The 57,671-nt window shown below is 65.8% G+C and carries 48 protein-coding genes, 1 tRNA gene, 3 rRNA genes and 1 pseudogene (2 of these 53 cut by a window edge); 31 read left to right on the top strand and 22 right to left on the bottom strand.

Annotated elements, in window-relative coordinates; genetic code table 11:
• Positions 1 to 22 carry the final stretch of a DUF3817 domain-containing protein gene (locus tag ERC79_RS20275; protein WP_131580171.1) on the top strand. It extends 338 nt beyond the left edge of the window, so only the last 22 of its 360 coding nucleotides appear in the window; the start codon falls outside the window, past its left edge; its stop codon occupies positions 20 to 22.
• 113 nt (positions 23 to 135) lie between these two features.
• Here ERC79_RS20275 and ERC79_RS20270 read toward each other — a convergent pair whose 3' ends face one another.
• Positions 136 to 1,890, bottom strand: a complete 1,755-nt coding sequence (locus ERC79_RS20270) for an ABC transporter ATP-binding protein (protein ID WP_131580170.1) — start codon at positions 1,888 to 1,890, stop codon at positions 136 to 138.
• 85 nt (positions 1,891 to 1,975) lie between these two features.
• On the opposite strand from ERC79_RS20270, the gene ERC79_RS20265 reads away from it, so the two are divergent.
• The 16 genes from ERC79_RS20265 to ERC79_RS20190 all read left to right on the top strand — a co-directional run bounded on the left by ERC79_RS20265 (position 1,976) and on the right by ERC79_RS20190 (position 16,994).
• Positions 1,976 to 2,194 (top strand): hypothetical protein, encoded by a 219-nt coding sequence (locus tag ERC79_RS20265; RefSeq protein WP_131580169.1) that lies wholly within the window; start codon positions 1,976 to 1,978, stop codon positions 2,192 to 2,194.
• Positions 2,195 to 3,056: 862 nt separating this feature from the next.
• Positions 3,057 to 3,626 (top strand): flavoprotein, encoded by a 570-nt coding sequence (locus ERC79_RS20260; protein WP_131580168.1) that lies wholly within the window; start codon positions 3,057 to 3,059, stop codon positions 3,624 to 3,626.
• An 86-nt stretch (positions 3,627 to 3,712) separates the two neighbouring features.
• Positions 3,713 to 6,175 carry a phosphotransferase gene (locus ERC79_RS20255; protein ID WP_207390370.1) on the top strand — a complete coding sequence of 821 codons (2,463 nt, stop codon included), beginning with the start codon at positions 3,713 to 3,715 and terminating at the stop codon, positions 6,173 to 6,175.
• Between the two features lies 1 nt (position 6,176).
• Positions 6,177 to 6,944 carry an SDR family NAD(P)-dependent oxidoreductase gene (locus tag ERC79_RS20250; protein WP_131580166.1) on the top strand — a complete coding sequence of 256 codons (768 nt, stop codon included), beginning with the start codon at positions 6,177 to 6,179 and terminating at the stop codon, positions 6,942 to 6,944.
• A gap of 80 nt (positions 6,945 to 7,024) precedes the next feature.
• Complete coding sequence (locus ERC79_RS20245) at positions 7,025 to 7,393, top strand: hypothetical protein (RefSeq protein ID WP_131580165.1); 369 nt, start codon at positions 7,025 to 7,027, stop codon at positions 7,391 to 7,393.
• A complete protein-coding gene (locus ERC79_RS20240) occupies positions 7,390 to 8,601 on the top strand; it encodes an aldehyde dehydrogenase family protein (RefSeq protein WP_131580164.1) in 1,212 nt (403 codons plus the stop codon). The genes ERC79_RS20245 and ERC79_RS20240 overlap by 4 nt, the downstream gene beginning before the upstream one ends.
• On the top strand, positions 8,598 to 9,098 hold the full coding sequence (locus tag ERC79_RS20235; RefSeq protein ID WP_131580163.1) for a hypothetical protein: 501 nt from the start codon (positions 8,598 to 8,600) through the stop codon (positions 9,096 to 9,098). Before ERC79_RS20240 ends, ERC79_RS20235 begins: the two co-directional genes overlap by 4 nt.
• Positions 9,088 to 10,395, top strand: coding sequence for an AMP-binding protein (locus tag ERC79_RS20230; protein WP_165497182.1), 1,308 nt, complete (start codon positions 9,088 to 9,090; stop codon positions 10,393 to 10,395). The genes ERC79_RS20235 and ERC79_RS20230 overlap by 11 nt, the downstream gene beginning before the upstream one ends.
• Positions 10,377 to 11,393: a beta-ketoacyl synthase N-terminal-like domain-containing protein gene (locus ERC79_RS20225; RefSeq protein WP_131580161.1), complete on the top strand. Its 1,017-nt coding sequence runs from the start codon at positions 10,377 to 10,379 to the stop codon at positions 11,391 to 11,393. Before ERC79_RS20230 ends, ERC79_RS20225 begins: the two co-directional genes overlap by 19 nt.
• 28 nt (positions 11,394 to 11,421) lie before the next feature.
• Positions 11,422 to 11,697, top strand: a complete 276-nt coding sequence (locus tag ERC79_RS20220; RefSeq protein ID WP_131580160.1) for a phosphopantetheine-binding protein — start codon at positions 11,422 to 11,424, stop codon at positions 11,695 to 11,697.
• A gap of 1 nt (position 11,698) precedes the next feature.
• Entirely contained in the window at positions 11,699 to 12,313 is a 615-nt protein-coding gene (locus ERC79_RS20215) for a hypothetical protein (RefSeq protein WP_131580159.1), read from the top strand.
• Between the two features lie 20 nt (positions 12,314 to 12,333).
• Positions 12,334 to 12,930: a GNAT family protein gene (locus tag ERC79_RS20210; RefSeq protein ID WP_131580158.1), complete on the top strand. Its 597-nt coding sequence runs from the start codon at positions 12,334 to 12,336 to the stop codon at positions 12,928 to 12,930.
• Positions 12,927 to 13,370, top strand: coding sequence for a MaoC/PaaZ C-terminal domain-containing protein (locus tag ERC79_RS20205; protein WP_131580157.1), 444 nt, complete (start codon positions 12,927 to 12,929; stop codon positions 13,368 to 13,370). Before ERC79_RS20210 ends, ERC79_RS20205 begins: the two co-directional genes overlap by 4 nt.
• The gene (locus tag ERC79_RS20200) at positions 13,367 to 14,989 is read left to right on the top strand and encodes a thiamine pyrophosphate-binding protein (protein WP_131580156.1); all 1,623 of its coding nucleotides are present in this window, start codon (positions 13,367 to 13,369) and stop codon (positions 14,987 to 14,989) included. Before ERC79_RS20205 ends, ERC79_RS20200 begins: the two co-directional genes overlap by 4 nt.
• Before the next feature lie 29 nt (positions 14,990 to 15,018).
• Positions 15,019 to 16,305 (top strand): histidine kinase, encoded by a 1,287-nt coding sequence (locus tag ERC79_RS20195; protein WP_131580155.1) that lies wholly within the window; start codon positions 15,019 to 15,021, stop codon positions 16,303 to 16,305.
• Positions 16,302 to 16,994 carry a response regulator transcription factor gene (locus ERC79_RS20190; RefSeq protein WP_242676657.1) on the top strand — a complete coding sequence of 231 codons (693 nt, stop codon included), beginning with the start codon at positions 16,302 to 16,304 and terminating at the stop codon, positions 16,992 to 16,994. Before ERC79_RS20195 ends, ERC79_RS20190 begins: the two co-directional genes overlap by 4 nt.
• Before the next feature lie 120 nt (positions 16,995 to 17,114).
• On the opposite strand, the gene rdgB is transcribed toward ERC79_RS20190, so the two are convergent.
• From rdgB to clpS, 8 genes are all read right to left on the bottom strand, one after another.
• Complete coding sequence (gene rdgB / locus ERC79_RS20185; protein ID WP_131580154.1) at positions 17,115 to 17,762, bottom strand: RdgB/HAM1 family non-canonical purine NTP pyrophosphatase; 648 nt, start codon at positions 17,760 to 17,762, stop codon at positions 17,115 to 17,117.
• On the bottom strand, positions 17,759 to 18,547 hold the full coding sequence (rph, locus tag ERC79_RS20180) for a ribonuclease PH (RefSeq protein ID WP_131580153.1): 789 nt from the start codon (positions 18,545 to 18,547) through the stop codon (positions 17,759 to 17,761). Before rph ends, rdgB begins: the two co-directional genes overlap by 4 nt.
• Before the next feature lie 153 nt (positions 18,548 to 18,700).
• Positions 18,701 to 19,555 carry a maleylpyruvate isomerase family mycothiol-dependent enzyme gene (locus tag ERC79_RS20175; RefSeq protein ID WP_131580152.1) on the bottom strand — a complete coding sequence of 285 codons (855 nt, stop codon included), beginning with the start codon at positions 19,553 to 19,555 and terminating at the stop codon, positions 18,701 to 18,703.
• Positions 19,556 to 19,677: 122 nt separating this feature from the next.
• Positions 19,678 to 20,436: a cyclic nucleotide-degrading phosphodiesterase gene (locus ERC79_RS20170; protein WP_131580151.1), complete on the bottom strand. Its 759-nt coding sequence runs from the start codon at positions 20,434 to 20,436 to the stop codon at positions 19,678 to 19,680.
• A gap of 64 nt (positions 20,437 to 20,500) precedes the next feature.
• On the bottom strand, positions 20,501 to 21,067 hold the full coding sequence (locus ERC79_RS20165; RefSeq protein ID WP_131581378.1) for a rhomboid family intramembrane serine protease: 567 nt from the start codon (positions 21,065 to 21,067) through the stop codon (positions 20,501 to 20,503).
• A gap of 65 nt (positions 21,068 to 21,132) precedes the next feature.
• Positions 21,133 to 22,209, bottom strand: coding sequence for a P1 family peptidase (locus ERC79_RS20160; protein WP_131580150.1), 1,077 nt, complete (start codon positions 22,207 to 22,209; stop codon positions 21,133 to 21,135).
• A complete protein-coding gene (locus ERC79_RS20155; RefSeq protein ID WP_131580149.1) occupies positions 22,206 to 22,781 on the bottom strand; it encodes a DUF2017 domain-containing protein in 576 nt (191 codons plus the stop codon). The genes ERC79_RS20160 and ERC79_RS20155 overlap by 4 nt, the downstream gene beginning before the upstream one ends.
• A gap of 35 nt (positions 22,782 to 22,816) precedes the next feature.
• Complete coding sequence (clpS, locus tag ERC79_RS20150; protein WP_131580148.1) at positions 22,817 to 23,170, bottom strand: ATP-dependent Clp protease adapter ClpS; 354 nt, start codon at positions 23,168 to 23,170, stop codon at positions 22,817 to 22,819.
• A 145-nt stretch (positions 23,171 to 23,315) separates the two neighbouring features.
• Here clpS and ERC79_RS20145 point away from each other — a divergent pair, with 145 nt between their 5' ends.
• The 7 genes and pseudogenes from ERC79_RS20145 to ERC79_RS20115 all read left to right on the top strand — a co-directional run bounded on the left by ERC79_RS20145 (position 23,316) and on the right by ERC79_RS20115 (position 31,903).
• Positions 23,316 to 24,674 (top strand): nicotinate phosphoribosyltransferase, encoded by a 1,359-nt coding sequence (locus ERC79_RS20145; protein ID WP_131581376.1) that lies wholly within the window; start codon positions 23,316 to 23,318, stop codon positions 24,672 to 24,674.
• Entirely contained in the window at positions 24,656 to 25,231 is a 576-nt protein-coding gene (locus ERC79_RS20140) for an isochorismatase family protein (RefSeq protein ID WP_131580147.1), read from the top strand. Before ERC79_RS20145 ends, ERC79_RS20140 begins: the two co-directional genes overlap by 19 nt.
• Positions 25,232 to 25,256: 25 nt before the next feature.
• Positions 25,257 to 27,308, top strand: a complete 2,052-nt coding sequence (locus ERC79_RS20135) for an ATP-dependent DNA helicase (protein WP_131580146.1) — start codon at positions 25,257 to 25,259, stop codon at positions 27,306 to 27,308.
• Between the two features lie 57 nt (positions 27,309 to 27,365).
• A complete protein-coding gene (locus ERC79_RS20130) occupies positions 27,366 to 28,286 on the top strand; it encodes an ABC transporter ATP-binding protein (RefSeq protein ID WP_131580145.1) in 921 nt (306 codons plus the stop codon).
• The gene (locus ERC79_RS20125) at positions 28,283 to 29,932 is read left to right on the top strand and encodes an anibiotic ABC transporter (RefSeq protein WP_131580144.1); all 1,650 of its coding nucleotides are present in this window, start codon (positions 28,283 to 28,285) and stop codon (positions 29,930 to 29,932) included. The genes ERC79_RS20130 and ERC79_RS20125 overlap by 4 nt, the downstream gene beginning before the upstream one ends.
• Positions 29,933 to 29,950: 18 nt before the next feature.
• Positions 29,951 to 30,428, top strand: a pseudogene (locus tag ERC79_RS23645) (aminotransferase class III-fold pyridoxal phosphate-dependent enzyme); the annotation flags it as partial.
• A gap of 476 nt (positions 30,429 to 30,904) precedes the next feature.
• Positions 30,905 to 31,903 (top strand): HNH endonuclease signature motif containing protein, encoded by a 999-nt coding sequence (locus ERC79_RS20115; protein WP_242676656.1) that lies wholly within the window; start codon positions 30,905 to 30,907, stop codon positions 31,901 to 31,903.
• Positions 31,904 to 32,212: 309 nt separating this feature from the next.
• Here the strand turns inward: ERC79_RS20115 and ERC79_RS20110 are convergent.
• The 3 genes from ERC79_RS20110 to ERC79_RS20100 form a co-directional block, all read right to left on the bottom strand.
• Positions 32,213 to 32,296 (bottom strand) — tRNA-Leu (locus ERC79_RS20110).
• A 286-nt stretch (positions 32,297 to 32,582) separates the two neighbouring features.
• On the bottom strand, positions 32,583 to 35,183 hold the full coding sequence (glgP, locus tag ERC79_RS20105) for an alpha-glucan family phosphorylase (protein WP_131580143.1): 2,601 nt from the start codon (positions 35,181 to 35,183) through the stop codon (positions 32,583 to 32,585).
• Between the two features lie 10 nt (positions 35,184 to 35,193).
• A complete protein-coding gene (locus ERC79_RS20100) occupies positions 35,194 to 36,591 on the bottom strand; it encodes an FAD-binding oxidoreductase (protein WP_278249711.1) in 1,398 nt (465 codons plus the stop codon).
• A 166-nt stretch (positions 36,592 to 36,757) separates the two neighbouring features.
• On the opposite strand from ERC79_RS20100, the gene ERC79_RS20095 reads away from it, so the two are divergent.
• The 3 genes from ERC79_RS20095 to ERC79_RS20085 all read left to right on the top strand — a co-directional run bounded on the left by ERC79_RS20095 (position 36,758) and on the right by ERC79_RS20085 (position 42,475).
• On the top strand, positions 36,758 to 38,767 hold the full coding sequence (locus ERC79_RS20095) for a maltotransferase domain-containing protein (RefSeq protein ID WP_131580142.1): 2,010 nt from the start codon (positions 36,758 to 36,760) through the stop codon (positions 38,765 to 38,767).
• Positions 38,764 to 40,959, top strand: a complete 2,196-nt coding sequence (glgB, locus tag ERC79_RS20090; protein WP_131580141.1) for a 1,4-alpha-glucan branching protein GlgB — start codon at positions 38,764 to 38,766, stop codon at positions 40,957 to 40,959. Before ERC79_RS20095 ends, glgB begins: the two co-directional genes overlap by 4 nt.
• Before the next feature lie 64 nt (positions 40,960 to 41,023).
• On the top strand, positions 41,024 to 42,475 hold the full coding sequence (locus ERC79_RS20085; RefSeq protein WP_131580140.1) for a metallopeptidase: 1,452 nt from the start codon (positions 41,024 to 41,026) through the stop codon (positions 42,473 to 42,475).
• A gap of 13 nt (positions 42,476 to 42,488) precedes the next feature.
• Here the strand turns inward: ERC79_RS20085 and ERC79_RS20080 are convergent, their stop codons facing one another.
• The 3 genes from ERC79_RS20080 to ERC79_RS20070 form a co-directional block, all read right to left on the bottom strand.
• Positions 42,489 to 43,400 (bottom strand): tetratricopeptide repeat protein, encoded by a 912-nt coding sequence (locus ERC79_RS20080; RefSeq protein ID WP_131580139.1) that lies wholly within the window; start codon positions 43,398 to 43,400, stop codon positions 42,489 to 42,491.
• Between the two features lie 107 nt (positions 43,401 to 43,507).
• The gene (locus tag ERC79_RS20075; protein ID WP_207390369.1) at positions 43,508 to 43,885 is read right to left on the bottom strand and encodes a DUF3817 domain-containing protein; all 378 of its coding nucleotides are present in this window, start codon (positions 43,883 to 43,885) and stop codon (positions 43,508 to 43,510) included.
• A 78-nt stretch (positions 43,886 to 43,963) separates the two neighbouring features.
• The gene (locus ERC79_RS20070) at positions 43,964 to 45,157 is read right to left on the bottom strand and encodes an acetyl-CoA C-acetyltransferase (protein ID WP_131580137.1); all 1,194 of its coding nucleotides are present in this window, start codon (positions 45,155 to 45,157) and stop codon (positions 43,964 to 43,966) included.
• Between the two features lie 90 nt (positions 45,158 to 45,247).
• Here ERC79_RS20070 and mce point away from each other — a divergent pair, with 90 nt between their 5' ends.
• Both mce and ERC79_RS20060 read left to right on the top strand, forming a co-directional pair.
• Positions 45,248 to 45,727, top strand: a complete 480-nt coding sequence (mce, locus tag ERC79_RS20065; RefSeq protein WP_131580136.1) for a methylmalonyl-CoA epimerase — start codon at positions 45,248 to 45,250, stop codon at positions 45,725 to 45,727.
• A 98-nt stretch (positions 45,728 to 45,825) separates the two neighbouring features.
• Complete coding sequence (locus tag ERC79_RS20060; RefSeq protein ID WP_131580135.1) at positions 45,826 to 46,779, top strand: hypothetical protein; 954 nt, start codon at positions 45,826 to 45,828, stop codon at positions 46,777 to 46,779.
• Here ERC79_RS20060 and ERC79_RS20055 read toward each other — a convergent pair.
• Entirely contained in the window at positions 46,776 to 47,051 is a 276-nt protein-coding gene (locus tag ERC79_RS20055) for a hypothetical protein (protein ID WP_131581370.1), read from the bottom strand. The two genes, ERC79_RS20060 and ERC79_RS20055, sit on opposite strands and share 4 nt — an antisense overlap.
• A 92-nt stretch (positions 47,052 to 47,143) precedes the next feature.
• Positions 47,144 to 47,833, bottom strand: coding sequence for an endonuclease NucS (nucS, locus tag ERC79_RS20050; protein WP_131580134.1), 690 nt, complete (start codon positions 47,831 to 47,833; stop codon positions 47,144 to 47,146).
• Positions 47,834 to 47,876: 43 nt separating this feature from the next.
• Here nucS and ERC79_RS20045 point away from each other — a divergent pair, with 43 nt between their 5' ends.
• The gene (locus ERC79_RS20045; protein ID WP_131580133.1) at positions 47,877 to 49,430 is read left to right on the top strand and encodes an adenylate/guanylate cyclase domain-containing protein; all 1,554 of its coding nucleotides are present in this window, start codon (positions 47,877 to 47,879) and stop codon (positions 49,428 to 49,430) included.
• Positions 49,431 to 49,553: 123 nt separating this feature from the next.
• Here the strand turns inward: ERC79_RS20045 and rrf are convergent.
• The 4 genes from rrf to murA form a co-directional block, all read right to left on the bottom strand.
• Positions 49,554 to 49,670, bottom strand: a 5S ribosomal RNA gene (rrf, locus tag ERC79_RS20040).
• A gap of 131 nt (positions 49,671 to 49,801) precedes the next feature.
• A 23S ribosomal RNA gene (locus ERC79_RS20035) occupies positions 49,802 to 52,930 on the bottom strand.
• 328 nt (positions 52,931 to 53,258) lie between these two features.
• Positions 53,259 to 54,775: ribosomal RNA gene (locus ERC79_RS20030) — 16S ribosomal RNA — on the bottom strand.
• Together the 16S, 23S and 5S rRNA genes form the textbook arrangement of a ribosomal RNA operon.
• A 553-nt stretch (positions 54,776 to 55,328) precedes the next feature.
• Entirely contained in the window at positions 55,329 to 56,591 is a 1,263-nt protein-coding gene (gene murA / locus ERC79_RS20025) for a UDP-N-acetylglucosamine 1-carboxyvinyltransferase (RefSeq protein ID WP_131580132.1), read from the bottom strand.
• Positions 56,592 to 56,646: 55 nt separating this feature from the next.
• Between murA and ERC79_RS20020 the strand changes: the two genes are divergently transcribed.
• Positions 56,647 to 57,225 carry a cob(I)yrinic acid a,c-diamide adenosyltransferase gene (locus ERC79_RS20020; protein WP_131580131.1) on the top strand — a complete coding sequence of 193 codons (579 nt, stop codon included), beginning with the start codon at positions 56,647 to 56,649 and terminating at the stop codon, positions 57,223 to 57,225.
• A gap of 71 nt (positions 57,226 to 57,296) precedes the next feature.
• Here the strand turns inward: ERC79_RS20020 and ERC79_RS20015 are convergent, their stop codons facing one another.
• Positions 57,297 to 57,671 carry the 3' portion of a DUF2550 domain-containing protein gene (locus ERC79_RS20015; protein ID WP_131581368.1) on the bottom strand. It continues 48 nt past the right edge of the window, so the window shows 375 of its 423 coding nt (coding positions 49-423); its start codon lies off the right edge, out of view; it ends in the stop codon at positions 57,297 to 57,299.

Raw genomic sequence — 57,671 nt, 5'->3', positions numbered from 1 at the left:
CAAGCGGGACTTCGGAGTCTGAGGACCGAACTCATCCGCTCAGGCCCCCTCGCATGCTCGAACCTCAGACTCCCGATCGGCCGCCGATGCGGACGGCATCCCATCATCGGGGGACCGCGCGATTCTGAGTGCGCCTCAACGAACGGCGCGTTCGAGTCTGCCGACATGCACCATTTCCCGGTACAGCTCGTCGGTCACGAGCAACTGGTCGTGAGTGCCGATGCAGCGGATCCTGCCCTCTTCCATCAGCACAATTCGGTCAGCGTTCCGCACGGTCGACAGCCGGTGCGCGACGGTGACGACTGCGCCGGTACGAGCTCGCTCGGTGATCGTGTCGACGATCGCCGCTTCGGTAATGGTGTCGACCTGAGCAGTTGCCTCGTCGAGTAGAAGGACGCGCGCTGGGCGGAGTATTGCCCGCGCCATCGCGATGCGTTGGCGTTGTCCTCCGGACAGGGATGCCTCCGTGAGCGGGGTGTCCAGTCCGGCCGGCAGCGCCTCGAACGCCTGGCTCAGGTGAAGCAATCGGAGGGCATCCCATATCTCTGTCTCCGACGCGTCCGGATTGCTGAACACGATGTTCTCCCGGATCGTTCCGGGCAGCAATGGAGTCTCCTGCTCCACGTAGGCGACCTGCGAGCGGACGGCGCCGTGGGTCAACCTCGGGTACGGGATTCCACCGAGCAGTACCTGGCCGTCTTCGGGTTCGACGAAGCGGAGGATCATCGACAGAACGGTCGTCTTTCCGGCGCCGGACGGTCCGACGATCGCCGTGTGGCCGCGTGCCGGGATCGTCAACGTCAGACCCGCCACGGCTGCGACGGAGGCTCCCGGATAGCGCAGGGTCACGTTCTGCATCTCGATCACACTCGAATCGGGTTCCGCCAGGTCTGACACCGCTCCAACAGCGTCGTGTTCGACGGGAACGTCCTCCAACTGGCGAATCCGGGTTGCCGCCGCGATCCCGGACTGCAGAGCGGTGACGTTCTGCGCCAGCTCACCGACCGGCCCCATCAGGGTGATCGCGTAGAGCAGAAACGCAATGAGCGTCGAGACCGCCATCTCGTCGTCAGCGACACGCCACGCTCCGAAGGCCAGGATGGCGATCACCGACCCTTGGACGCCGGTCCATGCCACCGTCCACGCGATTGCAGATACTCGGACAGCGGTCACTGCATGCCGTCTGGCATCGGAGGCATCCGCGGTGATCTGGGCGCCGATACGGTTCTCCGCCCGCGAGACTTTGACGGTCCGCAGTGCGCGGAGGCCGCCTTCGAGTTTGCTGCCCAACCCGCCGAGCGATTCCTGCGTTCGCGCCTCGGCGGCCGCGATACGCGGCATGAGGACGCCGAAGAGCGCCGCGGTGACGGCGATCGCGGCCAGGGTGACGCCGAGAAGTGGGAGATCGAGCACCCCCATCAGCACGATCGTGCCGAGCGTCAGTGTCGCGGCGTTGACGATGTTCACCGCGGCTGACGAGGCCGCTTCTCGCAACAGGATCGTGTCGGAGGTGACCCGCGTGACGAGTTCACCCACCGAGCGTTGCTGAACGCCAGGCACGGTGGCAGCGAAGAATCGACCAACGAGTGACGTCCTGGCATCGTAGACGACCTTCTCTGCCACGGTGCCGAGCACGATCCACTGGGCACATCCGAAGACCGCCCCAACGGCAAGTAGGGCGACGAGTACGAGAGTGGGGCCGCGTAGCGACGCGTCGGTTCCCAGGGTGTCGAGGACCCACTTGGTGACCATCGGTGTCGCCAGGGTCGCCGCAGAACCTCCCAAGGCCAGGAACAGGCCGAGCACGAGAGCTGAGAGGTGTGGTCGAGCGAAGCCGGCGAGTACTCGAAGGTTGTCCCAGCGTCGGGGGGAACCGGAGTTTGCGTGCATCAAGGGAGTTCAGCTCCGAGGAGAGACGCCCGATGGGGCACGACAACAGGAAGCCAGCTTGTTTCCTGAGCGAGACTGTCGATCAGTGCCGGTCCGACGCACCCTCACACTGAGCAACGACGAATCCGGTATTCCGGCGTCGGTGATGTCGAGCGCGTGCTTCGCGACTGTGGCCGCGCCGGGTGAGGCTGAGGTCGGGGACATCGTTCATTTCCTCCCACGGTTCGGGGCCACGGGCACGGAGTTGGGGTGGCCCGAGGGCATCGTGGCGCACCCAACGCAGCTGGTGGGCACGGCCGCCTGAAGGAAGGCGCAGCCCTCATCGCCTGTTCGTGCAGGCCAGAGGCCATCGCGCACTTTCACAGCTGCCGGGGCGGTGTCCAGCATGGACTTGCGGACTCCAACTTTTGGGGGATCTTCGTGCCGCACAACACCGAGGGGTGTCTGCAAACTGTGGGATCACCCACCGGCGAGGCGACTACAGAGCGACGAACCCGAAACAGCAGCGTCTTTCGCGCATCGATGTGCGTCACGTCCAGGCCTCACCATCACATCCGGCGGCGGAAATGCCGGTGCTGAGAGCGTGCCGATTGTCCACAGATTCGCAGGTGGTCTGCCGTCGGTGGAATGCCGAGATCCGAACTGGACGCGTTTGCCCGCGGGATGCACGCCTGGCCGAAGGGGCTGTGCGCGGCGGCAACTGCGCTGGCAGTGACACCCGGCAGCGCAGTTGCCGACCCCGACCGAGCGGATGAACTCCGCGCCACCGTGATGCCCGTCGAAATCATCACTGGCGGCTTGCTGCTGTTCGGGCCCCTGCGGGTCGACTCCCCAAGCGAGGGCAGCTCTGATTCGTCCGCGCGAGGCGCATCAACCGCGAGTAGTCCACCTTTCTACCCATCTTGCGTGAATCGGGCCGATGCCTACGCTTCGGGCTGTGGGTGATCCAGCCCACATTCACTCAAGCGGAAAGGGATTCACCATGATCGATGTTTCCGACACCAGCGTTCTGCAGACCATCGAGTCGGACTCGGCGACCAGCGAGCGCCTCGCGTCGTTCTCGAGCAACGGCTGCTAGCAGCTAGTAGGACCCGGTGCCCGGAACCGCCAGGCGGTTTCGGGCACCACCGCAGTTGGCGACGAATCCCTAGGGGAAGGGCGATCGAATGAGGCTGCTGGTGTTTGCGACAGGAACACTCAACACGTGCTTCCTGCCCGTGGCTGTCAATTGGATGCGTGCGACGCGTCCCGACATCGATGTTCGGATTGTGTTGTCGCAGGCAGCCACTGGATTCGTCTCGCCCGCCGCCCTCGCGACGCTCTCGGGAAGAGCGGTCGCGATCGACGCCTGGGACGACCCCGTGATCACAGCGGACGGCCCGGCCCCGCACACAGCCCTCACCGACTACGACGCCATGCTCGTGTATCCGGCCTCACTGAACACGGTCAGCAAACTCCACGCTCTCGCCGGAGATACGCCGGCCCTGAACGCCGCGCAGTGCACCGACAACCTTGTGGTCGTTGCACCCAATCTTCCTCCCGGCGCCCAGAACAACCCTGCGCTCACGGCGGCGCTCAACGCGTTGTCCTCCCGCCCCAACTTCATGGTCATCGAACCGGTCCTGCGTCCCAGCGCCAGCACGGGGGCGGATGCCGCTGTCGCACCCCCGCTTTGGGATGTGATTGCCGCAGTTGACGCTCGGTTGGGCGCACCACTGGGCGCAGTGGTCGCATGAGGAACTACTTACAGACACTGGCGGACCGCACATTCTTCGCGCCGTTCGAATCATGGTCCCTCGCAACAGGTGTCCACTCCCCCGCCTTGCCGAGAGGTGCAGTGGCACTCGGTGGCATCCCCGCGGGTTGGGATCGCCGCGAGTCGGGGCCATGGACTGTAGTCACACCGCCCGACCACGTGATGCCGGAGCAGGGCTGGAAAATCCATCTCGCGCCCGCGGTACCCGTCGCTGCTGCCACGGTGGCACGCGCGATCGACTACTGCGTCGACACAGGTCTCGCATTCAAGATGGTGACGCGACTGGAATATGTTTGGGCCCTCAACGGCAAATACGCGCCCAGGGAGGCCAGCGGGAAGACGTTCGTCGTCTACCCCACGGATGAGGATCCCAGCATCACCGCAGCGGCGCTGACCAGCCTGTTCGAGGGTGTACCTGGCCCCCGCGTACTCGGCAGCTACCGCGTCGGACATTCGATCGTTCATCTGCGGTACGGGAGCTTCATCAAGCGGTACACCCGGGATCTGACCGGAGAACCATGTCTCGCGATCCGCGACCAGGACGGAAGTCTGGTTCCAGACCTGAGGGGCGTCACACCGCAGCTACCTCCGGGCGTTGACCTACCCGCTGTTCTCACGGACGCCGACGAGCCTGCGAAGCCGGCCACGATGTCGCCGCACATCTACAAAGTCACTGGCGCTCTGCACTTCTCGAACACAGGTGGCGTCTACCAGGCCGTCGACACCTCGACCGGCCAGGACGTCGTCCTCAAAGAGGCCCGGCACCACACCGGGTACGACGCCGCCATGGACTCCGCTGTGGACAGGCTTCGGCGCCAACGCGATGCCATGAACTCGCTGGCAGGGACAGGTGGCGTCGCACCGGTGATCGAGTACTTCACACAAGGCGACAGCGACTTCCTCGCCTACGGTTTCACGCCCGGCTCGACGCTGCAGGAGTGGGCCGCCGCGCACAGTCCCGCGCTCTTCGTGTCCGACCCTGCCCAACCCATCGACCGCGCCGCGGCCGATACGTATGCCGAAGACGTCGAGGATCTCATCGCGCGCCTCGAACGACTACTGGCCGCCGTTCACGCGGAAGGCCTCGTCCTCGGCGATCTGCACCCCGCGAATGTCGTAGTCGGCGACGACGGCGAGCTCGTACTCATCGACCTCGAAGCAGCCTCACGAGTATCCGACGGGCCGAGGTTCGTCGGGGCCGACGGGTTCTTCGATCCCGCAGCCCGCGGCACCGAGATAGACGCGCACGGCCTCGCCGCCACCCGTCTCTACCTCTACAACCCGGTCGTCGCGACCGCCGGATATCAACAATCGGCCCTGAGCAGATCGATTGCTCACGCCCAGCGGATCTTCCACCGCGACGAAAACTGGGCAACGGAACTCAGCATCCAGTTGGGTGTCGGCCAGCCCGTCTGCCGGCCCTCGTCGGCCTCGGAGGAGGTCCTGGACACGCTCCTCACCAGCCTCGCCTCGCGACTGGACTTCGGCAAGGACCTTCCGCTCCGGTGCGCACCGACAGGGCAGGAAGAACACACCAGGTTGTCGATCAGTTGGGGGGCGCCAGGTGCCGTCTACGCCCTCGCAGCATGCGGCGCTCTCCCGGCTGGTCTCGAGGACGCATATGTCCAGTGGATCGATTCTCGTCGAGACGCAATGGGTTCACTCGGCAACGGCCTGCTCGACGGTTGGGCCGGGAACATCGTCGTCGCGGACCTCATCGGCAAACACGACCTCGCCGACGACCTGCTCGATCTCCTCCTCGACGGCGTCGACCTCGCGCGATCACCACTCCGACTGCGATCAGGCCTCGCCGGAACACTCGCGCTGTGCATCACCCGGTACGCGGCACGGCCCGGTCGTCTCGACATCGGCACGGTCGAGAAACTGGCCGACGCGGTCCACGAAAGAGCAACGCAATCGCTGGCCAGCTCGGGCCGCCCCGTCGCGGGATTGCTCGACGGCGCCAGCGGCGTCGCACTCGCGCTCGGCCGTGCATATCGCATCCTGCCCAAGCCCGAGTACGTGGACGCGGTCCGGCGCCTTCTTGCCGCTGAGCTGTCGACCTATGTCGGCCACGAATCAGGAGCGCTGCTGCACTACGACGACGCCAGCCGGGTGCTCGGATATCTCGACCGGGGCAACGCGGGATTCCTCTTGGCGGCAGCCGAGTTGAACGACATCGCCACCGGAGTCGAACCTGTTGCTCTCCGCCGGGTGCACCTGGGCTCGTGCTCACGCATCGGAGTAGCGCCCGGTCTCTACTTCGGGCTCGCCGGTGGGCTCGCGGCAAGTGCGCAGCTCGCGACCACCGGTCTGGTCGAATCCCAGAGCGTCACAGCAGCCGTCCACTGCCAGACGGACTCCGTCGTATCGTTCGTCGGCCGAGGCCTCCATGAGGGCGGTCTCGTGGTTCCCGGCCAGGTCGCGGCACGCGCGTCCGATGACGTAGCGACGGGTGCCGCCGGTGTGGCGCTCGCGCTCGGCGTCGCCTGCGGGCGCACGCACTCGTGGCTGGCGGGGGTGTTCTGACATGACTGGTGCGCCCCGTCCTGTCGCTGTTGTCACCGGGGGCTCCCGCGGAGTCGGATCCGTCGTTGTCGCTCGGCTCGCAGCCGCCGGGTACGACATCGTGTTCTGCTTCCGAGACAAGTCCGCGAGGGCTGCACGGGTGCGGGCATCGACGGTGAGCGAGACACCTGATGCTGACGTGACAGCGATTGCCGCCGATATCACCGTTGACGCCGACCGTGAGCGGTTCGCAGCGGCGATCCCCGGTTCTGTCGCGGTGCTGGTCCTCAATGCCGCAGGCGGGATGGAGTCCGATGCACCCGCCGGTTATGCCGAACTGGTCAACGCCGATGCGCAACTGAGTCTCCTCGAGGCGCTCGCACCACTGCTCTCACCTCAGGCCAGCGTTGTGTTCCCGACGAGCATTCAGGCCCACAACTACAGTCGCGCTGGCGAGTTCGCGTCGTACGAGCCCATCGCGCGGTCGAAGAATCGCGGCGAGCAGTTGGTTGTCAGCGGCTGCCAGCGGCTGGGACTGCGCTGCACCGTGGTCGTCAGCGACATGATCGACGGCTCGCCCGCAGCGATACTGATGGACCTACGGGATCGGCCCGCGTCCGACGATCGGCGGGCAGAAGCCGCCCAATCCGGCATCCCGCTGCCGACGTTGAACCAAGTCGCCGAATCGATCGTCCTCGCAGCCACAAGTCCTGGTCCGCCCATCCGCTTCGTCACGCCCACTTCTACGGCGCACACGACGAGCACTCCATCGACGAGGGAAAGCGTATGAAACAGTCTCCTTTGCCAAGCATCTTGATGAAGTCTGCGGGCGTCGCTGTGGCCGCCATGGCCTTGTCGGCATGTGGAGCAGTGAATTCATTCTCCACACAGACGGACGAGGCGATGAGCGCCAACGTCAACGAGGTTCTCCTTTCAGAGCTCGGTGTCGCCTCGTTCTCGGAAACCTGCGGACAGATCGATTGGGCCTGCACGATCACCAACGCGAAGGCCGAAACGGATACCGTCGCGCGAATCGAATCGAATGTCACCGAATCACGTTGGGCTCCAGCGAGCTGCGGCGCGAACATCATCCTGGATCTCCTTCGACGCAACGACGCGACCTCCTCGATCTCGGTCGTCAAGTACGTCAATGACTCCGGCACCGTCCTGCAAACCTCCGACAAGATCACGTCCAGGTTCGGGGACTGCCAGCTTCCGCAACGGGAGGGGGGACGATGACCGCGACAATCCTGGATACCTCCGCCGAGGAAGCACTGCGTCGCGGGCACGCCATTGCCACGGCCATCGAGGATCACGCCGACGAGATCCGCGAAATCCTCGGCGGTATCGCCAGCGATGCCAGTATCCGCGCCGAGATCGCCGACGCCGCAGGGCTTCTTCGCACCGCCGACATCGAAGCCGAGCGCTACCTCGCCACCGGCACAGACACACGTGTCCGCGTATATCTGCCGTCGAACAACGCACTGTACAGCCTCGCGCTGTTCGTCCTGCTCCCCTCGCTGTTCCTCGATGACGTCATGGCACGCCCGTCCACACGCAGCAAGACGCAGTACCGACAGCTCATGGACGTCCTCGGCAGCCATGTCCGCTCGTCGGCCCGGCTGGTCGACAGGACGCAGCGCGAGTTCGCGGACCTCTCCGCCGGGTGCGTTGTCGTCTTCAACGGACGTCCTGACAACGGTCGGAAGCTCGCCCGAGAGATCGGACAATGCCACTTCCTCGGATTCGGTGCCGGACCGAATCCAGTGTTCATCGGCCCCGAACTGACCGAGGACGACATCGCAGCATCCGCCAGCACGGTCGCGAGCGTCCGTATGTACAACAACGGCGAAGACTGCCTGTGTCCCGACCTCATCTTCGTCCATACCGCGGTACGGAAGCGATTCCGCGATGCGCTGGTCGCAGCGATCGAAGCCATCCCCGCGACCGCAGACAGGCATGCCGCAGGTCTCGTCAACGGGCCTCTGTCGTCGGAGGGCGCACGCTCCCAGGTCGACCGCCAAATCCACTCCGCACCGGGGCAACTCGTCTGGCGGGGAACCGGCGCCGACCATCCCGCTCAATGCCCCGCCGCGATCTTCGAAGGCCAGATCGCGGATTTAGGGGGAACACTCCCTGAGTACTTCGGCCCGGTATTCAACGTGGTGGAGTATCAGCATTTCCAGCAGGCCGAGACCTACCTGCTGAGCCCCGGACGGCTGCGGGACGGCATGTACGTCTGGGGGTACGGCGAACCCCGGCTCATCGGGCGCGAGCGCGTCGGAACCGCACGTCACATCGGTGCAACCACCCCTTTCGATGCCGAATCCGGCCACGAGCCGTTCGGCGGCTGGGGGCCCGACGCCTCGTGGTCGATGCGGGCGGCAGGTACGCCTGTCGGACGTCCGCTCCTCCTCTCCGACGAACTCGCCCGGAGGCCACGATGACGACAGCAACCAGTCGCCGGAAGCCCCCGCCCGTTCCCCGACAGGTCGGTGAGGTCGTGTCGACTCAGATCACCGATCTCGATCTGCTCAACTGGCATTCGGCCGTCGGGAAACCGATCGCAAGCTACATCGACGGTCTGAGCGTCGGTAGCGAAAAACTCGAAGCTGCACTGGTTCTCGTTGCACCAGACCTGATCGACTGGGCCGCCGACGAGTACGCCCGTGTCGAACGATCCGAACGGGCGGCGCTGCCCACCGAGGTGCTCAACGCGGACGGTTGCCGGGCATTCGGTAGGGCGACGCGACTCGGGTGGCACGGTCCAGGGCTGGTCACCGCCAGTTCGCAGTCCACGGCGATCGAGGTTCTCCGAGCCGTGGCCAATGCAGTGGGAGCCCGATACGGCATTCTCGTCAGCGTCTGGCTTTCCGAATCCGATCGGGACACGCCGGGAGTTCCAGCCACCGTCACAGTCACGAGCGTCGACTATGACGAATAGTCGCGAACTCGCCTCCGTTCTGGCTGCGGAAACCTGCCGGCGTCCGGTCGCCATGGTCGCTCCATCGCAAGTTGACGACCTACTGGTGGCCATTCGCGCAGCGGGTGAGGCCGGAGTGCCCATCGTTCTCGGCACGCCCGAACAGCGATCGGCGACGTTCGGGAACGCTGTCGGCTCCACGGGTCTCCCCATCGTCGAACTACCGGTGGATTCGGACGGTGTCAGAGTCCTCGCAGCGACGTCTGGGACCACCGGCCGTGCACGCTTCGTCGCGTGGACTGACGAAGTGCTCGACCATCAAGCGAAGGCGACCACTACCCGGATCTGCACGGGCCCGAGCACCCGCTACGGGCTCGCGCTCGGTGTGACCAGTTCCTACGGATTCTCGGTCGTGAACATCGCAGCTCGTATCGGCGGAACGGTCACCGCGTTCTCCCCCACCGACCACAACGGTCTCATCGAGGCGATCTGCTCCGGAAGCATCGACACCCTCGATACCGTGCCAGGCGTCTGGCGGTACCTCGCAGCTGCGTGCTCACTACATTCGGACCTCCTCGATGCCATGACGCGCTTGCAGGTTCGCGGTGTCGGCGGTGAAGTCGTACCCCACTCGCTTCTGAACTTCTACGCAGAAGCTGGGGCTCCACTGCACAACGGATACGGGCTCACCGAGGCGGGCCCGAATGTCGCCATCTCGTACGGAGCGGCATACGGCGTCCACACGGTAGGAACTCCCCTGCCCGGCACCGGCGTTCGCGTCACACACGATGGTGCGGTGCTCGTCTCCGGCCCGAGCCTGGCGCGTCGAATACTCGACACCGTCACCGGCCAGTACGTCGACAACCCTGCTGTGGACGCCGACGGATGGCTCGATACCGGCGACGTCGGCGCCGTCGACGAATCAGGCCGGCTCACCATCCTGGGGCGCAGCGATGGCCTGCTCGTCGGTCACGGCAAGAAGCTGCACTCCTCGATCCTGGAAGAGACCTTCCGCGATCTGGCCTCTGACAGCGCCGATCTCGTAGCCCTGCAACTGGATCCACATCGCATCGGCCGACCACGAGTCGTCATCGCGGTCATCGACGATCCCGCGACAGCACCGATGCGGCTCGGCACCGAGTTCACCGCACGAGCCCGACAATTCCCGCCCGAGTTCAGAGTCCGCGAGATCGTGCAGGTCGGGCGAGACGAAGTGCGCACCACCGCGTCCGGCAAGCTCGACCGGCACGACCTGTCGGCCCTGGTGACCATGTACCTCGAGGACAACGGAGGATCGCGATGCGTGCGCACGTTCTAGCGTGGGAAGGCCGCTATTCGGACCATCACGCGGCCGCGGATTCCTGGATCGATCCCTATCCCGACTCGCCTCGTGTCCGTGCGGCGGCACCCGGCGACGACCGAACGCAACTCCTCGGTCAGTGCGTTGACGCCGTGATCGCGCGAGCCGGGCTCGCGGGATCACTCGCGGTGGTCACAGCCTCCCAAGCACCAGCCCGATCGCGGCCATCGAATGCCGACGAGTACGGCGTCCCTGCAGGACGTCTCCATCCAGCGCTGGCCGATCGCGATGAGATCCTCATCAGCCACGCGTGTGCCTCCGGCGGCCTCGCCCTCGCCGTCGGAGCGAGCCTGGTCGACTGTGGCGCCGTCGAACAAGCTCTCGTCGTCGCTGCCATGCGGCCGAGGTTCATCGAAGCTGCGGCATTCCGAAGCTCCGGCGCACTGTCGAACCAGCCCTACTGCCGACCGTTCGACCACGAAGCCGACGGCACCGCACTCGGAGGGTTCACCGGAGCCGTGCTCTTGGGCGCCGCGGACACCGGGCCACAGATCGCCGGAATCGGGATCCGCACGCTCGGCAGCGGTGCCCAATCCGACCGTGCCAGCCAGCACGCCTGCATGACCGATGCCATCGACATGGCCGGTGTGGCACCGCAGTTCGTCGCCGCCCACGCCACCGGCACCATCCACGGCGACCGAGTCGAACTCGATGCCGTCTCCGACATCGGTCGTGACATCGGCGCGCGATTACCGGTCTCGTCCTGCAAGGGCTCGATCGGCCATGCCGTCCACGCTGCAGGCCTGGCGACAGCCCTCTACGCGCTCGAAGCGATGGCCACGGACGCGCTTCCCGGCACCGCGCGCTGCACCCAACCGCTCGAAGCCGATCACGCCGAGGTCGTGCCTTCCCACCTCATGGTCGAGGGGCGGGGGCTGAACGTGGCCCTGGTCAACGCATTCGGGTTCGGAGGCAGTTCATGTTCGCTGGTCCTGCAGTGGGATCACGCTGCCTGACGAGATATTCGCGAGAAAGGAAACCACCATGTCCGACACCACAACCAGCACCAGCATCGATGTCGTCGAGTTCCTCGAGGCCGTCACCGAAGAGGTCGCGCGGATCAACGATCTGGATGTGGAAGACATCGAGGTGAGCCTCGAATCTTCCCTGGTCGAGGCCCTCGAGCTCGACTCCCTCGGCATTCTCGAACTGGTCCTCTGCCTGCAATCGCGGTACGACGCGACCATTGCGGAGGAGGACGTCAAAGGGTCGTCCACCGTCCAGGACTTCCTCGAACTCGTCGAACGCGGGCGGGCCTGACATGTCGATGAAGTCACTGTCCGCAGTACTCGATGCGGCAACCGCCGAAGGGGCCGTCAAAGTCCTCACCGGAAATCCTGGATCGCTCGTCACTTCGACCGGTCCACAATGGATCGCCGAAACCGAGGCACGCGCAGTCATCGCCGGATGTGCGGTCTCGTTCCTGATCGCCGGCGACGGGGAGGACCCGGTCGGCGTCGTCCTCGTGCGCCGCATGCAGACGCCCGGGCACCTGCGCCTCGACATCGTCAGTGGTGACGATTCGCGGATGACTGCCGAGAAGATCGGAGATTCGCTGCGCGAGGCCGTCGACTTCCTGACCGCCGCGTCGGAGGTCGCCCGGATCGACATGTGCTTCGGTGTGTACAACGAGCCGCTTCTGCAATACGCCGTCGACGCACCAGGATTCAGATTCGAAGGCGTCCTGCGCGATGCGTTCTTCGCTGCCGGGCAGTACTGGGAAGGCGTGATCGTTTCCATCACCGGCGCGGACATTGCCGCGGTGCGCAGTGCCGACGGCGCCGAGCCGGCCGCCCGCTACCGGGCCATCGCGTCTCGAGTTGCGGAGCGCATCACAGTGGACCTCGCGACCCACTGCGCCAGCGGGGCAAGATGATCCGGGGACTCTGGACAGAGTTGACCGTCGGAGTGGATCCCGACGTGTACGGACTGACCGGCGTGGACGACTTCCCCCACGCGCTGTTCGCCTCTGGGGCCCAACGGCTGTTCGCGGGCACATCGATCAACCCGCTCGATGCGTCCGCCACACAGCCAGGTACCCCGGACCACATCATCGGCGCCATCACTCGCATCAAGGACCCGTCACGGCGACTGGCTGGAATCTACGACCTGTCGTGGAGCTCTGGTTGGGGTACAGCTGGACGGTTCGGCCTGGGGGTCGTCCTCGCTGATGAACGTGACTGGGGGAACGGTCTCGGAATGGACGCGATGATCGCGCTGCTCCGTCATGCCTTCTACTCGCAGAACGCGCGGACCTTCGTCATGTCCGCCGGTGTCCACAACAAGAACACCGTGCAGATCCTCGCCACAGGCTCGATCAGGCCGGAAGCTCTGTGTGTCGATGCAATCGGCGATGACAGGGCGTTGTGCGAGCTCGTCCTCGGCGCCATGTCGTCCGGCGACTTCCGGATTGCAGGCTACCGCCCACCGGACGCGTCCGACTCACTGTGGCGATCAATCGCAGCGGCATCACTCGCCGAGGTGAGCGGATGACCCTTCGATCCGACACCGTCACTGTCACACAAGCTGTGATCGACGCCTTCGCTGAAATCACCGGGGACCGCCAGGACATCCATGTGCACCCTGACCGCGCGGCTGCCGGTAGCACGATCGCCCACGGCATGCTCGTCGCCTCTCTCATCCCGGCATTGGTGGCGGACTTGGTCGACGTGACGCCGCCCGTCCGCGATTTCCTCGCACAACACCCGAATCACGAGGTCATCAATCTCGGGCTCTCCCGATTGGCCTTTGCTTTTCCTGTTCCTGCCGACGGGCGCATCTACGCCGACGCCGCCGTGTCCGACCGGAACATCGACCACGGCGGCGACACCCTCGACGTCGGTGTGGACGTCACCGTCTGGGTGGAGGGTCCGCGCCCCCGCCTCGCTGCCAGCACACTGATGAAACTCCGCTACCGAGAGGCATCCCCTTGATCACCGTCTGGAGTCGAGCCGTCGAAGCTCTCGAGGCCATCGCACCGCGGTGCTTCTTCGGCGTCCCCGGCGACACCCCGGGGCTACTCGACTCAGCTCTCGCGGCCGGCGCTACGGCAGTCGGGTTTCGAGATCAGCGCGCTGCAGCATTCGCCGCAGCGGGCGCAGCGCGCTCGATGGACACTCCCTCGGTCCTATGCACACACTCGGGCCCGGACCTTCTCAACGCACTCGTCGGCATCTCCGAGGCCTACAGCGCCCGCATCCCGCTTCTCGTTGTCACCGCCGTCGGAACTGGCCACGAGATCGGGCGGGGGGCCTTCCAGTACTTTCCCGTCGAGACGCTGTCGGCGGGCCTGTTCCGCTGGACCCACCGAGTACTCAGCGAAACGGACCTCTACTGGGCCCTGCAACGCGGTGCCACGGCAGCCGTCGCGCTCGGTGGCCCCGTCCATGTCATCGTCCCCGCCGAACTCGGCGAAGCGGGAGCCGCGGTAGAGCCACCCGCCGCTGTTCCGGCACCCGCCCCGAGCGCACCAACCCCGGAGAGCGTTCGGGCTGCCGCAGATCTACTGAGGAGAGCCGCGCGGCCCGTATTGCTGCTCGGCGGAGGCTGTCGTTCAGTCGATCCGGTGCACGCGGTGGCCATTGCCGAGAGCGTCGACGCGATAGCCCTCGTCACCGCGTCCGGGCGCGGCACCTTCCCCGAGTCCCATCACCGCTTCGCGGGGCTCGTCGGGCTGTATCTGACGCCCGAGGCAACATCCGCGTTGGAGTCGGCCGATGCCATCCTCGTGATCGGCAGTCAGCTAGAGGAAACCGCGAGGATGGGATGGCACCCGAGTCCGAACTGCCGGATCATCCAGGTCGACACAGATCCCACGATCCCTGGCCGGGTATTGCCGGCCGAATCGATCATCTGCGACGCCGGGGTGTTCCTCGCTGCCGTACGAGTAGCAGTCGATCAACCGGCCAGCACACCAGCACGATGGTGGTCGGGCCTCACGCCGTGTACCCACCACAACGACGGACGGATCGATGCGCCGACCTTCTGGGCGGTCATGCGGGGCGTTCTGCCTGGATCGGAGATCGAAGTCCTGGCCCAGGAGAACGGGCTCGCGGATCTCTGGGGGTACCACGCGTCCACGTTCACACTGCCGGACGGGATGGCTTCGCTGACTCCAGGGGAACAGACAGCGCTCGGATTCGGAATCGGCTCCGGGCTGGGCGCAGCCCTGTGCGGCCGGCGGGTGGTTGCGATCGGCGGCGACGGCGCGTTCGGGATGAATCTCTCGCTCCTGCTCACCGCAGTCGAGCGCGATGCCGCCATCACCTTCGTCGTGCTCCGCGACGGGGGCTTCGGTTGGCCGTCGCTCTCGCGGCCTGTCGGCAACCAACTCGTCGACTTCAGTGTCACCGCCGGCGTCGACGCCTTGGCGAGTGCGGCCGATATCCCCAGCCTCGCCGTCGCCACGCCCGAGGAACTCGAGGCCGGCCTGCGGAAGCTGCTTCCCATCCGAGGGCCGTCCCTGCTGACCGTGTCGATCGAAGGCCGACTCGCGTTCCCGCCCGAGCCACCAGACCCAGTGGACCGCGTTACTGTGTATTCGGACGCCTGACCCAGTCCGGGCGTCTCGCACGGGGGGAGATGAACGGCGCGTTGTTTGCTGCGATGTACCGCTATTGGACGGCGACGCGTGATCCATCGGCGGTCATCGCAGCGCCACTCATCGCCGCGGCCGCGACGGCGGCGCTCGGCACTGCACAGATTGCGATCGGTAGCGACGAGATGCACGCGCTCGTCAATAGTCCCGCTCGTCTCGCGGCGGCACTCGTCGTCCTCCTCGCGATGGCGGCGGTCTCATCCCAGCGGATCACGTGGCCGAGAGCGGCGTTCGTCGGGGTTCTCGCTCTGATGCCCGTTCTGCTCATCCTCGTCGGTCGGGCCGATTTGGTGAGCAATCCGCTCTACTGGTTCGCGATCGTCACCCTCTCGATTCGAGTCGAGGGTAGCCGCCTCGTCGCGATGCTGATTCTCGGAATCTGCTGGGAGGTAGCCACGGTCACGATCGTCGGAGGCATCGACGGGGAGCATCGCGGCACACTGGGGATCGTCACGAATGCTGTCGTCACTTACACCGTGTTCGGGCTCATCGGTCGTCTCGTCGCCCACAGCCGCAGTCAGGCACTGTCGAGCAGCCAGGCACTCACCCGAGCAGAGCGAGAACTCACCCGCGCAGAACAGGAGTACGAACAGAAGCTTCAACGCTCCATCGAGTCGGAACGTCAGCTGATGGCGCGAGAACTGCACGATGTCGCCGCCTTCCACCTGACCGGCATGATCGTTCAAGCCAAAGCAGCCGACACCGTCTTCCACTCAGATCCGGCGCGCGCCCAATCCATGCTGGCAGAGGCGATCACGCAGGGGCAGCGGTCCCTGAGCAGCCTGCGTCAGATCGTCGGAATCCTGCGCTACGCCGAGGGTGAAGAACGTCGGCCCCTGCCGAACGTGCACGACATCGCCGAACTCGTCGACCAGTCACGGACCTCATTCGCGTCGATCGAGTACGACCTGCGTGCAGCCGACTACGAGATCGACGCGATCGACACCGGCGCCCAGCTGACGTGCTACCGCATCGTTCAGGAATCGTTGGCCAACGCCCTCCGGCACGCGCCGGGCTGCGATGTACGTGTGTCGCTCCGTATCGACCGCAACGCACTTCGGATTGTCGTCCACAACTCCCTGGACGAGAGCGACCAGCGGGCACACGGCTGCGGCTTCGGCATCGCCGGAATGAAGGAACGCGCAACATTGCTCGGCGGTTTCGCCACCGCGGGACCCGACGGGAACGGCTGGACGGTCCGCGCAGAGCTGCCGCTGACCGAAGGCGGCGAGATCCTGCCGCCCAACGAACGCACGGAGGAGACACTGTGACCCGTTCATCGAAGGCCGACGACGGTCGCAACACCATCACGGTCCTCATCGCCGACGACCAACCCGTTGTCCGCCAGGGCTTCGAATTGTTCCTCGCATCAGACGAGAGCATCGTCGTCGTGGCACACGCTGCCGACGGAGCGGCAGCGGTCGAACAGGCGCACAAGCATCGACCGGACGTCGTCCTCCTCGACATCCGCATGCCCCACCGGCACGGGCTCTGGGCCGCGCAGAAGATCCTCGCTTTCCCGGATCCCCCCAAGGTCATCGTCCTGACCACCTTCGATCACGACGAGTACGTGTTCACTGCGCTCGATATCGGCGCGTCCGGATTCCTCCTCAAGGACATCGACCCACCGGAACTGGTCTCCGCCGTCAAGACCGTAGCCCGCGGAGGCGCCGCCCTCTCACCACGGATCGCGCCCCGCCTCATCGCCGAGTTCGCCCGCCGTCGCCCCGGTGGGCCCGCCCCACAATCCCGACCGTGCCACGGCCTCAGTGCCCGCGAGGTCGAGGTCGTCGAGCTCCTCACCCAAGGCTTGAGCAACGAAGAAATCGCGGGAACTCTGCAACTCGAGCAGAGCACCGTCAAATCCCACGTCAGCAACATCAGCCGAAAGGTCGGCGTTCGAACCCGCGTGCAAGTGGTCGTCTGGGCCTACCGAAACGGCGTTGTCAGCACCGAGTAACACGATGAGTCAGCTGTTGGCCGCGAGCCTTCCGAGGTCACCTTCGTCGACACCCCATAGCTTGCTCCAACGCGGACGACACGGTCCCCCGCAACAGCGCCCACAGTGTCGACCCGCGGTTCAGGGAACGGGCCCGTCTTCCAACGTTGCCCGGAGCGCGAGCTTCGACAGCGCCGGCACCAGCTGCGCCAGCGCGCGGCCGCGGTGCGAGGCGGCGTCCTTCTCCTCAGCTGTGAGCTCGGCCGACGTCCGCTCTTCGCCCTCGGGCTCGAACACCGGGTCGTAGCCGAAGCCGTTGTCGCCGCGCGGCGCCCGGACGATCCGGCCGCGCCATTCGCCGCGCACGACCACCGGCGCGGAACCCGGAACCACGAGCGCACACGCCGAGACGAACGCGGCGCCGCGGCGCTCGTCCGGCACATCCGACAGCTGGGCCAACAGCAACGAGGTGTTGGCATCGTCGTCGCCGTGGCCGCCGCTCCAGCGCGCAGACAGCACGCCGGGCATCGCGTTCAGAGCGTCCACCTCGAGTCCGGAATCGTCGGCGACGCACGGCAGCCCGGTGGCTGCCGCGCCGTCGAGCGCCTTCACGAGTGCATTCTCCTCGAATGTCGAGCCGGTCTCGGGGGTCTCCGGGAACTCGTCGACCTCGTCGAGCCCGATCACCTCGAGACCGTCGATGCCCGCAGCGGCGAGCACCCGCCGCAGCTCACGCAGCTTCTTGGCGTTGCGGCTGGCGACAAGGATCTTGCCGGTCGACTCACTCAACTGCCGAACGCCTTCTTCTTGGGCTCCTGAGGCTTCGATTCCGGCAGCACTCCGGGGTACGGCTCGGCGAGCGCGGCGCGCTGGATCTCGAACAACTGCTCGCAGCCGGCGAGAGCCGAGTCGAGCATCTTGTCCAGCGTGGAGCGCGGGAACGTCGCGCCCTCGCCCGTGCCCTGGATCTCGACGAGGGTACCGGTATCGGTGGCGACGACGTTCATGTCGACCTCGGCCCGCGAGTCCTCCTCGTAGGGCAGGTCCAGACGGACGCGACCGCCCACGACACCGACGCTGACAGCGGCGATGGCACACGAGATGGGCTGCGGGTCCGCGAGGCGGCCGGCCGCGCGGAGGTAGGTGACCGCGTCCACGAGCGCGACGTAAGCGCCCGTGATCGCCGCGGTGCGGGTGCCACCGTCAGCCTGGAGAACGTCGCAGTCGATGGAGATGGTGTTCTCGCCGATCGCAGCGAGATCGATGCAGGCGCGCAGCGACCGGCCGACCAGGCGGCTGATCTCCTGGGTCCGGCCGCCGACCTTGCCCTTGACCGATTCGCGGCCGCTGCGGGTATGGGTGGCCGCGGGCAGCATCGCGTACTCGGCCGTGAGCCAGCCGAGGCCGGAGCCCTTACGCCAACGGGGCACGCCCTCCTCGACGCTCGCCGTGCACATCACCCGGGTGCTGCCGAACTCGACCAGCACCGAACCCGCGGGATGGCTGGTGAATCCCCGCGTGATCCGAACCTCGCGGAGCTGGTCGTCGGTCCTACCGTCTTCTCGTGTCGTCACGTTCCGAGAGCCTAGTCGCCGAGGCGGATGTCGAGACGCAGCGAAAGCAGACGGGACATGCCGCGTTGCTGTCGGGGTTCGCATCATGTGCCCGCGAGGGTCGCCGATGCGGAACATCGCGGCAGGTAGACCGTCATCTTCACCACCGAGTCGTCAAACGATGATGGACACGATCCGGCAGGCGGCTTCGGCGACTGCACGGTCACCCTCGATGCCGGCGCGGGCGAGGGCGGTGTCAGGCTGGATTCCGCGGGTGCACAGGCGCCAGGTCGTCTCTGCGTCCAGGTGGACGATGGCGGCCGGGTGACCAAGATCCGGCTCCGCCAAGGACCAGCGGTCCTCGGCGGCGGTGGCAGTCCAGGTGCCGCCGGCCGGGCCGTCGACACACATCCGCAACTGGGTGCCGACGGGTGCGGTGGTGTCACGCAGGGTGTGCGGCAGAGCGCGCATGAAGGTGTCCAGGACCACGGACATGGACTGCGGATCCGGGTCGGTGCCTTGGCCAGTGGCATGGCGGATCTGCTGGCGGTGGGTCCAGAACTCGGTGAGCTCCCGGGCGAGGTCCAACCACATCGGTGCCGGATCGACACCGGCCCAGGACACCCCCAGCGAAAGGGCGTCGAGGGAGGCGGACTCGAAGTACCGGACTACCTGCCCACCAACCAGGTCCAGCGTGTCGATGAGCGCGGCGGGGCTCACCCGGGAGAAGGCGACAACCCATTCCTCGTTGATGCGGTCGATGAACGCCTCCAGGGTCTCGCCCGGCGCGAACCCAGGTCCTACCTGGCCGTCGCGGTCCCGGGCCAGCCGTCCGTAGAAGTCGCCGAGGAGGTGTGCAGCAAGATCGCGCACGGTCCAGCCGGGTACCGCTTCCTTCCGCCAGTCGGCGGGTGCCAGGCCGCGCAGCGTGGCGATGAGCGCAGCCTGCTCGGGCGCGAAAAGTGGACGGGTGTCGATCGGGGGACCGAGCCACGGATGGCCCTGCACATCGCTGAACTGGTAGTTCATGACCAGATTCTGCCGAGCGGTCGCCCCGTTTGCCTATCGAATATCCGGCGTCGGCTGAAGGCGTCGCGTTTCGGTCGTCTTCGCTGTATGTCGACAGCGGACGGCTGGCTCCGGGCGCGAGATCATACGACGTAGACGTCTCCTGCAGACACCGCATGAACGGGTCCGGAGAACTCTGCCTTGGCCTCGGCTATGACGTCCTCGCGAGACGTCCACGGCGGAATGTGGGTGAGCAGAAGTTCGCCGACCCCGGCGCGAGCCGCAATCTGCCCTGCCTCCGTGCCGGACAGATGGATGCCCTCAGGCCGGTCCGCAGCGTGCGTCCACGACGCCTCCGACAGAAGAATGTCGGCGCCCCGCGCCAGCTCCACAACCGATTCGCACATCCCGGTGTCGCCGGTGTACACGAGGGTGCGGCCATTGGCGCTGGTGACGCGGAAGCCGTAGGACTCCGGCGGATGGTTCACCTGGCGAGCCTGCACGGTCAGCTCGCCGATCTCCACGACCTGACCGTCGGACCAGCCGCGCAGATCGATGGTGTCGGAGATGTCGTCGAGCTCGCCCCCACACTCCGCCGAGGCGACACCGATGCGGCACGCGCTGTCGGCCGGGCCGTAGACCAGAGCCCGGCCAGCGGGCCGGTTCGGGTGGTAGCGGCGCCACACCAGCAGTCCGGGCATGTCGAGGCAGTGATCGGCGTGCAGGTGCGACAGCAGGATGGTGGCCTCACCTGGGTCTGCGTATCGCTGGAGGGCACCGAGCACACCCGGGCCGAAATCCATGACCACCGGCGGGGTACCCGGAGCGGTCAGCAGATAGCCCGAAGCGGCAGAGTCGGGTCCGGAGACGCTGCCCGAACATCCCAGGACCGTAATGCGCATGCAAACCATGCTGCCACGATCACCCGGCCCACAAAAAGCTTCGGCGAGTTTCGGCGGCGTCAACTCACATCTGCGACCGGATTGTGACGGGTGGTACCGCACCGGAATCCTGTGACGGTCGCGTCAGCGCCCACGCGGCCACGACGCCTCCCAGGGCCCCGAAGAGGTGACCCTGCCACGAGATTCCCACCTGCCCGGGCAGCACACCCCACAGCAGTCCGCCGTAGACGAACAACACGACAATGCCCAACAGAATCTGGCCGACATGACGGGCGAAGATGCCCCGGACCAGTAGGAACGTGAGCCAGCCGAACACCAGGACAGAGGCTCCGAGATGCGCGCCGACCCCACCCGTGAGCCACGTCCCGACGCCGCCGATCACCCAGATGATCCCGGTGGCAGCCAGCCCGCGACCGATGCCCGAGAGCAGTACGAGGAAGCCGAGCACGAGTAACGGAACCGTGTTGGCCAGCAGATGGCCCCAGCCGAAATGCAGCACCGGGGCGAACAGAATCCCCCACAGCCCGTCGAGGGTCCGCGGCTCGATCCCCCAGGCGTCGAGTCGATTGCCGGCCACGGTGTCGACGGCCTCGAGCACGTACAGCACCGCGACGAACCCGCCGACGGTCATCGCGGCGCGCTGCCACTGCGGGCGCGGGCGTCGCAACGTGGGCTGCAGTTCGCCCCGGCCGGTACTCACTCGGCGGCCCCGAATGCGGACGGGAAGACATCCCGGTAGCTGGGGATCCCGGCGACCGAGGTGGCGGACAAGATCGCGTCGACGATCGCCCGCTCGACGCACTGCGCCGCCGCGGTGCACACGGCGTCGAGGATCGGTAGTTCGGCGGGGAAGGCAGCGGGAACGCCGTCGGGCGAGGTTGTCTCGTGTGTCCCGGTCGCGAGCGCGAAGATCGTGTCACCGTCGAGCGGCGAATGGGCCGGCCGGATGGCTCGGGCCAGTCCGTCGTGCCCGGCGACGGCGACTCTCCGGCACGACGCCTTCGACAGTCTCGCGTCCGTTGCAACGACACCGATCGTGGTGTTGAGGACGGTCAGCTTCTCCCCCAGCACATTCGCGGCTGCCAGTTCCTCCGGAGCAGGCAGCCGCATCCCCCGGCGCTGCGCGTCCGCGAGAGACATCCCCCACAACAGACCCGTCTCTGGGTCCCAGACCGAGCCGACGGGATTGGCGACCATGAGCGCGGCAACCGTGATTCCGTCAGCGGGTCCGCCCTCGATGACGATGCTGGCAGAACCGACACCGCCCTTGATCACGCCAGCCCTGGCCCCGGTACCGGCGCCCACGGATCCGTGGTCCACCGCGTCGGTGGCCACCGAGGCTGCGCGGTAACCGAACTCGGCGGTGGGCCGCACAGTCCATCCGCCGACCGGCAGGTCGAAGATCACGGCACCTGGCACGATCGGCACCACCTGGCCGGGCGCCCCCATTGCGATTCCGTGACCGCTCTCTTCGAGCCACCGCATGACACCATCCGCCGCCGCGAGGCCGTAAGCACTGCCACCGGTCAACAGCACCGCATGCACCTGCTGGACCGAATGACTCGGATCGAGCAGGTCGGTCTCGCGGGTGCCGGGTCCGCCGCCGCGCACGTCGACACCGGCCGTCGCGCCCGTCGGCGCCAGGACGACCGTGCATCCGGTCGCGGCACCGGTGCCGAGAGTCGCATCGTCATCGAGGGCTGTGTGGTGGCCGACGAGCACCCCGGCGATGTCGGAGAGCGAGTCGGTGGGCCCGGGGCGAGGCGGCCTCACGAGAGCAGCGCCTGCACGAGCGAGTCCTGCATCCACGTCAACCAGTGGTAGACGTCGAGGTGTGGTGCGCGCGGGTCGCCCTCCTCCAGCACTTCGGGGGTGTCCGCATCGATGCCGAGATTGGTGCCGATCGCCAGCCGGACGTCGTTGATCGCGGCCAGCCAGGCGTCGGCCTGCTCCGGGGTGAGGACGACCTTGCCGCCGGCCTCCGGCACGGTCCGCAGGACCACCGACCCCGCGGCCAGCTTGTGGTCGATGATCTCGGGCTCGTGCAGGCTGCGCAGCGCACTGTTGACGTTGTCCCGCTCGCCCTCCGCGTCAGGACTGTCCGGATCCCCGCGTTGGAAGTCCGGTAGCAACCGGGCCAGCACGGCGTCGGAAGGGGTCTCGCTGTTTCCCGTCCGCAGGCCTGTCAGGGCCGTGAGCTCGTCGGCGGGCGCCGAGGCGGCCCGGTCCTCGAGCAGACCGGACACCGACGTCACCAGCGATCGCAGGACCGCCGCCTCGTGGGCATCCATCTCCGAACGCAATTTCAGGCCGCCGAGTGAGTTTTTCCTGGTCCAAGTCCGCACGTCAGTTCCCGGGTTCCTTACGTCGAGGGGAGGGTCTAGCTGCTGTCACGCTGCATCGTGGCCCACAGTCCGGCCGCATGCAGCTTGCGCACGTCGTTCTCGACCTTGTCGCGGGATCCGCTGGAAACGACGGCCTTGCCTTCCTTGTGGACCTGCATCATCAGGTCCGTCGCCTTGGCTTTGCTGTAGCCGAACAGCTTCTGGAAGATGTACGTCACGTAGTGCATGAGGTTGACCGGATCGTCCCAGACGATAGTCACCCACGGCCGATCCTGCGCCTCGGTCATCTCCTCGATTTCCGCATCGGCGGGAGTGACCTGAGGCGCGGGGGCGGGCATCTTGCCGATCGGAATCGCGATCGGGAGAGTCGTTGTCGAGCGCGGCGCCATGGCTCCAGCGTACGGCGTGTGACTGGAACTCGACACCCGCATCCGCTCGCCGAATCGTACAGTTGGAACCGTGGTACACGTTCCCGCAGCGAGCGGCGGATTCCCGCTGAACACGGCGCTTCTCACCGATCAGTACGAGCTGACGATGCTCTCGGCTGCGCTCGCGGACGGCTCGGCGCACCGTCAGTGCAGTTTCGAGGTGTTCGCGCGCCGATTGCCCGATGGGCGCCGCTACGGCGTGGTGGGCGGTACGGGTCGGCTGCCGGACGCGCTGTCCCGGTTCCGATTCGGCGAGCCCGAACTCTCGATCGTGTCCCGATTCCTCGACTCGGCGACGGTGAACTGGCTGCGGGACTTCCGCTTCACCGGCGACATCGACGGCTACCGCGAGGGTGACCTCTACTTCCCCGGTTCGCCGATTCTCTCGGTGCGGGGCACGTTCGCCGAATGTGTCCTACTCGAGACGCTGGTGTTGTCGATCCTGAATCACGACAGCGCGATCGCGTCCGCCGCCGCGCGAATGGTGAGTGCGGCCGACGGCCGAGGGCTGATCGAGATGGGATCTCGCCGCACCCACGAGGAGTCCGCTGTCGCATGCGCCCGCGCCGCCTACCTGGCGGGCTTCGATGCGACGTCGAATCTCGAGGCAGTGCGCCGGTACGGGGTGCCTGGAGCCGGAACGAGCGCGCACGCGTTCACACTCCTGCACACCACCGTCGACGGCCCTGACGAGGCGGCCGCCTTCCGGGCCCAGGTCGCGGCCCTCGGCGTCGGCACCACCCTGCTGGTCGACACCTACGACATCACCCGTGGCGTCGAGAATGCAGTGGCCGCGGCCGGCCCCGAACTCGGCGGCGTACGCATCGACTCGGGTGATCTCGGTGTCCTGGCCCGGCAGGTGCGCAAGCAACTCGACGACCTCGGCGCCACCAGCACCAAAATCGTGGTGTCGGGCGACCTCGACGAGTACGCCATTGCCGCGCTGCGGGCCGAACCGGTCGACGCCTACGGGGTCGGCACGTCGCTGGTCACCGGGTCCGGCGCCCCCACTGCCGGGATGGTCTACAAGCTCGTCGAGGTCGATGGGCTGCCCGTCGAGAAGCGCAGCAGCCACAAGCAGTCCCGCGGCGGCACCAAGCGGGCGGTGCGGATGAGCCGGCCATCCGGCACCGTTGTCGAGGAGGTCCTGTTCCCTGCGAGTGCGGTGACACCGGACGCCGGGGATCTCGATGCCCGGGAACTATTGATCCCCATCGTCCGCGGCGGGGAGACGGTCGCGGGCCTGCCGACTCTCGAGGACGCCCGCAAGTTCCTCGCAGAGGCTCTGATCAGCCTGCCGTGGGAGGGGCTCAAGCTCTCGCACGGCGATCCGGCGGTGCCGACCAGGTTCGTCCCGGAGGCTGAGCCGACCAGGTTCGTCCCGGAGGCTGAGCCGACCAAAACAATCCCGGAGGCTGAGCCGACCAAGACGATCCGGGAGCAGTCGTGGTTCGCCGGGCACTGATCGTCACCGACGTGCAGAACGACTTCTGCGAAGGCGGTTCCCTCGCGGTGGCGGGCGGGGGCGAGGTGGCCGCCGCTGTCAACGACCTGCTGTCCGGTGCCGGCTACGCGGCAATCGTCGCGACCCGCGACCATCACATCGACCCCGGTGCACACTTTTCCGGCGAGCCCGATTTCGTCGGCACGTGGCCGCCGCACTGCCGCGCGGGCACACCGGGAGCGCAGTTCCACCCCGCCCTGGAACTGGGCGCAGTCGAGGAGGTGTTCTCCAAGGGCGAGTACAGCGCCGCGTACTCCGGTTTCGAGGGTGCGTCCCCCACCGGCGAATTCCTCGCCGACTGGGTGCGGCGCCATCGTATCGGCGCCGTCGACATCGTCGGGATCGCTATCGACTACTGCGTACGCGCCACCGCGCTCGACGCCGTCCGTGAGGGCTTCGACACGCGCGTACTGCTCGACTACACCGCTGGCGTCTCACCCGCGACCACTGACGCCGCGCTCACGGATCTGCGTCGGGCCGGTGTGAACCTGGTGGGACAGGTCGCCGACCGGACGTGACGGCAGCGGGCAGTACCCTGTTGCGGTGCCCGACCTACCCAACGTCCCGGATCTGCTGAAGCTCGCGGTCCGCTCGCTTGGCGGCAAGGAACGAACCAACCAGTTGACGATGGCGTCGGCCGTCGCGCATTCGATCGACACCGGCGAGCACCTTGCGGTGCAAGCGGGAACAGGCACCGGCAAGTCGCTTGCGTACCTGGTCCCGAGCGTCCGGCATGCCGTCGAATCGGGGCGCACGGTCGTCGTCTCCACCGCGACCATCGCGCTGCAGCGCCAGCTCGTGGACCGGGACATGCCACGGTTGGCCGACGCCCTTGCCCCTGCCCTGGGTAAGCGCCCGCAGTTCGCAATTCTCAAGGGCCGCAGTAACTACCTGTGCATGAACAAGATCCACACCGGGATGGCGCAGGACGATCCTCCCGAAGCGGAGCTGTTCGACGCGTTCGCGATCTCGCGTCTGGGCCGGGAGGTACAGCGGCTCACCAAATGGTCGTCCGACACCGACACCGGCGACCGGGACGACCTCGTTCCCGGCGTGAGCGATCAGGCGTGGCGGCAGGTCAGCGTCAGCGCCCGCGAGTGCCTCGGCAAGTCGAGGTGCCCAGTCGGTGAGGACTGCTTCGCCGAGCGCGCCCGCACCGAGGCGTCCCGGGTGGACGTCGTGGTCACCAACCACGCGATGCTCGCGATCGACGCGATCTCCGGGATCGCGGTGTTGCCCGAACACGACGTCGTCGTCATCGATGAGGCGCACGAGCTGGTCGACCGGGTCACGGGTGTCGCGACCGCGGAGCTGTCGGCGTCGGCGATCAGCGCCGCCGCCCGACGCTGCGTCAAGATCGTCGAGGAACAGGACCTCGATCGACTCGAGGGCGCGGCCGAGGGGTGGGCCGAACTACTCGAGGAACTGCAGGGCGGACGCTGGGACGCGCTGCCCGACGGTGTCGGCATGGCGCTGGCCGCGGTCCGCGACGCCGCCTGGAACGTCCGGACCGCGATCGGTCCGTCGAAGCCCGGTATGGCGGCCAGCGATCCCGAGGCTGCGGCCGCCCGCAACGCCGCGCTGTCCGCAATCGACGAGGTACACGACAATGCCGTGCGGGTGCTCACCGCGTTCGACGAACCGGATCCCGCGAAACGCCGTGACGTGGTGTGGCTTTCGGTCGAGGAGAACCGCGGCAATGTCCGGCGGGTGGTTCGGATGGCGCCGCTGTCGGTGGGCGGCCTGTTGCGCGCGAGCCTGTTCGCCGAGTCGACGGTGGTGCTCACGTCGGCCACGCTGACCGTCGGCGGCTCTTTCGACGGACTCGCGGTGAACTGGGGTCTGCCGCCGGAGTCCCCGTCCCGCAGCGACTCCGGGACCGCGACCGGCAAGGAGGCGCCGTCGGATGCCGGTGCGCTGCGCTGGAATTCGCTCGACGTCGGGTCGCCGTTCGACCACGCCAAGTCCGGCATCCTGTACGTCGCGCGGCACCTGCCGCCGCCCGGACGGGACGGCCTGTCGCCCGCATTCATGGACGAGATCGAGGAGTTGGTGACGGCGGCGGGCGGGCGCACACTGGGCCTGTTCTCCTCGATGCGGGCCGCGAAGGCCGCCGCCGAGGAGATGCGCGGACGCCTCGACGTGCCGATCCTGTGCCAGGGCGACGACGCGACCGGCACGCTGGTGAAGAAGTTCGCCGAGGACGAGCCGACGACGCTGTTCGGCACGCTGTCGCTGTGGCAGGGCGTCGACGTGCCCGGGCCGTCGCTGAGCCTGGTGATCCTCGACCGCATCCCGTTCCCGCGCCCCGACGACCCGCTGCTGGTGGCCCGACAGCAGGCGGTGGAGTCGCGCGGCGGCAACGGCTTCCTGTCCGTCGCAGCGAACCACGCCGCGCTGCTGCTCGCGCAGGGTGTGGGACGCCTGCTGCGCAGCACCGACGACAAGGGCGTGGTCGCGATCCTCGACTCACGTCTGGCCACGGCCCGGTACGGCGGCTACCTGCGCGCGTCGCTGCCCCCGTTCTGGGAGACCGCCGATCCGAAGGTGGTCCGGCAGGCACTGGCGCGGATCGCGGCGTCGCGGCCGTCCTGATTTCGGGCTGTCACCGAAACCCGGCCGGGCCCGTGCCGGCCGTCCTATGCTCGGGCGATGGATCCGGTGATTTCGGTTCGCGGACTGACCAAACGCTTCGGTGAGGTCCACGCCCTCGACGGCCTCGATCTCGAGGTCGGCCCCGGCGAGGTTCACGGTTTCCTCGGCCCCAACGGTTCCGGCAAGTCCACGACTATCCGGGTGCTGCTCGGGCTGCTGCGCGCGGACGGCGGCGACGTCTCCGTTCTCGGGGCCGATCCGTGGCGCGACGCCGTCAGCCTGCACCGGCACCTCACCTATGTGCCGGGCGATGTGAACCTGTGGCCCAATCTCACCGGCGGCGAGGCGATCGACCTGTTCGGCCGGTTGCGCGGCGGCCTCGACGACAAGCGCCGTGAGGAGTTGATGGAGCGCTTCGAACTCGATCCCACCCGCAAGGGCCGCACGTACTCGAAGGGCAACCGGCAGAAGGTTGCGCTGGTCGCGGCGCTGGCCGCCGACACCCAGTTGCTGATCCTGGACGAGCCGACGTCCGGGCTGGATCCACTGATGGAGGCGGTGTTCCAGCAGTGCATCGGCGAGGCGGCGCGGGAGGGGCGCACGATCCTGCTGTCGAGTCACATCCTTGCCGAGGTGGAATCGCTGTGTGAGGTGGTGACGATCATCCGCGCGGGCAGGACAGTACAGAGCGGAACACTCACCGAACTGCGGCACCTGACGCGCACGACGGTCACGGCCACCACCCGCCGCTCCCCCGACGGCCTCGCCGCGGTGCCGGGCGTGCACAACGTGAAGCCCTTCGACGACCAGGACAACGGCGTCACGTTCGACGTCGACTCCGAGTACCTCGACGAGGTCATGACGACGCTCGCCCGCCTCGGGGTCGTGACGATCACCGCGAATCCACCCACGCTCGAGGATCTGTTCCTGCGCGAGTACAGCGACGAGTTCGATTCGCTGGGCATCGAGCGGCGATGACGGCGCAGGCCCCGGTGATCGAGCGGACCACGCGGCCCGCCGACGCGTCGACGTCCGATCCGCTCTCGGGCACGTGGACTCTCACTCGTCTGGCACTACGGGTCGATCGGATCCGCCTGCCGGCGTGGGTGATCGCGGTCGGCGGTTCGACAGTGCTGTTGGCGTCTAGTTACCAGACCCTCTACCCCACGCCCCAAGCCCGGCAGGCCCGCGCCGCGCTCATCGAGTCGCCGGCCGCGACTGCGCTCGCAGGACCGGGATACTCGCTGTCGGACTACACACTCGGCGCGATGGTCGCCAACGAGATCGCGGGCATGACGATGATCGCTGTCGCGATCATGTCGGTTCTGCTCGTGACACTGCACCTGCGGACCGAGGAGGAGACCGGACGCGCCGAGATGCTGCGCTCGGGCATCGTCGGGCGGTTCGCGCCGATCACGTCGGGCCTCATCGTCGTGCTGCTGGCGAACCTGCTGATCGGGCTGATGCTGGGTGTCGGCCTGACAGCGGTGGGTCTGCCGGCGCTCGGGTCGTGGAATCTCGCGGCGTCGGTGTTCATGGTCGGCCTCGCGTTCGGCGCGACGTCCGCCCTCTTCTCCCAGGTCACCGAGCATGCTCGCACCGCAAGTGGATTCGGTCTGGCCGCGGTGGCGATCGCCTATCTGCTGCGTGCGATCGGCGACGTCCGAGCGAAGGAGGACGGCAGCATCTGGTCGTGGCTCTCACCCATCGGTTGGGGCCAGGCCACACGTGCCTACGTGGACGAGCGGTGGTGGCCGCTGCTGCTGGGTTCGGCCGCGGTGATCGTCGGTGTCGTGCTCGCGTACGCGGTGGTGGGCCGCCGTGATGTCGGGGCAGGTCTCGTCGCACCGCGCGGCGGTCGGCCCCGCGCGAGCGCCGCGCTCAGCGGGATCGCCGCGCTCACGCTGCGGATGCAGCGAAATCAGATCGCGGCGTGGGGCATCGGTATGGTCGCGCTGGCGCTCCCCATCGGCGCGCTGGGCCAGGAGGTGGCCGAATTCGTCAACCAGGACCCGCGCCTGGCCGGGCTGCTGCCGGGTGGCGAGAGTAACGCCGCTCAGGGCGCGTTCGCGCTGTACCTGGTGTTCCTGGCGATCATGGCGTGCATGTACGCGATGACCGCGATCCAATCGGCCCGCAACGAGGAGACATCCGGACGCGCCGAGGACGTGCTCGCGAGCCCGGTGTCGCGGTGGCGGTGGCTCGGGGCTCAGCTTGTGGTGATCTCGGTGGCAACATCGCTGATCGTGCTGGTTGCCGGGACCGCGATGGGAGTCACCGCGGCAGCCACGCTGCACGACGGCGCAGTCTTCGGTCGGCTGGTCGGCGCCGCCGCGAATCTGCTGCCCGCGACGCTGACGGTGATCGCGCTGACCGCTGCCACGTACGCGTGGTTCCCGCGGATATTGGCGGTGGTGTGGGTGTATCTAGGGTATGCGCTCGTGATCGGGATGTTTCTGGAGGTGCTCCCCGACTGGACCGGCTGGGCGTCCCCGTTCCACTTCACACCGAACTTCCCCGCCGATGAGTTCGACATCGTGCCGGTGATCGTGCTCCTCGTCGTCGCGGCCGCACTGTACGCACTCGCGCTAATCGGCTTCCGCCGCCGGGACATCCAGTCCTGACCCGCCCGGGATGTCGCCGTGCCCGACATCGAAGACCGACGCCCCCAGGAGCTCCGGCTGCGCACCGACCTTCCTGGACCGCGGTCGCGCGCCCTCGCCGCCCGTCGTCACGCGGCCGTCGGGGCGTGCGTCGCGTCGTCGGTGCCGGTGTATGTCGCGGACGCGGACGTCGGCGCCGTCGGCGCGCTCGATCACGCCTACCTCGGTCGCACCAGCTTGACGATGGCGCTGACGGCGGAGAATCTGCCTTACAAGGACGGATTCGGCCCGTTCGTCCCCGAGGTGTACTGGTTGCCGATGTCGTATCCGTTTCGGGAGCCGCCGAATCCGGATTGCAGTGCGGTAACTGGCGAGCGGCCGCAGGCGGGCAATCGATCTGCTGGACAGGCAGATCGGGGCGCGACGGATCGCCGCGATCGTCCTCGAACCGGTCCAGGGCGAGGGCGAGGGCGAGGGCGGATTCATAGTGGCCGCGCCGGGATTCTTCCCGACGCTCTTCGCGGGCATCGCATGGGGTCTGGCCCGGCCGGGAGAACGGCGGCTATCGAGCCGAGGACAGTCGGTCGGCGGTGCCGTCATGGGCCCGCACTGGAGGCGAATTGTTTACCACCTAGCCGTCCCGCCACAGTGACCACCCCGGTGACGCAGGGTCGACCGCGTCCTACATCATCCAGCTATTCAGAAGGTAGACCCACCGCTAGTCTCTCGTCCGCCACAGGCTCAGCGGCAGGGGAACTCTCTCTCTTGCGTTCAGGTCGGTTCGCTGGGCACAGCAAGCAGGGTCGTCAGATGTCGATCACCCTTCTCTGTCAGTCGCAGATACTTATCCGAATCATTAATCGGTCGCTATTTCGCGCCATTATCGATCAACCCGCCAGCGGGAAATCGAGTTTTGACCAGGTCGGTCGTCCCGGGCATAATCCATCGGCATGGGGGCGTGTTCGTGCTTCCCGCTGAACCGGAGGTAAGAACATGTGGAAAGTGATCGGGATTCTGCTCCTCGTTGGCATTGTGGTTGCAGCAATCCAGGCTGTTTGGCCGGTCGCCCTTGTCGCAGGAATTGGCTATCTCCTATATCGGCTTATCCGACACACCCTGAAGGAGCGCTACTTCGCCAGCGACGAGTTCCTGGCGCACAAGGCCGAAATCGCTTCGGTGGTCGCTGAGCACAATGAGATCGCTAGCTACGTCGCCGAGATCCGCAGCGGAGAAACCTTTGTGCTCGGCGGGTCATCGACCGGTGCGCAGTCGCACCTGGCGACGTTCGACAATACCAGCCGCCACAAGTACCGGCGTGACCGCAACCTGGCCACTTATCAGGCGCCAAATGTTCACAACTGCTCGCTGCAGGTCGTTCGCAACGCCAGCATCGACCCGATCAAATACCTAATGAAGTACTTCGACATCAGGGCCAACGAGGACGACCTCGCCGAGGTGGAGAGCCTCGGAGACGGCATCACCCGCCTGGAGGATGCTGTCGCGAATCTTCAGCAGCGGGAAGCCAGCATCACACAAATGGTCAACCCGCCGAAGTTTATCCTCAAGCACTACTCCGACGAGTTCATGAAACACGCCGGGGTCGAGTTGTCCCCGATCAGCGTGCCGTACCCGGTCTATACCTTCGAGTACATCAGTGCCGGTGGAAACAGCAGCCAGCGGTCATCTGTCACTCTCAACCGGCAGACGATCGACGTGCTGATCGAAAACATGTCGCAGAAGATCAAGTGGCGAAAGAGCGCGGCTGGCCAGCGCGCGCTCATGACCACGAAGCTGCGCAACATGATCAAGACCCGTGACAACCACACTTGCCGGTACTGCTCGATTTCTCTGTCGACGGAACCGAACCTGTTGCTAGAGGTGGATCACATCATGCCTGTGTCCAAGGGCGGTCTGACGGCACCGGAGAATCTCCAAACCTTGTGCTGGCGGTGCAACCGGACCAAGTCGAACAAGATCATCGCGGCGGGTTAGGGCCTTCCCGAGGAGCGTCATATTGTCTGCCCGTGCTCTCCTACTCTGCCAACGCACACACCTCAAACGACCAGTTCAGTTGAGCTATCCCGTGACCAATCCTCTTCCCCAATACGTTTCGGGCGATCATCGCCCCACCTGAGCAGCCGCACCCCCGAGTCGGGCGGGGTAGCGTGTTGCCGCCGCGCGTTCACCCGTACCGAGCCAGGAAGCGAACCTACCTGCGAAGACGGTGGTGCCCCCAGGGGGACTCGCACCCACTCGGCGGATTTCAAGTCTGGCCAGATCGCTGGTCACGTTCTTGCTCGGTGCCCGCCGGTGGAATCGAACCCCCACACCCTCACGGGTACCGGATTTTGAATCCGGCGCGTCTGCCAGTTCCGCCAGGCGGGCGTGCATGTCATCGACTACCGAGTGTGCCAGAGCGTGAGGATGCTCCGGATCGGCCCACACCGAGCCGTCACCAGGCGCACATCGGATGATGCGTAGCGCCGCCGCGGTCGGCGGCGGGTCGCAGCCCGGAACGTGCCATCACGGCTCGAGCGCACCGAGCAACTCCTACATTATGAAGGCGCCCACACCCCGTTCGCGGGCGATCCAATGAGATTGGCGGCTAACCTCACTCACCAGCACTCCATCGCTGCCCACAGCAACGGATTCAACTCTCGATCCATGTCAGCTACACGTACGGCGCCGCCACGAGCCCCAGTTCCGCATCGCTCGCGAGAAGACCGTGGTGCGGCAACACGCGGACCGTGTAGCCCACGGACCCGGACACCGGCAGCGGTGCGGTCGCAACGAACACCTCACCCATCCCGTCTGCGCCGGCGTGCGCCATCGGCACGGTCGTCACGTCGGTGAGGTCGCCTGCAGGCCCGACCTTTCCGAGCACGGCCTGCACGACCACGTCCTGCGGCGTCAGCCCACCGAGGCGGACGAAGGCCCGCAGCGATAGATCGGCGCCGATCTCCGGGTTGTCGGGCAGTCCCGCGCTGTCCACCTGGGCCACCTGCACGCCGGGCCACATCGACTCGACTCGACGTCGGTACTCGGCCACGGCACGCGCGCCGGTGAAGTTGTCCGGCAACATCTTCCGAGCCGACCGTGCCGCGGGTGCGTAGTAATCGACGGCGTAATCGCGCACCATGCGTGACGCCAGCACCTTCGGTCCGAGTGTCTGCAACGTGTGCCGGACCATCTCGATCCAGCGTGTGGGCAGGCCGCTGGCGTCGCGGTCGTAGAACCGCGGCAGCACCGACCGCTCCAGTAGTTCGTACAGGGCGGTCGCTTCGAGGTCGTCGCGGCGGGTCTCGTCGACGACGCCGTCGGCGGTCGGGATGGCCCAGCCGTTCTCGCCGTCGAACATCTCGTCCCACCAGCCGTCGCGAATCGAGAGGTTCAGTCCGCCGTTGAGCGCCGACTTCATGCCCGACGTCCCGCACGCCTCGAGCGGGCGCAACGGGTTGTTGAGCCAGACATCGCAGCCCCAGTACAGGTACCGCGCCATCGACATGTCGTAGTCGGGCAGGAAGACGATCCGGTGCCGCACATCGTGCTGGTCGGCGAACCGGACCACCTGCTGGATCAGTGCCTTGCCGCCCTCGTCGGCGGGGTGACTCTTGCCGGCGACCACCAACTGCACCGGACGCTCATCGTCGAGCAGCAGCGCCTTCAGCCGTTCCGGGTCGCGCAGCATCAGCGTCAGTCGCTTGTAGGTGGGCACCCGCCGGGCGAATCCGACGGTGAGCACGTTCGGGTCGAATACCGCTGCAGTCCAACCCAGTTCGGCCTCGGTGGCGCCACGCTCGAGCCATGACGCGCGCACCCGGCGGCGCACTTCCGCCACCAGCTTTGCGCGCAGCGCGGCCCGCGTCGACCACAGCTCGGCCAGGTCGATCTCACGCAGCCGCTCCCAACCGCGAGCCTCCTCCACCAGCTCCGGGCCGACCAGCCGGTGCGCAAGGTCCATCCACTCGCGGGCCGCCCACGTCGGCGCATGCACCCCGTTGGTCACCGAACCGATCGGCACCTCGGCGGCGTCGAAACCCGGCCACAGCGATTCGAACATTTCACGGCTCACCTCGCCGTGCAGCTTCGAGACCCCGTTCGCGCGCTGGCCCAGCCGCAGACCCATGTGCGCCATGTTGAACACGCCGGGATCGTTCTCACCGCCGAGACCGAGGATCCGGTCGACGCCCAGACCGGGCAGCAACGTCGAATCACGCTCCCCCTCGTTGCCACCGAAGTGGCGGCGCATCAGTTCAACCGGAAACCGGTCGATGCCGGCGGGAACCGGCGTGTGCGTGGTGAACACAGTTCCAGCACGAATCGCGGCGAGCGCCGCATCGAAGTCCAGCCCGGAACCGGTGACAAGCTCCCGGATCCGCTCGAGGCCGAGGAATCCTGCGTGTCCCTCGTTCATGTGGAACACCTCGGGATCGGCGAGCCCGTGCGCGCGCGTGTAGGCGCGAACCGCCCGGACGCCGCCGATGCCCGCCAGAATCTCCTGCTTGATCCGGTGGTCCTGGTCGCCGCCGTACAGCCGATCGGTCACAGCCCGCAGCTCGGGATCGTTCTCGGCGATGTCAGAGTCGAGCAGCAGCAGCGGCACGCGGCCGACCTGCGCGATCCACACCCGCGCGCGCAGTACCCGGCCACCGGGCATCGCGATGTGGATCAGCACCGGTGCCCCCGGTCCACCGTCGGCGCCGGTCTCGGTGAGCAAGCGCAGCGGCAGCCCCTGCGGGTCGTGCGCCGGATAGTGCTCGGCCTGCCAGCCGTCGGCGGTGAGTGACTGCCGGAAGTAGCCGGAGCGATACAGCAGGCCCACTCCGATCAGCGGCAATCCGAGGTCCGACGCCGCCTTGAGATGATCGCCCGCAAGGATGCCGAGTCCGCCCGAATAGTTGGGCAGTACCTCGGTCACACCGAACTCCATCGAGAAGTACGCGATTCCCGACGCCAGATCGACGCCCTTGCCGAGCTGGTCCTGATACCAGCGCGGGCGGGTCAGGTAGTCGTCGAGGTCCGCGGACGCACGGTCGAGCTCGATCAGGAACGCGGGATCGACCGCGAGCGCGTCGAGGCGAGACGGATCGACCTCGCCGAGCATCCGGACCGGATCGTGGCGCACCGCAGTCCACAGTTCGGGATCGATCGATGCGAACAGGTCCTGTGTCTCCGGGTGCCACGACCAGCGCAGGTTCGTCGACAGCGGCCCCAGGGCCGACAGTCGCTCGGGCAGGTGGGCTCGGACGGTGAACCGACGCAGGGCTTTCACTCCGCGTACCCTACCGACATTCGACGCCGGCGATCAGGTTGAGGCGTCGCGCCAGGTCGGAAACGAACACCCCGCCCGGGTCGACGCGATCCCTGATGGCACGCCACTCGTCGAGACGTGGATACATCCGAGCTACGCGCTCGGGGGTGGTTCGCGAATCCTTGGCGAAGTAGAGCCTGCCGCCGGCCTCGAGCACACGCTCGTCGAGATCGTCGCAGAAGCGACCGAGCCCCCGCTTCATCGGGAAATCGAGACTGAGCATGAATCCGGGGTGCGGCCAGGACAGCGGAGCCGGGTTTCCGTCACCCATCCTCTTGAACACATTGAGGAACGACCTGTGACCCGACTCGGCGATCGTCCGCACGATGTGAGCGAGTTGCTGCTCGGCACCGAACGGAATCGAGAACTGGTACTGCATGAAACCCTCGCGCCCATAGGCTCGGTTCCATTCCCCGATCAGGTCGAGCGGGTGATAGAACTGCGTCAGGTTCTGAATGGTGCCGCGACCGTGCTTCGGGTACATCCGATATGCGGCCTCTGCGGCGATCCGCGTCGTGAACCGGTTGACCATTCCATTCGGGAACACATCCGGGACGGTCAACAGCTGGGGGGCATTGAACCGCAGCGGGTCCCGCCGCAGCTTCGACGGCAACTGATCGAGTGTCGCCAGTGATCCACGGGTGAACCCCGCCCGGCCGAGCTTCGGGCCGGTCGAGATGGTGTCGGGAACCGACATCGAGTAGTCGTAGCCGTCGTCGGATCCTCCGGTCAGCAGTTCCATCGTCTCGTCGAGGTTCGACGTGCGGTCGTGGTCGGCGATGAAGTACGCAGTCTCGGTGTGCTTCATGCGCACACGCGCTCGCACCACGATGCCGGTCAGGCCCATCGCGCCGATCGTCGCCCAGAACAGTTCTCGGTCGTCACCTTCAGGGGTGAGAGTGCGGATACTTCCGTCCGCGGTCAGGAGGTCGAGCGACTCGACATGATTTCCGAAGCTGCCGTGCGAGTGGTGGTTCTTGCCGTGGATGTCGGCGCCGATCGCACCGCCGACCGTGACCTGCCTCGTGCCGGGCAGGACAGGCACCCACAGGCCGTGGGGCAGAACGGCACGCATCAGCGCGTCGAGACTGACGCCGGCGTCCATGTCGACGACCCCGGTGGCCGCATCGATGTGGTGGATGCGGTCGAGCGCGGTCATGTCGACGACGAGTCCGCCCGAGTTCTGTGCGGGATCGCCGTAGCTGCGCCCGAGGCCGCGCGCGATGACTCCTCGTGGGCCGGATCGTTGGACTGCCGAAGCGATCACGTCGAGGTCCGGGGTCGACAGCACATCGGCGATCGTTGCTGCTCGCCTTCCCCACCCACTCAGAGATCGTCGTTGCGTTCCGAACTCGGTCGTCACAGTCACCCAGCCACGATAGCCCGCACGATGTCGACTTCATCGAGCCGAAGAACAGCGGCAAAGAACGACTGGGGCCGGAGCACCCGACGAGACGCGACCGGCTGAACTACGGTTGACCCAGCAGTTTCGAGCCCAGCAGTTCTGTACCCACACCGACCCGAACGGAGCCCGTGTGACAGGTCGCCTCGCCATCGACGACATCCTGCCCTCGATCGACGGGGGTCGGTTCCCGTCGAAGGCTGTCGTGGGCGAGGTATTCCCGGTGTCCGCCACGGTGTGGCGGGAGGGTCACGATGCCGTCGCTGCGACGCTGCTGGTGCAAGGTCCGGATGGGGCCACCGAGACCGCGCGGATCCCGATGCATCCCGGCCCCGTGCTCGACACGTTCCACGCCACCTTCACTCCCAGCAGTGTCGGAACCTGGACGTATCGTGTCGAGGCGTGGGGCGATCCGATCACCACGTGGCGGCACGCGGTCGAGGCGAAGCTCGCGGTCGGCCAGGGCCCGGCCGATCTGGCCAACGACCTGGAGATCGGGGCGCGGTTGTTCGAGCGGGCCGCGACCGGCTCCGAGCCCGCCGACCGCGATCGACTGCTCGCGGTGGCGGCGTCGCTGCGGTCGGACCGCCAGCTTCCGGTGCGGGTCGCACCGGCGTTCGCGGCCGAGGTCGCGACAGCGTTGCGGACCAGGCCGCTGCGCGAACTGGTGACCGACTCGCGCGCGTACTCCGTCGTCGTGGACCGCACACGTGCACTTTTCGGGTCCTGGTACGAGTTCTTCCCCCGGTCCACCGGCGGCTGGGATGCGCACGGCGCCCCGCGGCACGGCACCTTCGCAACCGCCGCGGCGGATCTCCCGCGCATCGCGGCGATGGGATTCGACGTCGTCTACCTTCCGCCGATCCACCCGATCGGCGAGGTCAATCGCAAGGGCCCCAACAATTCCCTGACAGCGGGCCCGGACGACGTCGGCTCACCGTGGGCGATCGGCTCGGCGGCGGGCGGGCACGACACAATCCATCCGGGTCTGGGCACGGAGGCGGACTTCGTGAAATTCGTCGCCGATGTCACCCGGCTCGGCATGGAGGTTGCTCTCGACCTCGCGCTGCAGTGTGCACCCGACCACCCGTGGGCCCGTGAGCATCCCGAATGGTTCACGCAGCTGCCCGATGGCACCATCGCGTACGCGGAGAACCCGCCCAAGAAGTACCAGGACATCTATCCGGTCAACTTCGACCTCGACCGCGACGGCGTGTACGCCGAGGTGCTTCGTGTCGTCCGGCATTGGGTCGGATTGGGCGTCAAGATCTTCCGCGTCGACAATCCGCACACCAAGCCGCCGGATCTGTGGGAATGGCTCATCCACGAGGTGAAGAAGACCGACCCGGACGTGCTCTTCCTGTCCGAGGCGTTCACCCGGCCGGCCAGATTGTACGGGCTGGCGAAGCGAGGGTTCACGCAGTCCTACACCTACTTCACATGGCGAATCGGCAAGTGGGATCTCACCGAATTCGGCAACGAGATCGCCGCCAAGGCCGACGAGGCTCGCCCGAACCTGTTCGTCAACACCCCGGACATCCTGCACGAGAGCCTGCAGCACGGCGGACCGGGCATGTTCGCGCTCCGAGCCGCACTGGCCGCGACGCTCTCCCCGACATGGGGCATGTACTCGGGTTTCGAACTCTTCGAGCATGTCGCGGTCCGGCCCGGCAGCGAGGAGTACCTGGATTCGGAGAAGTACCAGCTGCGGCCGCGCAACTTCGCCGAGGCCCGCGAGCGCGGCGAATCGCTCGAGCCCTGGGTGGCCACACTCAACCGAATTCGGCGCGCCCACCCAGCACTGCAGCAGCTACGCAATATCCACTTTCACCACGTCGACAACGATTCGCTGATCGCGTACTCCAAGTTCGACGCGACCACCGGCGACTCGGTCCTGACCGTGGTGAACCTCAACCCGTTCGGGGCCGAGCAGGGCTCGATCTGGCTGGACATGCCCGCACTGGGCCGCGACTGGCACGACCAGATGGCGGTGCTCGACAAGGTCAGTGGCGAACAATACGAGTGGGGGCAGCACAATTTCGTTCGCCTCGAACCGTGGCGGGCGTCGGCGCACATTCTGGCGCTGCCACCCATCCCCCTCGAAGCCCGTCGGCGGCTCGCGGATCGGGAACACCGGCCGTGACCGTCGAGTCGCGTTCCTGTCCACCGGATCCGGGTGATCTGGCACTGCTCGCACGCGGACTTCACCACGACCCGCACTCGATTCTCGGCGCCCATCCCCATCCGCGGGGCACCGTGATCCGGGCACTACGGCCGGGCGCCGAGGCCGTCGCCGCCCGCGTCGGTGACCGCGACTACCCGTTGCAACCGGTAGGCAGCAACGTCTTCAGCGCCCTGGTCCCGATTCCGGATCTTGCAGACTATCGCCTGGTCGTGGCCTACCCGCACGGGCACACGGTCGTCACCGCCGACGGGTACCGCTTCCTTCCGACACTCGGCGAACTGGACCTGCACCTGTTCGGTGAGGGCCGGCACGAACGGCTCTGGGACGTACTCGGTGCGCATCCGCGCAGCTATGAGACGCCCGATGGCACGGTGCGCGGGACGTCGTTCGCGGTGTGGGCGCCGGGGGCCCGCGGTGTCACCGTGATCGGCAATTTCGATCTGTGGGGCGGGCACACCGCCCCGATGCGGGTACTCGGCTCCACCGGCGTGTGGGAGCTGTTCGTCCCTGGCGTCGGACCCGGGGAGCTGTATAAGTTCCGCATCCACGGCCGCGACGGCGGTGTCCAGGACAAGGCCGACCCGATGGCGTTCGCCACCGAAGTCCCGCCGGCGACCGCATCGATCGTGACCGAGTCGACGCATCGCTGGCGCGACGAGGAGTGGATGACCGCGCGCGCCGCGCGCGAACCCAGCCGGGAGCCGATGAGCGTCTACGAGGTCCATCTCGGTTCGTGGCGGCCGGGCCTGTCGTACACCGATTTGGCCGACGAGCTGAGCACCTACCTCATCCAAGCCGGCTTCACGCACGTCGAGTTGCTCCCGGTCGCCGAACACCCGTACGGCGGATCGTGGGGATACCAGGTCACGTCGTACTACGCGCCGACCGCCCGCTTCGGGACGCCGGACGACTTCCGGGCCTTCGTCGACCGTCTGCACCGCGCCGGAATCGGTGTCATCGTCGACTGGGTGCCCGCCCACTTCCCGAAGGATGCCTGGGCTCTCGCCCGATTCGACGGCAGCCCGCTCTACGAGCACGCCGATCCGCAGCGGGGCGAGCAACCGGACTGGGGCACCTACGTCTTCGACTTCGGACGTCTGGAGGTCCGGAACTTCCTGGTTGCCAACGCACTGTTCTGGTTCGAGGAGTTCCATGTCGACGGCCTGCGCGTCGACGCCGTCGCGTCGATGCTGTACCTGGACTACTCGCGCCCCTACGGACAGTGGACACCGAACATCCACGGCGGCCGCGAAAATCTCGAGGCCGTGGCGTTCCTGCAGGAAATGAATGCGACCGTGCACAAACACCACCAGGGCGTGGTCACGATCGCCGAGGAGTCGACGGCCTGGCCGGGCGTCACCCGCGCCACCACCGTCGGCGGCCTCGGATTCACGATGAAGTGGAACATGGGCTGGATGCACGACACGCTCGGTTACCTGGGCCGGGATCCGATCCACCGCAGCTTCCACCACCACGAGATCACCTTCTCGCTGATGTATGCGTGGAGCGAGAACTATCTGCTGCCGATCAGCCACGACGAGGTTGTCCACGGCAAGGGCACGCTCTGGTCGCGAATGCCGGGCGACGACTACGCGAAGGCGGCCGGGGTCCGCGCGTTGCTGGCCTACATGTGGTCGCATCCGGGCAAGCAACTGCTGTTCATGGGCCAGGAGTTCGGACAGAGCTCCGAGTGGTCCGAGGAACTCGGGCTGGAGTGGAGTCAACTCGAGGATCCCGCCACCGGCGACCTGCACCACGGGATCTTCCGGCTGGTGTGCGAGCTCAACGCCGCTTATCGCGCCACGCCCGCTCTGTGGACTCTGGACACCTCGCCCGGCGGCTATTCGTGGATAGACGCGAACGACACCGAGAACAACGTACTGAGCTTCCTTCGGTACGGCACCGACGGCTCGATCGTGGCCTGCCTGTTCAACTTCTCCGGATCCACCCATTCCGCCTACCGGGTGGGCTTGCCCGAGCCGGGCCGATGGACTGAAATTCTCAACACCGACGCGCGGGTCTTCCACGGGTCGGGACAGGGCAACTTCGGATCCGTCACCGCAACGGAGTATCCGTGGCACGGCCGTCCCGCGTCCGCGGAGGTGACGCTGCCGGCCGGCGCGGCAATCTGGATGAGACTCGAACGGTGAAGGGAGACCACGGTGGCAGAGGGTCTGTGGTGACGCGGTGTCTGTGGTGGCGCGGTGTCTTCCGATGACGGCGGGCAGACTCCGGCCGTCGGGGCTCGTCGCCACAGCGCTCCTCGCGGTCTTCGCCCTGGCCGGCTGCTCGTCGACGATCGACGGACGCGCCGTGTCGATCTACGACGATCCCTTCACCGTCGCCGGCCTGCCCGCGCAGGGCGGCCCGAGCGGCCCCCGGGCGGGTGTCCCCGACACGACGCGGGTGGTGCAGAACAGCGACGGCAGCGAGGTGGACGTCCTCGCAGCGAACGCGATTGCCGACATCGAGGACTACTGGTCCAGTGAGTACCCGAGGATCTTCAAGGGCATCTTCGCGCCGGTCGCCGAGTTGTTGTCCTGGGATCCGGACCAGAACGCCGGTGGCCCGCGCTTCTGCGGCATCGACACCTATGAGCTCGTCAACGCCGCCTACTGCACCAAGCGCGACGTCATCGGGTGGGACCGTTCCTATCTGCTGCCCAGCCTCGTCGAGACGTTCGGCCCGATGTCGGTGGTGATGGTCCTCGCGCACGAGTACGGCCATGCTGTGCAACAGAAGTCGGGGCTGGTCGGCGAGGACGATCCCGGCATCGTGCTCGAACAGCAGGCGGACTGTTTCGCAGGGGCGTTCATCCGCCACGTCGCCGAGGGCGACGCACCCCACTTCACGCTCAACACCTCCGACGGCCTCAATTCTGTTCTCGCGGCCACCGTCTCGGTGCGCGACACTGATCCGAGCGATCCGGAGTCGATCCACGGATCGGCGTTCGAACGCGTGACCGCCGCACAGATCGGGTTCACCGAAGGCGCCGGCGCGTGCACCCGAATCGACGCCGCCGAGATCGACGCGCGGCGCGCCGATCTGCCGGGCCGGTTCGACAGCAGTTTCGACGGCGGCGAACTCCCCGTCACCGAGGAGTCACTGACGGCGACCTTCGGGTCGTTCGGGACCGTATTCGATCTCGCCGAACCGCCGACGCTGGACCTCACCGGCATCGACACCGGGTGTGCCGACGCGACCGCGACCGAGCCGGTGGCCTACTGCCCGGCCACCAACACGATCAGCGTCGACGTCCCCGCGCTCGCCGAGCGCGGCACCCCGACCGTCACCAGCGGCGACGACATCCTCAGTGCCGACGTCACCGGCGACTACAGCGCATACGTGCTGCTGGCGTCGCGGTACACCCTCGCCGTGCAGAAGTCAGCCGACCAGCCGCTCACCGGCCCACAAGCCGCCCTGCGCGCCGCGTGCCTGTCCGGCGTGATCACCGCGGCACTCAGCCCGGAGCATGCCGCCGCGGATACCCGCGGCGTGTGGCTGTCCGCCGGAGACCTGGACGAGGCCATCTCCGGCCTGTTGACCGACGGGCTGGCCGCCAGCGACGTCGACGGCAACACGGTGCCGAGCGGATTCTCCCGCGTCGACGCCTTCCGCACAGGGGTGCTCGGCGGACAGAAGGCTTGTGACGGCCGCTACCACTGAGCCGATGGCCGCGTCAGTACAGCGCGGACGCAAGCCTCCGACGGGCCGCCGTGACGACGGGCTCGGCCGGGTCGAAGAGCTCGAACAGCTCGAGCAGGCGGGTCCGCACCCGAGTCCGGTCGTCGCCGGCAGTGCGCCGCACGAGCGCAACGAGGCGGTCGAACGCGGCCTCGGGCTGCTGCGAGAACAACTCGGCGTCGGCGGCCTCGAACTGAGCGTCGATGGAGTCGGGCTGAGAATCCCCGGACTCGATCGCATTCTCCGGCAGCCCCTGGACGCGTCCGAGGAAACGAACCTGGCGCAACGCCGCGAGCGCGTCGGCGTTGGCCGGCTCCGAATCGAGGATCAGCTGGTACGCGGCCTCGGCTCCGGCGTAGTCACCCTCGTCGAGCGCATTCTCCGCGGCGACGAACCGGGGATCCTCCGGCTCGGGTTGTGCTTCCACGTCGGCGGCGGACGGCGGACCGTCGAGCTTGCCCTCGACCGCTTGCTGCAGCGCCGCGATCCACTGCCGCAGCTGCGGCTCCGGCTGGGCGCCGGTGAAGTCGGCCAGCGGCTGCCCGCCGGCAATTGCGACGACCGTCGGAACCGACTGCACGCCGAATGCCTGCGCGATACCGGGGTTGGCGTCGACGTCGACCTTCGCGAGCACCCACGATCCGCCGCCCTCGTGCGCGAGCTTCTCGAGCACCGGAGAGAGCTGCTTGCACGGCTCGCACCACGTCGCCCACAGGTCCACGACCACGACCACCTGCATGGACCGTTCGAGGACCTCGGCCTGGAACGTCGCCTCGGTGACGTCGACGACGGGCGCCAGGCCGGTGGTGCTGACGGGCACGGATCCATCGGGGAGAGGACCGGCAGGCGCGCTCGTCGGCGCTGCCGCACGGTCCTTCAGTCCGGAGAGATCGACGGCTCCGGACATGGCCGCGGCGGTACGAGGGGACGGACGAGAACCGGGTCGAGTCACGATGTCAGTTTGTCACGAGTGGCGGCCGTGCAGCCATTCCGGGCCTCCACCCGCGGGGCGGATCAGGCGACAGCGCGCTCGGTCGGCTTCGCAGCGTTCGTCGACAGCTCGCCGAGCTGACCGTTGCGCGCCGCCCACATCTCGAACCAGACGGTCATGAAAGGCGGGATGCTGGAGACCATCGCAAGCGCGAGGGTCTTGAAGTCCCACTTCACCACGCGCGCCGTGAACAGCGCGACGAGGATGTAGATCACGAAGATCGCGCCGTGAATCGGCCCGAAGATCTTCACGCCGAGTTCGGGACCCCCGTTGATCTCCGGAATGTGCTTGAATGCCATGCCGATCAGCAGACCAGCCCAACTGAACGCTTCCAGAACCGCCACGAAGCGGAAACGTTTGGGCCACGAGCTGAGATCGAAGAAGTTCGCCATGCCCGCCATTGTGCCCGAAAAGCTACGACGCCCCGTAGTTGAGACTGGTCACAGTCCCTTCCACGGGGCGTCGCGAGAGCGAACGAACTACTTCTTCGGCACCCGGACGATCAGGGCGTCGCCCTGTCCGCCGCCACCGCACAGCGCGGCCGCACCGACACCGCCGCCACGGCGCTGCAGCTCGAGCACCAGATGCAGCGCGATGCGCGCGCCGGACATGCCGAGCGGGTGACCGATCGCGATCGCACCACCGTTGACGTTCACCTTCGCCGCGTCGATACCCAGCTCACGGGTGGACGCGATGCCGACGGCCGCGAACGCCTCATTGATCTCGATGACATCGAGATCCTTCGGGTCGATCCCCTCACGTTCACACGCGCGGGCGATCGCGCGGGCCGGCTGGGACTGCAGCGTCGAATCGGGACCGGCAACGACGCCGTGCGCGCCGATCTCCGCGATCCACTCGAGACCCAACTCCTCGGCCTTGGCCTTGCTCATCACGACCACAGCCGCGGCACCATCGGAAATCTGCGACGCGGTACCGGCGGTGACGGTGCCGTCCTTCGCGAACGCCGGACGCAGCTTGGCCAGCGACTCGACGGTGGTATCGGCGCGGATACCCTCGTCCTCGGTCACGACGATCGGCTCACCGCGGCGCTGCGGGATCGTCACCGGCACGACCTCGTCAGCGAACAGCCCGTCCTTCCACGCGCGAGCGGCGTTCTGGTGCGAGGCGGCCGCGAACGCGTCCTGCTCCGCGCGCGTGATGCGCTGGTCGGCGTCCTGGTTGCGCTGCTCGGTCAGGTTGCCCATCGGCTGGTCGGTGAAGATGTCGTGCAGGCCGTCGTAGGCCATGTGATCGCGCAGCGTCACATCGCCGTACTTGAAGCCCTCACGGCTCTTCTCGAGCATGTGCGGGGCGCGCGACATCGATTCCTGGCCACCGGCGACGACGACGTCGAACTCGCCTGCGCGGATCAGCTGGTCGGCGAGCGCGATCGCGTCGACACCCGAGAGGCACACCTTGTTGATCGTGAGCGCGGGGACATCCATCGGGATTCCCGCGGCCACAGCGGCCTGGCGCGCCGGCATCTGCCCCACGCCTGCGGTGAGTACCTGGCCCATGATCACGTACTGCACCTGGTCGGGGGCGACGCCCGCCTTCTCCAGGGCACCCCTGATCGCTACACCGCCGAGGTCGGACCCCGACAGATCCTTCAACGATCCGAGCAGCCGTCCAACCGGGGTCCGGGCCCCGGCGACGATGACAGAAGTGGTCACGATTCCTCCAGCAGTCGATCAGTGTGCGGGCAGCGACCGAAGCCGCGACCCGGCGCGAACTACACAAACCGTAGCGCTACCGTCTTTTACATGACATCTTCCTCCCCCAATCCCGCCGTGAACGGACTGACCTCCGACCTGGTCACCGCGATCGATCACGTCGGCATCGCGGTGCCGGACCTCGACGCTGCGGTCGCGTGGTACGGCAAGCACCTCGGCATGGTCAACATGCACGAGGAGGTCAACGAGGAACAGGGCGTGCGCGAGGCAATGCTCGGGTTCCCCGGCCAGGCGGCCGGCGCCACCGCGATCCAGCTCCTCGCCCCGTTGAACGAGACCTCCACGATCGCGAAGTTCATCGACCGCAGCGGGCCGGGCCTGCAGCAGCTGGCGTACCGCGTCACCGACCTGGACGCGATCAGCGCGCAGCTCCGCGCCGACGGCGTCCGACTGCTGTACGACGCACCGCGCCGCGGCACCGCAGACTCACGCATCAACTTCATCCACCCGAAGGACGGCGGCGGTGTGCTCATCGAGCTCGTCGAACCGGCGTCCGACGGTGGTCACTGACGCGGATTTTCCGGCGCCACCGCGGTGTGGGACAGGTGTGACGACACCGGTCCCACTCCGTGGGCGCTGATGGCGTCGCCGCCGGTAGATTGGCAGTCATGGCCTACGATCACGACCGCGGCATGCCGTTCACCATCGTCCGCAAGGGATACGACAAAGACGAGGTTCGGCGTTACTTCGACCGTTTCGACGCCGAGCTCCGCCTCATCGCGACCGACCGCGACGCCGCAGCCGCGCAGGCGCGCGAACTGGCCAAGCAACTCGAGGACGCACGCGACGAGATCGACGATCTACGGCGCGATATCGATCGCCTGTCCGTCCCGCCCACCACAGCCGAGGGCATGAGCGACCGTATCTCCCGTATGCTGCGCCTCGCCTCCGATGAGGCTTCCGAGGTGCGCGCAAAGGCCGAAGCCGAAGCCGCGGAAATGGTCTCGGTTGCCGAGCAGGAGAGCGCACGTCTGCGCCGACAGTACGAATCGAAGATCGCCGAGCTCGAGGAGCGCCGCCAGGAGCTCGAGCGCGAGCACGAGCAGACCATGGACACCGCGCGTGCCGAGGCGACAAGGGTTGTCGAGGCCGCCCGGGCCGAGCAGGACAGGCTGACTGCCGAGGCCGAGGCCAAGCGCGCACAGGTGCAGCAGGACTTCGAGATCACGATGGCAGAGCGACGCGCGAAGGCCCTGGCCACCATCGAAGATCGCGAGACGACGAGCAAGGCGGAGGCCCACCGCCGTCTCACCGACGCCAGCCAGGAGGCGCAGCGCCGACTGCAGGTCGCGACGGAACAGGCCGAACGCCGCATCGCCCACGCCAAGGAACTCGCCGAGGAACTGCGCGTGCTGCGCGGCCGAATCCTCGCCCAGCTCCTGGGAATTCGCGGTCAGCTCGATTCGGTTCCGGCGATGCTGGCCTCGGTCAACCGCGAGAGCGAGCTGCTCGACAACGTCGCCGAGGTTACGGCCGACGACTCCTCCGACAAAGACAAAGACAACGCCGACGACAACGACTCACCGGACGCCGACACGCAACAGATCGCCGCGAAGAGCTAGGACCAGCGCCGCGTCAGGCCCCGGGTGCTGCGGCCCGACCAGCACCCGGTATGCCAATGCCTACGGTCGTCCGCTCCCCCGGGATCGGACGGCCACGCGACGATGTGTGCGACGCCCGGACGCACCTCTTGGTCGCATCCCGGGCACCGGTAGCTCTTTGTCGCGCGGGCGCCCGGAACCTGACGCACCAAGTAGCGTTCGCCCTCGTCGCCCGCCGGCCCCGATTCCTCACGCGCGAGGGCGTTTCCGAACAGGCTTCCCCCGGACCCGATGTCACTGTCGACAGGACGGGCTGGCTTGCGGGGCTGGTTACGGCGCGGCACCCCAACAGTCTAGGCACCGCAGCCCGACCTCCCGTGGACCGTCAGAACAGGCGGAACTCTGTACTTTCCGTACCGCGCAACGCCTCGTAATCCAGAACCAGGCAACGGATGCCACGGTCCGTGGCCAGGGTCTTGGCCTGCGGCTTGATCTGCTGAGCGGCAAACACGCCGGTGACCGGCGCGAGCAACGGATCGCGGTTGAGCAGTTCGAGGTATCGGGTCAGCTGTTCTACGCCGTCGATCTCGCCGCGCCGCTTGATCTCGACGGCCACCGTCGCGCCGTCCGCATTGCGGCACAACAGATCCACCGGACCAATGGCCGTCATGTACTCGCGCCGGATCAGGGAATATCCGTCGCCCAGAGTCTCGACATGCTCGGCCAACAGCTCCTGCAGGTGTGCCTCCACACCGTCCTTCACCAGGCCGGGGTCCACACCGAGTTCGTGGCTCGAGTCGTGCTCGACCTCCTCGATGGTGATCCGCAGTTCTTCACCGGCCTTGTTGGTCACGACCCACAGCTGCTGAGCGGCGCCTTCGGAATCCTCCCCGCCAGCGGTCTCGACCAACCAGCACGGCGGACTCATCCAGTTGAGCGGCTTGTACGCGCGGTCGTCGGCGTGGATGCTCACGGATCCATCCGCCTTGATCAAGAGAAGCCGACGCGCCATCGGCAGGTGGGAGGTCAAACGGCCGACATAGTCGACCCGGCAACGAGCAATGACAAGACGCACTGGCCCACCCTAGAGGATCGAGTCGGACTAGTCTCGAACGACCATGAACCCGCGCCGAGCCCCCGACACTCCGCTGGGCTCCCGCCTGCTCGGAACGCCGTCGGAAACGCCGAGGATCAGGCGAATCCGGGTGCAGGGCCTCCTGACGGCGTCGCTCGTAGGAGCCAACATCGTGGGTGCCTGTGTCGTCGCGATGCTCGTCACACTCGTGGTCCCCGGGCCCGAACTGTTCGACAGCCGCTTCTACTTCCTCAACTTCGTCGTCGTCCCCGTGTATCTCGCGATCGCGCTGATCGTCGGAACGATCAAGGGGACCACCCGCGCACTGCACAGCCTCCGCTGGATCGTCGAAGATCGGGAGCCGACCCACCGCGATCGGCTGGCCGCCCTGACTATGCCGCGACGATTGACCAAGATGCAGATCGGCCAGTGGTCGATCGCGCTCGTGTTCCTCACGGCCGTATACGGAATCGTCGATCCCGAGACCATTCCGAAGATCGGCTTCACGATCGCATTCGGCGGCGTCACCGTGTGCGCCTTCAGCCACGTGTTCAGTGAATTCGCGTTGCGCCCCGCCGCCGCAAGGGCACTCGAGGCCGGACGGCGGCCCGACATCCGTCTCGGCGGTGTCGTCGGGCGGACGATTCTTGCCTGGATTCTCGGCACCGGGGTTCCGGTGACCGGACTGATGATCGTCGCGGTCTACAGCTATTTCAGCAACGACACCGACCGCATGGAGGTCGTCGTGTCGGTCCTTGGCCTGGGGTCCATCACCATCTTCTTCGGACTACTGTTGCTCCTCCTCAACGCACGCGCGATCGTCGCACCGATCCGGGCGGTCAAGTCGGGTATGAGCAGGATCGAACAGGGCGATCTCGACATGTCGGTAGTCGTGTACGACGGCACCGAACTCGGTGAACTGCAGTCGGGGTTCAATCGGATGGCCGAGGGGCTCCGCGAGCGTGAACAGATCAGGGATCTGTTCGGTCGCCACGTCGGGCACGACGTCGCTGCGGCCGCGCTCGTCGCTCCCCCGACACTCGGTGGCGAAGAACGCGAGGTGGCAGTGTTCTTCGTCGACCTCATCGGGTCGACCGAACTCGCCGCGTCCCGGCCGCCGGGCGATGTGGTCGCTCTGCTCAACCGATTCTTCGAGGTGGTCGTCGACGAAGTCGATCGGCACGGCGGGTTCGTCAACAAGTTCGAGGGCGATGCTGCCCTCGCGGTGTTCGGCGCGCCCCGCAATCTCACCGACGCGGCCGGCCAAGCGCTGGCCGCCGCCCGGGCCGTTCGCAGGCGACTACCCATCGAGGTACCCGAATGCCGCGCCGCCATCGGCGTCGCCGCGGGTACCGCCGTCGCGGGCAATGTCGGGGCCAGGGAACGTTTCGAGTACACCGTGATCGGAGATCCCGTGAATGAGGCAGCCCGGCTGTCGGAGCTGGCGAAATCCGACCCGAATGCGCTACTCGCGTCGTCCTTCGCGGTCGCGGCGGCGCGTCAGGAGGAGGCGAAACACTGGGCACCGGGCCGCACGATAGTCCTCAGAGGGCGTTCCGCAGCCACCCGGCTAGCGCATGCGGTCGATTCGAACTAGCCGTTCCCGAATAGAACCACTTCGTCGGTACGCGCACCACAGGCATTCAGAGTTGAACTGGCCCTCGATATAGAAATGCCGAAGGCCCCCACGGTGATCCGTGGGGGCCTTCGGTGAAAAGGTGTTCGGCGGTGTCCTACTCTCCCACACCCTGTCGAGTGCAGTACCATCGGCGCTGGAGGGCTTAGCTTCCGGGTTCGGAATGGGACCGGGCGTTTCCCCTCCGCTATGGCCGCCGTAACTCTATGAAACTGTCACACATTCACCTCTCCCCGCCCGAACCATCCGTCGACCCGAAGGCTTCGGAATGTGGGGGGTGAATGATATCTGTGTGTTGTTTCAGATACCGCACAGTGGACGCGTAGCTTCTTTGTGGTAAGTCCTCGGCCTATTAGTACCAGTCACCTCCATCCGTTACCGGACTTCCAGTTCTGGCCTATCAACCCGGTGGTCTGCCGGGGGCCTTACCCCCTCGAAGGGGTGAGAAACCTCATCTTGGAACAGGCTTCCCGCTTAGATGCTTTCAGCGGTTATCCCTTCCGAACGTAGCTAACCAGCAGTGCTCCTGGCGGAACAACTGGCACACCAGAGGTTCGTCCGTCCCGGTCCTCTCGTACTAGGGACAGCCTTCCTCAAGTTTCTAACGCGCGCGGCGGATAGAGACCGAACTGTCTCACGACGTTCTAAACCCAGCTCGCGTGCCGCTTTAATGGGCGAACAGCCCAACCCTTGGGACCTACTCCAGCCCCAGGATGCGACGAGCCGACATCGAGGTGCCAAACCATCCCGTCGATATGGACTCTTGGGGAAGATCAGCCTGTTATCCCCGGGGTACCTTTTATCCGTTGAGCGACACCGCTTCCACTTGCCGGTGCCGGATCACTAGTCCCGACTTTCGTCCCTGCTCGACTTGTCAGTCTCACAGTCAAGCTCCCTTGTGCACGTGCACTCGACACCTGATTGCCAACCAGGCTGAGGGAACCTTTGGGCGCCTCCGTTACATTTTGGGAGGCAACCGCCCCAGTTAAACTACCCACCAGGCACTGTCCCTGAACCAGATCATGGTCCGAGGTTAGATATCCAATACGATCAGAGTGGTATTTCAACAACGACTCCACGAACACTGGCGTGCCCGCTTCACAGTCTCCCACCTATCCTACACAAACCGAACCGAACACCAATACCAAGCTATAGTGAAGGTCCCGGGGTCTTTTCGTCCTGCCGCGCGTAACGAGCATCTTTACTCGTAATGCAATTTCGCCGAGTCTGTGGTTGAGACAGCAGAGAAGTCGTTACGCCATTCGTGCAGGTCGGAACTTACCCGACAAGGAATTTCGCTACCTTAGGATGGTTATAGTTACCACCGCCGTTTACTGGGGCTTAAATTCTCAGCTTCGCCATCACTGGCTAACCGGTCCTCTTAACCTTCCAGCACCGGGCAGGCGTCAGTCCGTATACATCGTCTTACGACTTCGCACGGACCTGTGTTTTTAGTAAACAGTCGCTTCTCTCTGGTCTCTGCGGCCCCCACCAGCTCACGGAGCAAGTCCGATCACCAGCGAAGGCCCCCCTTCTCCCGAAGTTACGGGGGCATTTTGCCGAGTTCCTTAACCACAGTTATCTCGATCGCCTTAGTATTCTCTACCTGACCACCTGTGTCGGTTTGGGGTACGGGCCGTGTGAAAGCTCGCTAGAGGCTTTTCTCGGCAGCATAGGATCACTGAATTCGCCTCAATCGGCTACGCATCACGTCTCAGGCTGTATGCGACCCGGATTTGCCTAGGTCACGCCCTACACGCTTACACCAGTATTACCACTGACTGGCTCAGCTACCTTCCTGCGTCACCCCATCGCTTGGCTACTACCAGATCGGTTCACACGCATCCACCACCCACCGTCCCGAAGGACAACGAATAGCTTCAGGGTGCTTAGCATCACTGATTCACCAGGGGCGCGTTCACACGGGTACGGGAATATCAACCCGTTGTCCATCGACTACGCCTGTCGGCCTCGCCTTAGGTCCCGACTCACCCTGGGCGGATTAACCTGGCCCAGGAACCCTTGGTCATTCGGCGGACGAGTTTCTCACTCGTCTTTCGCTACTCATGCCTGCATTCTCACTCGTGTGGCCTCCACACCTGGATCACTCCGGCGCTTCCATGGCCACACGACGCTCCCCTACCCATCCACACCACTGCACATCCCCCCGCAAGGGAACATGGGTGTTATGCGAATGCCGCAGCTTCGGTGGTGTACTTGAGCCCCGCTACATTGTCGGCGCAGAATCACTTGACCAGTGAGCTATTACGCACTCTTTCAAGGGTGGCTGCTTCTAAGCCAACCTCCTGGTTGTCTTCGCGACCCCACATCCTTTTCCACTTAGTACACGCTTAGGGACCTTAGCTGGCGATCTGGGCTGTTTCCCTCTCGACTACGAAGCTTATCCCCCGCAGTCTCACTGCCGCGCTCTCACTCACCGGCATTCGGAGTTTGGCTGATTTCGGTAAGCTTGTGGGCCCCCTAGACCATCCAGTAGCTCTACCTCCGGTGAGAAACACGCGACGCTGCACCTAAATGCATTTCGGGGAGAACCAGCTATCACGGAGTTTGATTGGCCTTTCACCCCTACCCACAACTCATCCCCTCAGTTTTCAACCTAAGTGGGTTCGGGCCTCCACGACGTCTTACCGTCGCTTCACCCTGGCCATGGGTAGATCACTCCGCTTCGGGTCTAGAACATGCCACTACGAACGCCCTATTCAGACTCGCTTTCGCTACGGCTACCCCACACGGGTTAACCTCGCGACATGTCACTAACTCGCAGGCTCATTCTTCAAAAGGCACGCCATCACCCCCCACCCGAAGGTGCAAAGGCTCTGACGGATTGTAAGCGCACGGTTTCAGGTACTATTTCACTCCCCTCCCGGGGTACTTTTCACCTTTCCCTCACGGTACTAGTCCGCTATCGGTCACCAGGGAGTATTCAGGCTTATCGGGTGGTCCCGACAGATTCACAGCAGATTTCACGGGCCCGCTGCTACTTGGGTGTCCACTACGACAGTCGTCATGTTTTCGTCTACGGGATTCTCACCCTCTACGACAGGCCGTTCCAGACCACTTCGACTAACACAACGATTTCTTACTGTCGGCCGACTCGGCAGAATCGACAAAATGAATCCCACAACCCCACGAATGCAACGCCTGCCGGCTATCACACATCCACGGTTTAGCCTCTTCCGCTTTCGCTCGCCACTACTCACGGAATCACTGTTGTTTTCTCTTCCTGTGGGTACTGAGATGTTTCACTTCCCCACGTTCCCTCCACACGCCCTATATATTCAGGCGCGGGTAACCACACATCACTGTGGCTGGGTTTCCCCATTCGGACATCCTCGGATCTCAGCTCGGTTGACAGCTCCCCGAGGCTTATCGCAGCCTCCTACGTCCTTCATCGGCTCCTGGTGCCAAGGCATCCACCGTACGCTCTTCATTACTTACAACAAAGATGCTCGCGTCCACTGTGCAGTTCTCAAACAACACACCCCACTCGAACTCCGCCAGCACCATGCCCACCACCGAAGTAGTGCGGTCTGCCTGACATCCGAACAGGATCGTCTCTCCTTCGAGGAAACACTCACGTGTTCTCTCAGGACCCAACAGTATGCCGATATATCACCTGCCGAACAACCATCATGGCCATCCGATACGCAGACGAAACAGTCAGTGTTCCACCCATGAGCAACCGCAGTGAAACATGTGTTCACTCAACGGCCTCTGCCTCACTCCCCCAACACCTACGTGCTGGTCCGAGAAGGAGATGCTCCTTAGAAAGGAGGTGATCCAGCCGCACCTTCCGGTACGGCTACCTTGTTACGACTTCGTCCCAATCGCCGATCCCACCTTCGACGGCTCCCTCCACAAGGGTTAGGCCACCGGCTTCGGGTGTTACCGACTTTCATGACGTGACGGGCGGTGTGTACAAGGCCCGGGAACGTATTCACCGCAGCGTTGCTGATCTGCGATTACTAGCGACTCCGACTTCACGGGGTCGAGTTGCAGACCCCGATCCGAACTGAGACCGGCTTTAAGGGATTCGCTCCACCTCACGGTATCGCAGCCCTCTGTACCGGCCATTGTAGCATGTGTGAAGCCCTGGACATAAGGGGCATGATGACTTGACGTCGTCCCCACCTTCCTCCGAGTTGACCCCGGCGGTCTCCTGCGAGTCCCCACCATTACGTGCTGGCAACACAGGACAAGGGTTGCGCTCGTTGCGGGACTTAACCCAACATCTCACGACACGAGCTGACGACAGCCATGCACCACCTGTATACCGACCACAAGGGGGGCCGTATCTCTACGGCTTTCCGGTATATGTCAAACCCAGGTAAGGTTCTTCGCGTTGCATCGAATTAATCCACATGCTCCGCCGCTTGTGCGGGCCCCCGTCAATTCCTTTGAGTTTTAGCCTTGCGGCCGTACTCCCCAGGCGGGGCGCTTAATGCGTTAGCTACGGCACGGATCCCGTGGAAGGAAACCCACACCTAGCGCCCACCGTTTACGGCGTGGACTACCAGGGTATCTAATCCTGTTCGCTACCCACGCTTTCGCTCCTCAGCGTCAGTTACTGCCCAGAGACCCGCCTTCGCCACCGGTGTTCCTCCTGATATCTGCGCATTTCACCGCTACACCAGGAATTCCAGTCTCCCCTGCAGTACTCAAGTCTGCCCGTATCGCCTGCAAGCCAGCAGTTGAGCTGCTGGTTTTCACCGACGACGCGACAAACCGCCTACGAGCTCTTTACGCCCAGTAATTCCGGACAACGCTCGCACCCTACGTATTACCGCGGCTGCTGGCACGTAGTTGGCCGGTGCTTCTTCTGCAGGTACCGTCACTCTCGCTTCGTCCCTGCTGAAAGAGGTTTACAACCCGAAGGCCGTCATCCCTCACGCGGCGTCGCTGCATCAGGCTTTCGCCCATTGTGCAATATTCCCCACTGCTGCCTCCCGTAGGAGTCTGGGCCGTGTCTCAGTCCCAGTGTGGCCGGTCGCCCTCTCAGGCCGGCTACCCGTCGTCGCCTTGGTAGGCCATTACCCCACCAACAAGCTGATAGGCCGCGGGCCCATCCTGCACCAGTAAACCTTTCCAACCTCCACCATGCAGTAGAGGCTCATATCCGGTATTAGACCCAGTTTCCCAAGCTTATCCCGAAGTGCAGGGCAGATCACCCACGTGTTACTCACCCGTTCGCCGCTCGTGTACCCCGAAGGGCCCTACCGCTCGACTTGCATGTGTTAAGCACGCCGCCAGCGTTCGTCCTGAGCCAGGATCAAACTCTCCGTTGAAGACTCTAGATTACGCAGCCGAAGCCACCAATCAGTCATAGACATCGAGTCAAATCACTAGCAAAAAAACTCAAACTAGCTATTGCGCTGACCATCCCAGACGGAAGAATGGAACAATCAGCAAACCCACACCCAAAAAAGATGCGGGGCACCAAAATAATTGGCACTGACATTCATCGACACACTGTTGAGTTCTCAAAGAACACGCGCACACCACCACTCCGAACCCACAGGCTCATCGTTTCGGGGCAACTGTTCCAGCCTAACCAGATCAACACCCGAACGCAAATCCGAGATCCTGAACCAGTCGAAGCAGATTCGCCAGGCGCTCTCCGTACAACCTCGTTTTCCCAGTCCCTCAGGCCCGGGTCGGTGTCCGTGTCGCTCTGACCTGGAATAAGTTACGCGAATCAGACGATCATTGCCAAATCGCCTGGTCATGGGTGTTCGACGTCAAGTTCCCGCAGGTCAACTGCCCCGAAACCGACCGGACTTCCCGATCGACGAATTGTGATGGCCCACACACCTCGACTCGGCCTGGACACCCCCTGGTTCAGCCCTCATCGCTCACCCTGCGAATGTCGCCGCCGAGTCCGGACAGATCCTCCACGAACCGGGGATAGCCACGGTCGATGTGATAGACGTCGTGGACCTCTGTCATTCCATCGGCGACCAGGCCCGCAAGCACGAGGCCCGCACCCGCACGAATGTCGGACGACCACACCGGAGCACTCGACAGCTCCGGGACCCCGCGCACCACCGCGTGGTGTCCGTCAGTTCGCGCGTCTGCTCCCAAACGGATCATTTCCTCGACAAAACGGAAACGCGCCTCGAACACATTCTCGGTGATCATCGACGTACCGTCGGCGATCGAAGCCAGACCGATCGCCATCGGCTGCAGATCGGTCGGAAATCCCGGGTACGGGAGCGTCGCGAAGTTCACCGCCTGCGGCCGCGACGGTTGCATCACCCGGAAACCATCCGGTTGGACACTTACCTGGGACCCCGCAGATCGAAGTTTGTCGAGCACCAGCGACAAATGCTTCGGATTGACTCCACGTACGAGCACGTCGCCGCGAGTCATCGCTGCTGCGATCCCCCAGGTTGCCGCGACGATCCGGTCGCCGATCACCCTGTGCGTCGTCGGATTCAACCTCTCGACACCGCGAATGGTCAGTGTCGTCGACCCGGCACCGGCGATCTTCGCGCCCATCCGGGTGAGCATGTTGCACAGATCGACGATCTCTGGCTCGCGGGCCGCATTGTCGATCACCGTCTCGCCCTTCGCGAGCACCGCGGCCATCAGAATGTTCTCGGTTGCGCCCACGGACGGGAACGCCAGACGGATGTTCGCGCCGTGCAGATCGTCGGCCTCGGCGACGACACACCCGTGCTCGATCTCGCTGTGTGCTCCGAGCAGGCGCAATCCTGACTGGTGCATGTCCAGAGGGCGAGATCCGATCGCATCACCGCCCGGGAGCGCTACCACGGCCTTCCGGCACCGCGCCACCAGAGGCCCGAGGACACACACCGATGCACGGAACTGACGGACCGCCGCAAAGTCCGCGTGATACTTCGGCTGTGCCGGCGTCGTGACCGTCGCTACGGACCCATCGAGCACGACCTCGCAACCAAGCCCGCGCAACACCTCTGCCATCAGAGGTACGTCGAGGATGTCGGGGCAGTTGCTGATGACGCTGGTCCCCTCGGCCAACAATGTCGCGGCCATCAGCTTCAGGACGCTGTTCTTCGCACCGCCCACCGGTACCTCACCGACTAGTCGGTTTCCACCAGTGACAAGAAAGCGTTCACTCACAGTGACACAGCCTAACCAGCATGGGCGTCCCTTGGCTGGGCGGTACCGTTACCGCATGGCTGTGCACTTGACTCGGATCTACACCCGCACCGGTGATGACGGGACCACCGGGCTGAGCGACTTCTCCCGCGTATCGAAGAATGATCCGCGGCTGGTCGCCTACGCCGACTGCGACGAAACGAACGCGAGCATCGGTGTCGCGCTCGCCCTCGGATCGCCTTCCGAAGAAATCGTAGAAGTCCTTCGACAGATCCAGAACGACCTCTTCGACGGTGGTGCGGACCTCTCTACTCCGGTCATTCCGGATCCGAAGTACCCGCCGCTTCGCGTGACCGAGGCATACATCGATCGGATCGAAGGCTGGTGCGACCAGTTCAACGAGCGCCTCGAGCCGCTGCATTCCTTCATCCTGCCGGGCGGGACTCCGCTCGGCGCCCTGCTGCATTCTGCGCGGACGATCGCCCGGCGCGCCGAGCGCTCGGCCTGGGCGGCAGTGAACGCGAGCCCGGACGACACCAACGTGCTGCCGGCGAAGTACCTGAACCGTCTTTCGGATCTACTCTTCATCATGAGCCGCCTCGCCAATCCTGGTGGGGACGTGCTCTGGAAGCCCGGTGCCGGTGGCGGCGCATAACAAGCCCGGAACGCGAAAAAGGGAGGCCCTCGGGCCTCCCTTTTCGTATGTCCGAGCTCCTCCAGCCTCGATCAGGCCGGACGTCCGCGCATCGAACGTCCCGATGGGCGTGACTCGACCCAGGAAAGGAACGCGGTCAACGCTCCCCGGTCGAGGGCAATCTCGTACGTCCGCTCTCCGTCCGCGACAGCAAGGATCACTATCTCGTCGGTCATGATGTCGTACTCGTTGCCGTCGGGCGCGCGTCGGACGCCGACCTCGATCCCCTGTCGATTCATCCGCGTGTCCGGTCCGGGACGCAAACTCGACAGCTTGAAGAAGACGAGGGACCCTTCGCCGTAGCGCACGACGCCGTGCCTCCACCCGCTCCCGGGGGCCGCGGGGGTGATGCGCAGGATCGCGGCCGTTCCGCCGCGACGCAAGACCGTCAGCCGATACACGAAAGC

Source organism: Rhodococcus sp. ABRD24 (genome assembly GCF_004328705.1).
Lineage (GTDB): Bacteria > Actinomycetota > Actinomycetes > Mycobacteriales > Mycobacteriaceae > Prescottella.
Note: the sequence above shows the minus strand (reverse complement) of the source record. Positions and strands in the feature narration are given on the sequence as shown.

Coding starts and splice junctions, on each gene's coding strand:
- ERC79_RS20270 (WP_131580170.1), bottom strand. CDS start 1,890: ATGCACGCAAACTCCGGTTCCCCCCGACGCTGGGACAACCTTCGAGTA.
- ERC79_RS20260 (WP_131580168.1), top strand. CDS start 3,057: ATGAGGCTGCTGGTGTTTGCGACAGGAACACTCAACACGTGCTTCCTG.
- ERC79_RS20250 (WP_131580166.1), top strand. CDS start 6,177: ATGACTGGTGCGCCCCGTCCTGTCGCTGTTGTCACCGGGGGCTCCCGC.
- ERC79_RS20240 (WP_131580164.1), top strand. CDS start 7,390: ATGACCGCGACAATCCTGGATACCTCCGCCGAGGAAGCACTGCGTCGC.
- ERC79_RS20235 (WP_131580163.1), top strand. CDS start 8,598: ATGACGACAGCAACCAGTCGCCGGAAGCCCCCGCCCGTTCCCCGACAG.
- ERC79_RS20230 (WP_165497182.1), top strand. CDS start 9,088: ATGACGAATAGTCGCGAACTCGCCTCCGTTCTGGCTGCGGAAACCTGC.
- ERC79_RS20225 (WP_131580161.1), top strand. CDS start 10,377: ATGCGTGCGCACGTTCTAGCGTGGGAAGGCCGCTATTCGGACCATCAC.
- ERC79_RS20220 (WP_131580160.1), top strand. CDS start 11,422: ATGTCCGACACCACAACCAGCACCAGCATCGATGTCGTCGAGTTCCTC.
- ERC79_RS20215 (WP_131580159.1), top strand. CDS start 11,699: ATGTCGATGAAGTCACTGTCCGCAGTACTCGATGCGGCAACCGCCGAA.
- ERC79_RS20205 (WP_131580157.1), top strand. CDS start 12,927: ATGACCCTTCGATCCGACACCGTCACTGTCACACAAGCTGTGATCGAC.
- ERC79_RS20195 (WP_131580155.1), top strand. CDS start 15,019: ATGAACGGCGCGTTGTTTGCTGCGATGTACCGCTATTGGACGGCGACG.
- ERC79_RS20175 (WP_131580152.1), bottom strand. CDS start 19,555: ATGAACTACCAGTTCAGCGATGTGCAGGGCCATCCGTGGCTCGGTCCC.
- ERC79_RS20170 (WP_131580151.1), bottom strand. CDS start 20,436: ATGCGCATTACGGTCCTGGGATGTTCGGGCAGCGTCTCCGGACCCGAC.
- ERC79_RS20165 (WP_131581378.1), bottom strand. CDS start 21,067: ATGACCGTCGGCGGGTTCGTCGCGGTGCTGTACGTGCTCGAGGCCGTC.
- clpS (WP_131580148.1), bottom strand. CDS start 23,170: ATGGCGCCGCGCTCGACAACGACTCTCCCGATCGCGATTCCGATCGGC.
- ERC79_RS20145 (WP_131581376.1), top strand. CDS start 23,316: ATGCTCTCGGCTGCGCTCGCGGACGGCTCGGCGCACCGTCAGTGCAGT.
- ERC79_RS20130 (WP_131580145.1), top strand. CDS start 27,366: ATGGATCCGGTGATTTCGGTTCGCGGACTGACCAAACGCTTCGGTGAG.
- ERC79_RS20125 (WP_131580144.1), top strand. CDS start 28,283: ATGACGGCGCAGGCCCCGGTGATCGAGCGGACCACGCGGCCCGCCGAC.
- ERC79_RS20115 (WP_242676656.1), top strand. CDS start 30,905: ATGTGGAAAGTGATCGGGATTCTGCTCCTCGTTGGCATTGTGGTTGCA.
- ERC79_RS20085 (WP_131580140.1), top strand. CDS start 41,024: ATGACGGCGGGCAGACTCCGGCCGTCGGGGCTCGTCGCCACAGCGCTC.
- ERC79_RS20080 (WP_131580139.1), bottom strand. CDS start 43,400: ATGTCCGGAGCCGTCGATCTCTCCGGACTGAAGGACCGTGCGGCAGCG.
- ERC79_RS20075 (WP_207390369.1), bottom strand. CDS start 43,885: ATGGCGGGCATGGCGAACTTCTTCGATCTCAGCTCGTGGCCCAAACGT.
- mce (WP_131580136.1), top strand. CDS start 45,248: ATGACATCTTCCTCCCCCAATCCCGCCGTGAACGGACTGACCTCCGAC.
- ERC79_RS20060 (WP_131580135.1), top strand. CDS start 45,826: ATGGCCTACGATCACGACCGCGGCATGCCGTTCACCATCGTCCGCAAG.
- ERC79_RS20045 (WP_131580133.1), top strand. CDS start 47,877: ATGAACCCGCGCCGAGCCCCCGACACTCCGCTGGGCTCCCGCCTGCTC.
- ERC79_RS20020 (WP_131580131.1), top strand. CDS start 56,647: ATGGCTGTGCACTTGACTCGGATCTACACCCGCACCGGTGATGACGGG.